Below are 47,548 nucleotides of genomic sequence, written 5' to 3' on the forward strand. Positions count from 1 at the left end.
GCCGGCGGTGACGGGGCCGGTGAACAGCAGCGTCCCGGTGCCGTGTCTGGTTCCGGTGCCGTGCTGTGCGGTGTTGGCAGGGGCGCCTGCTTCGGCGGGAGTCGTCCCGAGCCGGGTGAGCAGGTCCCGGTAGTCGATGGTGGCCATGACCTGGGGCCGAAGGCCGCCGGCCGCGGGCAGCCCTCCGGTGGCGAGGGCTGCTTTGCACGCGCCGACGAGGCCGTCGAGCAGCTTCTGCGGCCGTGAGCGGAGGTCCAGGGACGGCAGCGCGGCGTCCTCTTCGGCCGCAGCGGGCTCATTAGACGGGCCGGGCGCAACCGCCGCCGCGGACCCGTCGCCCGGTCCGGCCTGTGCCGTGTTGCCGGTGGCGGTGCCCTGGCCGGTGTCTGGGCCGGTGCGGGGGTTGGTGGCGGTGTTCATCACGGTGATCAGGTGTTCGAACTGGTCCGTGGTGGCGAAGATTTCCAGGTGCTGCAGGCCGTGCCGGGGTTTGCGGAGGAAGGCGCCCTGGAGCTGGCGGAGCAGTTCCTCGGAGGGTTCGGCGCCGTCCTGGTCCAGCGCCTCGGCCCAGCTGCGGCTGACCCGGGCCAGGAAGTCGGCGTCGTTCTCGGCCGCGGTGCGGGTCAGGGCGTGTTCCATCGCCGCCGCGGCCTCGGGGAGGCAGGTGTGCCGGACCCGGTCCAGGGCGAGCGTGATGACGGTCGCGGCCCGGGACGCGATCTCGCCGGCCGCGACGGCGGCTCCAAGCTCCGGGTGTACGGGCGGGATGGGCCGGCCGGCGAGTCCCTGCCGGGGCAGCAGCGTGTCGGCCAGGCCGAGCCGGCGCCTGGCCTCCGCGGCGCCGATCCGCAGCCGCGCCCGCAGGAACTCCAGCGTGTTCCGGTACCCGTCATCCAGCACCGATTCCGGCACAGCCGGCGCGGCCGTACCGGTTGCGCCGGCAGGCTCCGCGGTTCCGGTTACGCTGGCAGGCGACGCGGTACAGGGCCCCCCGGTAGGCTCCGCCGTTCCGGGTGCTCCGGCAGGCTCCGCGGTGCCGGGTGCGCCGGTCTGCCACCCGCCGCCGCTCTCGCGCCAGCCGGTGGTCCACGCGGTGACCGCCCCCGCTACAGCCCCCGTGGCCGCGGCGGCGGACTGCTTCCGGGTCCGGTCCACGGCGGCCGCAGCGACGAGCTGCAGATACTCCACCGCGCGGGAGACTTCCTCCACCTGTCCGGCGAAGTCCGACGCGGCCCGGAATCCCCACGACCCCGCATCCTCCACCGCCGTCGAACCCACCGCCCGCAGCGCGGCCAGGGCGGCGTCCATACCGGATTGCCCGACCGGGGCTGCACCCCGGTCCGTGCCCTGCGCCTCGTCCCCGCAGGCGGTGAAATCCCTGATGAAATCCCTGACGGCTTCCATGGCTCGAGTCTATTTGAGGGCTCCGACAATTTTAGGAGGGCACCATGCGTGATCACTCTGTCCCCGCGGTGCCACGTGCCCGCGGACCGACGGGCGATCAGGCAGGTCTCACATCGTGCTGTGCAGGACCCGTGGCCAGCCAAACTGCGTGTGAACTCCGGGCGAGAAGAGTACGGATTCGGGCTGCCCGGCCACTTCGATTCCCGCGGCGCGCACCAATTGGTCCTCAAGGCCGATCAGCTGCGCGCGGTACAGCGGCCATGCACTGTGCGTGTTGGGCACATAGATGGTCCTGCCCCTGAACCGTGAATGCAGACCGAACCGGGCCGTGAGGTGGATCGACAGCGCGTCGGTGGCGGCGACGTCGGGCTCTGGGACGACCGAGAAATCGCTGCGGGTGCCGCCTCGAAAGCGCCGCACGGAATATCCAGCCGACGCCGATCCGGCAAAGTCATCGGCGCCCACGTAACTCGCCCGCGACCACACATAAGGTATTCCGGCCGCCCGCGCGGCCAGCACCACCGCCAAGCGTGAGGCATCCAGGCTGCGGAAAACGACACCACGGGTGCCGTCCGGCTCGCGGGAGTAGAGGCGCACGTTGATCTCGTTGAAGCTTCCGAAATAGGGGATGCCGGGACCGCGACCGACTCCGGCACCCTGCATACGAAAGCCGATTAGCCCCACCCACGCTGACCCGTCGAACACATCCGGCGCGACGCCCGGTGGCATGAACCGCGCCGCCACTGCATCAGGAATGCGCCAGTGCAGGAAGACGGCATCCAGCCACCGCTGGTCCATGATGATTGGCGCCGGAAGCTCGGGTGCAGCCGGCCAAGGATCACCGCCCAATCGGATCAGCTCCCTTCGGTCGGCAGGGTGTTCGGCCGGCGGGACTTCCGTCGGCAGGGTCTTCGGTCAGCAGTGTACGAGCCGGTCGGCACCATGAGAATCGGTCGGCCGGCGGAGTCACTTGGCATCGGGAAAGGTCCGCGGAAGCAGGGTCAGTTCAATGCCCGGGTGCCTTCCGGAAGGGCTCCGCCGGCCAATACTGCCGCCGTCGCATCGGCCAACGCTGTCAGCGCCACGCGCTGGGTCCACGGGCCGTAGGAAATGCGCGCCACGCCAAGTTCCTGCAATGTGGCCGGTGCCAGGGATCCGGGCACATTGATGACCGAGACCTTGTTCCACCCAATGCCTTCCACCAACGCGGTGACAGTCGGCTCGTCCAGCAGGCCCGGCACGAACACCGTGGTCGCACCGACGTCGAGGAAGGCCCGGCCGCGCTCAATGGCGTCCGCAAGCACCGCAGAAGGGTCCCGGTCCTTGCCCTTCAAGAAGGCGTCGGTGCGGGCGTTAAGGACAAAGTCGATGCCCTCGGCCTCGGCGGCGCGGATTACAGCGCTCATCTGTTCAACGGCGTCGGCGAGCGGGCGCATCTGGTCCTCGATGTTGGCGCCGACAGCGCCGACGCCAATCGCCTTGCGTACCGTTTCGCCGGGGTTGCCGTAGCCCGCTTCGAGATCAGCGCTGACGGGCAGCGGCGTGGCGGCGGCAATCACCCCGACGGCGGCGATCATTTCGTCCACCGGGATGTTCTCGCCGTCTTCGTACCCGCGCGACGCAGCGATGGAGTGGCTGGCCGTGGCCAATGCCTTGGTCCCCGGAACGCCGGCAACCACCTTCGCGGTGATCGCGTCCCAGACGTTGACGAGTTGGAGAATTTCCGGTGCGTGGTGGAGACGGAGCAGTTCGGTGGCTTTGGGGGCAAGAGAACGCGCGGTGTCTGTCATGCCGCGAGCCTAGCCGGGCTCCGTGCCACCCGGAAGGGTTTCAGCCACCTGCGGAGGAATCAGAGGAACCCTGGCGCCGAGTCTGCCAAGGCCAGCGTCCGGTGATTTCCAGCTCGAGCGAGAAGCTAAGGAAGGTCCGGATGAGCACAATAATGGCCAGCACGCCGACGCCCTCGAAGGTCGGCGTGACGGCGACGGATCGGATGATGTCGGCCGCGACGAGCAGTTCGAGCCCGAGGAGGATGGACCGGCCCAGCAGTTGCCGGTACGAGCGGTAGACGGAGAGCGGCGCGGAGCCCGCCGGCAGGCGTTCCGGCTGGAATCCGCGCAGCGCCATGGGGATGGACACGAGGGCGCCGATTACCATGACGGCCACGCCGGCGAAGTCCATGAATCGGCCGGCCGTCTCGATAATGTGCTGAAGATCCATTGTTCCCCTCGGAGAAAGTGGGCAGTGAGATTCAAACCTTACGGGTGCCGGACGCCGATACCGGCGAGAACGGCTCGGTAGCCTTCTCGGAAACTGGGGTATTGAAACTCGAAACCGGTGCTGCGGATCAGTCCGTTGCTGGCCCGCTTATTTCCGCCGCGCGAGGGTTCGCCGCCCGCCGCTTTGCCGCCCGACGCCGAAGTGCCGGTGGTGCCGCCCGCCGCCGAAGTGCCGGTGGTGCCGCCCGGCGCCGAAGTGCCGGTGGTGCCGCCCGCCGCCGCACCCGCGGCACCGCCCGCCGCCGCACCCGCCGCACGCGCGGCACCAGTGGACTCTGCCGCCGGCGCAGGGAGTCCCAGTTCCGCGGCCAGGAATTCCAGCACGTCGCCGAGTTCGGCCGGTTCATTGTCCACGCCCAGATAGACCGCCGCCGGAACCGTGCCCATGGTGCACAGATGGACGATCGCGGCGGCGGCGTCGTCCCGGTGGATCCGGTTGGTGAAACGCGACGCGGCAGGAATGACCGCGGTTCCGCCGCGTACCTGGTCGATCAATCGCGTCCTGCCGGGGCCGTAGATTCCGCCGAGCCGCAGCACTACGGGGGTGATGCCGGTGCCGCGCAGGCGGCTGTGGAGGAGTTCCTCTGCCTCGCGGATGATGCGGCCCGAGAACCCGGCGGGTTCCGGCGTCGTGCGTTCATCAATCCAGCCGCCGCCGGCATCTCCGTAGACGGCGGTCGAGGACACAAACAGGACCCGGCGGACGTTTGCCCCGGAGGCGAGGACCGCGTCCAGGACGTTCGACAGCCCGTCCACGTAGGCGGCACGGTAAGCCTCCTCGGTCGGGGAATCCGCGGCAATCGCGACGACGACGGCGGTGGTGTCCGCCGGGATGGGCGGCAGCTCAGCGGAGCCCAGGTCAGCGGCGACTCCCTCTATGGCGGCCGGGAGTTTCTCCGGCGAACGGCGCCACCCCACCACGCGGTGGCCAACCGCCGCGAAACGCAGCCCGGCCTCGGTGCCAAGATCGCCGCAACCGGCCAACAGAACAGTCATGAAGCCAGTCTGCCAGCCTTCGGGAAGCGCCACGGGCAGGCTTGAGAAAATCTTGGATCTCCAAGTGCGGCTGAAGTATCCGACCCGACGCCGGGACCCGCCCGGCGTCGTTCAGTGCGGCCCTTTGCTACCTCGCCGGGATCGGGAAGAAGGCCCGCGGGTCCTGCATCAGGGCAGGGTAATCGAAGGCGGAGCGGTCCACGATCTCGTCGACCTGGAAGTTGCGTGCGAACTGGCCATCAACCGTGATCGGGCGGCCCAGGACCTTGCCGACGGCGAACGCGGCGCCGTCGTTGACCGGGATGGCAACCACGGAGTTGCCGGGCAGGGTGGTGAACGCCTCTTCCTGCTGCTGGCGCTTGCGGGTGGGCTTCTTGACGAGCTGCTTCGGGGGCAGCTTGCGCACCTTGCCGGGACGGCGGGAGCCCGAGTCGGCATAGACGAACTGGTAGTCGTCGTCCGCGGGGGCCTTGCTGCGGCCAACCGGCGGCAGGCTGACAGTCTTCAGCTGCGCGGGCTCGGTGTCGCCCAGGGGCAGGCGCAGAACCCACATGCGGTCCCCGGCTGGATCCTCGGGCACCAGCTCGTGCTTCGGTTCGGGCCAGATGTACTCCAGATCCGGGTCCGTGCCGGGGAAAACCTCTGTGTAGAACCGCGGATCCTTGGCGATCAACCGGGACCGGTGGCTGAGGTGGAAATCCGCGTTGCCAAGCCATGGCGGCATCGGGATCTTGGCGGCGTAATCGGGGTGGGCCGCCTGCGGGGCGAACTCCATGATCTTCTCGCGCGTGGTGTCCTCGCCGCCGCGGGCCGTCCATTCATCCACCATGGCCAGGCCGTACATGGTCAGCGCAGGAACGTACCCCATCCACATCCGGATCGCCGGGTGCGACTGCCAGCCGTACTCCGGGATCACCAGCGCACGCAGGATCTGCAGCGCTTCGACGCGCTGCTTGCCGAGCCGCACACGGTCCAAAACCGCGGCGCTCTGCTGGAAATCGGGGAAGGGGAGGAAAGTCTGCATCTCTCCAGTTTGAGGCCACGGACCAAATGCGCCAATTGCTGGCGCATGCCGGTGAGGGTGCTCACATGACGGAACGGGGCAGACAGGCATGCCGGAGAGCCGCTAAAATAACATGAACCACTCCCGCCGCCACGGAAGACACGCCCATGCCTTATTCAGCAGAGCCCTATCAAGCAGAGCCTTATTCAGCTGGACCATCTACAGCAGAGCCACCAACAGTAAGTGTGGCACCGGCGCCGTTCGTGCCTAAGTACGGACAAATGCTCAGCCCCGACGCCCACGGGATAGTGGTGCTGGAGGAATTCACGCTGGATCCGGTAGCCGCCCGCGACGAGCAGCGCGGGTTCCGTGCGGCTATGGCTGGCGTGGCCCTCACCATGCGGCGCCTGGTGGCCCTCCGCCTCTTCATCGCCGCGGTGGCCATCGCCAACCTGCCCCTGTTCCTGCTCTCGAGTGGCTGGGAGATCTACGTCATCTCACTGACCCTGGTGGTAGCCGTCCACGCCGCTGTGTCCTGGCTGAACCGCCACGAGCCCAGGATCAAGCAGCGCCGGATGCTGGAATTGCACCTTCACCGGGAGCGGAGCGCCAACTACCGCAAAGTCCGCGACGCCGTGAAGTACGTCATTGACGCCCCGGCCCGGATGAACGAAAGCCTGTACCTTGAGCTCCTCGCCGCGAAACGGGTAGCGCTACATCTGGCCATGGGCACGGTGGCCCTGCTGGACACGAGCGACGACGCCGCCTGGAAAGTGCGGATTATCCGCGAAATCCCACAGGCCGCCTGAGCCCGCACGGCTCACTGAAACACCACGACGCCGGAGCGTCCCCTTGCGGGATCGCTCCGGCGTCGTGCTGTGTGTCGTGCTGTACGCCAAGTGCTGTAACCGCCCTATGCGGGCAGCTGCAGCACTTGGCCCGGGAACACCAGATGGGGGTTGCTGATCGTCGCCGTGTTGGCGTCGGCCAGCGCGTGCCAGCCTCCGGCGATGTTGAGCTTCCCGGCGATCGTGCTCAGGGTTTCGCCGCTCCGGATGGTGTAGGTCTGGCCACTTACGGCTACCGGTGCAACGTGGCGGGGTGCCGGCACGGCTGCCTTGGGGGCGTACCTGGCGGGAGCCTTGGCTGCGACGGGAGTCGCGGCGGGCCGTTGCCATGTGGCCGCACTCTGCGGAGCCGCGGCGCCGCCGCGCAGTCCCAGCTTGGCCGCGCAGGCTGGCCACGCGCCCCAGCCCTGGCTGGCCTGCACTTTCTCGGCGACGGCGATCTGTTGCGCACGGCTGGCATTGGCCGGAGACCCCGTGCCGCCATGGGCCGCCCACGTGCTGGCGCTGAATTGCAGCCCGCCCGCGTATCCGTTTCCTGTGTTGGTGGCCCAATTCCCGCCACTTTCGCATTGGGCCAGCGAGTCCCACGTGGAGGCGGGGGCTGTGGTCGGTACGGCCGCGTTCGCGGCCGAGGCGGACAGGGCGACGCCTGCAATGGAGACGGCCGCAAAAGTGACGCCGCGGCGCGCGGCAGTGCCATAGGTTGATTTCTTCATGGTTCAGATGCTCCTGAGGTCCACCAGCGCTCGGTCCGTCCCCGGACGTTGTCGCGCCACTGCCCGCCCCTGACAATAGAGGTCATAGCGGTGTCTACCGGTCGGGCAGTATCTGGTGGTGGTAGCACCGGGCATGCAATACCCGGTTGCCGGGCATGGACACTAGGCTAAGTCAGCCCCGTGCCGTTATCAAGACGTTACTTTCCCTGCTTCTGCCGTTATCATCCGGCCCGCAGTGACGCCGACCCCGGCGACCCGCTGCCCGCAGTGACGCCGACGCCGACCCACGCGACCCGCTGCTCGCATGAATCAGCTTCCGAGCATTGCGGCCAGGTACGGAGCCGTCCGGCTCGCCGTGGAGCCCGCGACGGCGGCCGGGGTACCGATCGCCACGATCTCGCCGCCCGCGTCGCCACCGGCCGGGCCGAGATCGATCACCCAGTCCGCTGCGGCCACCACATCCATGTCGTGTTCCACCACGATGACGGTGTTGCCGGCGTCCACGAGCCGGTGCAGTTGGGCCATGAGGAGCTGGACATCGGCCGGGTGCAGGCCGGTGGTGGGCTCGTCCAGCAGGTAGAGGGAGTGGCCGCGCTGGGCACGCTGCAGTTCGGTGGCGAGTTTGATGCGCTGGGCCTCGCCGCCGGAGAGCTCGGTGGCCGGCTGGCCGAGGCGGAGATAGCCCAGGCCCACCTCGCGCAGTGTTTGCAGGCTGCGCGCCGCCGCCGGCACCCCTTCGAGGAACTCCGCGGCGGCATTGACCGTCAGGCCCAGCACCTCCGCCACGTTCTTGCCCTTGTACGTCACTTCAAGGGTTTCCGGGTTGTAGCGCGAGCCATGGCACTCGGGGCAAGGGCCGTAGCTGCCGGGCAGGAACAGCAGTTCGACGGCGACGAAGCCCTCGCCCTGGCAGGTCTCGCAGCGGCCGCCGGCAACGTTGAAGGAGAAGCGGCCGGCACCAAAGCCCCTCGCCCTGGCCTCGTCCGTGGCCGCGAACTCCTTGCGGACCGCATCGAAGAGGCCGGTATATGTGGCGAGGTTCGAACGCGGCGTGCGGCCGATCGGTTTCTGGTCCACCTTGACGAGCCGGTCCAGCTGGTCGAGGCCTGAGACCGGTCCGACACTGAGCGGCCCGGTGGACTCACCGGCGTCGGCCTCCAGGTCCTCGGGGGCCTTGGCAGCGTCCGGCTCCGGGTGCAGCCTGGCGCCGACCACCTCGGCCAGGACCTGGCTGACCAGGGTGGATTTGCCGGAGCCGGAGACGCCCGTGACCGCGGTCAGCACGCCGAGCGGGAAGTCGGCGTCGAGTTCGCGCAGGTTGTGGCGGCTGATGTCGCGCAGTTCCAGCCAGCCGGCAGGTTCCCGCCGGGTACCGCTGGCGGGGGAACCGCCGCCGTCGTCCGCGCTGTGGCGGGCGCCGCCGTCGTCCGAACCCGCCGAACCGTCCGGGAACAGGAACGGCCGGGTCACGGACGCGTCCACCTCGGCGAGGCCGGCCACGGGGCCGCTGTAGAGCACCTCGCCGCCGCCTTCACCGGCGCGGGGACCGACATCCACCAGCCAGTCGGCGCGGCGGACGATGTCCATGTTGTGCTCCACCACAAACACCGAGTTGCCGGAGGACTTGAGCTGGTCCAGGACTGCGAGGAGGGGCTCGGCGTCGGCGGGGTGCAGTCCGGCGGAGGGCTCGTCCAGCACGTAGATCACGCCGAACAGCCCGGAGCGGAGCTGGGTGGCGATCCGGAGCCGTTGCATTTCGCCGGGGGAGAGCGTGGGCGTGGACCGGCCCAGCGCCAGGTAGCCCAGGCCGAGGTCCAGCAGCACCGTCACGCGCTGCAGGAGGTCGCGGGTAATGGCGACGGCCACCTCGTTGCCCTCTCCGGAGGACTGCTTGCGGGACGCGGTGCCGGCCTCCGTGAGCTCGGTGGTGGGGCGGATGATGTCCGCCAGTTCGGTCATGGGGACGGCATTGAGCTCGGCGATGGTGTGCCCGGCGAAGGTGACGGCGAGCGCGGCCGGGGTCAGGCCGCTGCCGCTGCAGACCGGGCAAGGGCCGGTCTCCATGAAGCGCAGCACCTTCTCGCGCATGGTGGTGCTCTTGGAATCGGCGAGCGTATGCAGCACATAGCTTTTGGCGCTCCAGAACCGGCCCTTGTACGGCTTGGCCACGCGGTCGCGCTGGGGCGTCACCTCCACCACGGGCTGTTCCTCGGTGAACAGGATCCAGTCGCGGTCCTTTTTGGGCAGCTTCCGCCAGGGGGTGTCGACGTCGTGGCCCAGGTGGGTCAGGATGTCGCGCAGGTTCTTGCCCTGCCAGGCCCCGGGCCAGGCGGCGATGGCGCCGTCGCGGATGCTCAGCGCGGTGTCCGGGACCAGGGAGGACTCGGTGACGGTGTGCGCGATGCCGAGTCCGTGGCATTCGGGGCACGCGCCGGCGGCCGTGTTCGGCGAAAAAGCGTCCGAGTCCAGCGGGCCGGCGCCGTCCGGATAGCTGCCGGCGCGGGAGAAGAGCATGCGCAAAGAGTTGGACAGCGTGGTGAGGGTGCCCACCGTGGAGCGCGAACTCGGCGTCCCGCGGCGCTGCTGGAGCGCGACGGCGGGCGGCAGCCCGGTGATCATTTCCACCTTGGGGTTGTGGCCCTGCTGGATGAGCCGGCGGGCGTAGGGGGCCACGGATTCAAAGTAGCGGCGCTGCGCCTCGGCATATATGGTGCCGAACGCGAGGGAGGACTTGCCCGAGCCGGAGACGCCGGTGAAGGCGACAATTGCGTCGCGGGGCACGTCTACGTCCACGTTGCGCAGGTTGTTCTCGCGGGCGCCGCGCACCCGGACAAAACCGTCCGACGGATTGCCGGGACCGAGATCAGGAATTAGGTCCCGGCCGGCCGGGCGCGGCAAATGGGAAGCATGCTGTTTACTTTGCATTGGTTCGACTCTATCCGCTCCGGGGAGCGCCGGGCATATCCTTACCGGATGGAAACACACGACGGCGATGCCCAGTTGACCGCGGAAGAGCCGGAAGAACCGGAAGAGCCGGAGGCCGGCGAACCCCTCCCGCTCCCGGTCGCCGAGCTGCACCTGCACATCGAGGGAACGCTGGAACCGGAGCTGATCTTCGCGCTGGCGGAACGCAACGGGATCGCACTGCCCTATGCGGACCTGGACGAGTTGCGCTCGCGCTACGAGTTCACTGACCTGCAGTCCTTTTTGGACCTGTACTACGCCAACATGGCCGTGCTGCAGACGGAGCAGGACTTTGCCGACATGACCCGCGCCTACCTGGCCCGGGCGGCGCTCGCCGGGGTCCGGCACGCCGAGATCATGCTGGACCCGCAGGCCCACCTGTCCCGCGGGATACCGCTTCAGACGTGCGTCAACGGCGTGGCCTCGGTGCTGGCGGGATCCCGCGAAGAGTTCGGCATCTCCACCCTCCTGATCGCGGCCTTCCTGCGCGACCTCACCGAGGACTCGGCCCTCGAGGTGCTGGAGCAGCTGCTCGCCATGGACGCCCCGATCGCCGGCATCGGGCTCGATTCCGCCGAGGTGGGCAACCCGCCGGCCAAGTTCGAGCGGCTCTTCGCCCGGGCGAAGGACGCCGGCCTGCACCGGATCGCGCATGCCGGCGAGGAGGGCCCGCCGTCGTACATCATCGACGCGCTGGACCTCCTCGACGTGGAGCGGATCGATCACGGCATCCGCTGCATGGAGGACCCGGAGCTCGTGGAACGGCTCGTGGACGAGCTCATGCCACTGACCGTTTGCCCGCTGTCCAACGTCAGGCTCCGCGCGGTGGACACCCTGGCCGAGCACCCGTTGCCGTCGATGCTCGCGGCGGGTCTGAACGTCTGCGTGAACTCGGACGACCCGGCGTATTTCGGCGGGTACGTGGACGACAACTTCGCGCAGCTGAAATCGGTGATCGGCCTGTCTGAGTTCGACTGCGTCCGGATGGCTGCGAACTCGATCCGGTCCTCCTTCGCGAGCGAGGAACGCAAGGCCGAGCTGCTGGCCGAGCTCGCCGCGTCCGGACACTAACCACCCAAGCAACGCGGGGTCGCTACGGCCCATCCGGAGGCCCCGGACGGGCCGTAAGTGACCCCGCGTTGGCTGTCGAACGGCCGGCTTAGACGTCGATCGAGTCCATGTGCGGGTACCGCGCTCCGGCCGCCACCCCGGCGGGAGCCAGTTCGTCCAGGCGGGTCAGGTCCTCGGCGGAGAGTTCGACGTCGGCAGCGCCCATGTTTTCCCGCAGCCGGTTGACCTTCTTGGTGCCGGGGATGGGAACGATGTGCTCGCCCTGGGCCAGCAGCCAGGCCAGTGCCAGCTGCCCCGGGGTGCAGCCCTTCGCATCCGCGAGCTCCTTGACCCGGTCCACGAGCTGCAGGTTGCGGTCGAAGTTCTCGCCCTGGAAACGCGGGGAGTGCCGGCGGAAATCGTCTGCGGCAAAGTCCTCGGGGCTGCGGAACTGGCCGGTCAGGAATCCTCGGCCCAGCGGGCTGTAGGGCACAAATCCGATGCCGAGCTCGGCGAGGACCGGGAAGACCTTGGTCTCCGGTTCGCGCTCCCACAGCGAGTATTCGGTCTGCAGGGCGGTGATGGGGTGCACCGCGTGGGCCCGGCGCACGGTGTCGGCGCTGGCCTCGGACAGGCCAAGGTGCCGGACTTTGCCGACCTGGACCAGCTCAGCCATGGCCCCGACGGTTTCCTCGATCGGGACGGTCTTGTCCACCCGGTGCTGGTAGTACAGGTCGATGTGGTCCACGCCCAGCCGCTGCAGGCTGGCATCGCAAGCGGCGCGCACGTAGTCGGGGGAGCCGTTGATGCCCACCCAGGATCCGTCGGGCCGCCGTTCGTTGCCGAATTTGGTGGCCAGGACGACGTCGTCGCGCCGGCCTGCGATGGCCCGGCCCACCAGCTCTTCGTTGGTGAAGGGGCCGTACATGTCAGCGGTGTCGAGCAGGCTTCCGCCGGCGTCGAGAAACGCCTGGATGGTGGCGATGGACTCATTGTCCTCGCCGTGGCCGTAGAACTCGCTCATGCCCATGCAGCCCAATCCCAGGGCTGAGACGGTGAGTGAACCAAGTGTGCGGGTTTCCATAGATATCTCCTCAACGGGAACGGTGGGACGCCCTGTCCGGCACCTGATCCGGCGCGTGTTCAGCGGCGGGACGGCGCGCAGTGGGCAGACCGCAACTTTAGGCCCATCGGCCCGGGGACACAACGGGAGCGCGTTGCCGGTTCCGCCGGGCGCACTGCGCCGGTCGACGCGGTTCACCCTTGCCGGGGGATGCGCGGGGCGGGGGCGGGCGGCAGAGTGCAGATATGACAAAGACCCGCGAGCGGCGCAAGGGCTGGCTGCGCCGGGCGGCGCCTGGATTCGATGCCGTCGCGACGTACCAAAAGGACTGGTTCGGCAAGGACATCGTCGCCGGGGTCGTCCTGACGACGTTGCTCGTTCCGCAGGGCATGGCCTATGCCGAGCTGGCCGGGCTGCCCCCAATCACCGGGCTGTACACCAGCATCCTCTGCCTGCTCGCCTACGCGGTCTTTGGCCCGTCCCGCATCCTGGTCCTGGGGCCCGACTCTGCACTCGGGCCCATGATCGCCGCGACGGTCCTGCCCCTTGTCGCGTCCGACGGCGACCCGCAGAAGGCGATCGCGCTCGCGTCGATGCTTGCCCTCATGGTCGGCGCCATCATGGTCTTGGCGTCCGTGGCCAAGCTCGGCTTCATCGCCGACCTCATCTCCAAGCCGACGATGATCGGCTACATGAACGGTCTCGCGATCACCATCCTGGTGGGCCAGCTCCCGAAGCTCTTCGGGTTCAAGATCGAAAGCGAAAACTTCATTGGTGACCTGGTCGGATTCGTCGAAGGCGTGGCCAATGGCGAGACGGTGGTCGCCGCGGCGGCGGTCGGCATAGGCGGGATTGTGCTGATACTGGTTCTGCAGCGGTGGCTGCCCAAGGTCCCTGCGGTACTCGTCATGGTGGTCGCCGCGATCGCGGCCACTGCGGTCTTCGATCTGGCCGCCAAGGGCGTCTCGCTGGTCGGGGAACTCCCGCGGGGCTTCCCGCCGTTCACCATTCCCCAGGTGGACTTCGCGGACCTCGGGCTGATGTTCGCCGGGGCCCTCGGTATTGCGCTGGTGTCCTTGACGGACACGATCTCGACGTCGACGGCGTTCGCCGCACGCACCGGGCAGGAAATCCGCGGCAACCAGGAGATGATCGGGATCGGTGCCGCGAACCTGGCCGCGGGCCTCTTCCAGGGCTTCCCGGTCAGCACCAGCGGATCCCGGACCGCCGTCGCTGAACGTTCCGGCTCGAAGTCGCAGCTCACGGGCGTGACGGGCGCCGTGCTGATCCTCCTCATGCTGGTGTTTTTGCCGGGGCTGTTCCGGAACCTGCCACAGCCGGCACTGGCGGCCGTGGTGATGACGGCGTCGATCTCCCTCGCCGACATTCCCGGAACGGTTCGGCTCTGGCACCAGAGGCGCACCGAGTTCTACCTGTGCATGGCCGCCTTCCTTGGGGTTGCGTTCCTGGGCGTCCTGCCCGGCATCGGCATTGCGGTGGGGCTGTCCATCCTGAACATCTTCCGCCGGGCGTGGTGGCCGTACGAGACCGTGATCGGGCGGGTGCCCGGCTATGAGGGGTTTCACGACATCCGCGTCCACCCGGACGCGAAGCACCTGCCCGGCCTGGTGATCTACCGGTGGGACGCCCCGTTGTTCTTCGCCAACGTCCGGCCGTTCCGCGACAACGTCCGGCACCTGGCACGAACGGAACCCAAACCGCGGTGGATCGTCATCGCGGCCGAGCCGATCACGGACGTTGACACCACCGCCGCGGACGTCTTGCTCGATCTGGATGTCGAACTGAACGCGCAGGGTATCTCCCTGGTGTTCGCCGAGGTCAAGCACAGGACCCGGGAGAAGATCGAAAAGTACGGATTGACCCGAGAAATCGAGCCGGAGCATTTCTATCCCACCACCGAAGCAGCGGTAGCCGCCTACATGGCCCAGACCGGCGCCCAATGGAGCGCAGAGGACTGACCTCTGGTTTTCTACTCGCGGGTAGGGCCGAGTTGGTCCTTCGTGCCCCCCGCTCTGGCCTGTCATAGTGGGTCACGACACACAGAGTTAACCGGATCCGCTCGCAAAAACTAACATTTCCTTGGCAAAATGCAGGTGGATCAATTGCTTCTAAAGGAGACCCATGGGCGCGAACACCGCGGAAAACACCAACCTTCGGCTAAAGGCCGTGCTGGATGTCCTGGCAGAGGAGGTATGGACCGGCGAGAAGCCGAACGCCGGAGCCGTACTGGGCGAGGCAATCGCACGGGTGCCCCTCAACGACCACGAACGCGAACTCCTCAGTGGCGGCATTCCCCGCGGCCACAAGACGCTGACCACCGCCACGGCCAAGTTGGTCAAGGCCGGCTGGCTGGTTAAGGGCCGCTCCGGCTGGTCCATCACCGACGACGGCCAGCGCGCCACGGTGGCCTTCGCCGATCCTGCCGCCTTCGCTGCAGCGCTCGACGCCGGCACTCCCGTTCCGGCGGGCACGCCGCTGCCGACTGCTCCGGTGGCAAAGCCGGAGAAGGCAGCAAAGACAGCAGCCACGCCGGCCGCCGCGGCCGAGGAGGCGCCGTCGACAACATCCAAGGTTGCCGGCAAGGCCGCCAAGCTCATCGAGGAGGCTGTTGCCCCGGTGGCCAAGGCGGTGCGCAAGCGCAAGCCCGCGGCGAAGGCTGCACAGCCCTCAGCAGCTCCGGCAGAAGCCCCGGCGGCGGCGGCCTCGGCTGTCAGCGTCGACACCATCGAACAGCCGGACGCCGTCGCGGTTGCCGGCGACTTCAGCATTCTGCTGGGCGCGCCCGCCAACTGGGCGCCGCAGTACGACGAAGTCCAGATGGAACTGGACCAGGTGGATCAGCTCTGGAAGATTGCCGCGGACATTCCTGCCGGCTTCTACTCGTTCAAGATCGCCCTGAACCGGTCCTGGGACGAAAACTACGGTGCGTTTGGCGTCTTCGACGGACCCAACCACGAAGTCCACCACGGCGGCGGCCTCCTGGTCATCCAGTACGATCACCGCACCCGGGACATCGTCCAGCCGTAGCCCCGACGCGCAACCGTCCTGCCGACGCGCAAATGACCCTGGACACCCGATTTCGGGTGTCGCAGGGTCATTTGCGTGTCGCGGGCGGGTCCGCCAAGCCAGGGTCTGCCCCGCCTGACCCTGCCGAGCGGCGGCGGGCCGACCTAGCATTGCCTCATGGAGACCGTCGAGGTTGCGGGCCTGCGCATCCGGTACCGGCGTGCGGGCCAGGGTCCGCCGCTGGTCCTGCTGCACGGCGCCTACGAAGACAGCCGCATCTGGCGGCGGCAGCTCGAGGATTTGTCGGCTGACTTCACGGTTTTCGCCTGGGATGCACCCGGGTGCGGCGGCTCGGACGATCCGCCGCCGGACTTCACCGGACAGGACCTGGGCGACGCCCTGGCGGGTTTTCTGCGGGAAGCGGTTCCCGGCCGGCCGAACGTCCTCGGGCTGTCCATGGGCTCCGGCATTGCACTGGAGCTCTACCGGGCACACCCATCAGTGCCCGCGTCGCTGCTGCTGGTCTCGGCGTACGCCGGTTGGGCCGGATCTTTGCCGGCCGAGGAAGTCGAGCGCCGCTATGCGCAGGTGCTCGCCGAACTCGAGCAGCCGACGGAACAATTCATCCCCGTATGGCTGCCCACCTTGTTCACGGCACACGCTGATCCGGCGGCTGTGCAAGAAACCAGCGCCATCATGGCCGACTTCCACCCGGGCGGCATGCGGGCACTCCTGAACGCGAACGCCCACGCCGATTACCGCGACGTGCTGCCCACCATCGCGGTACCCACCCTGCTGCTGTACGGCACGGACGACGTCCGCTCGCCGCAGAGCGTGGCCCGCGAGATGAACCAGCGGATCCCTGGCTCGACGCTGGTGATGATTCCCGACGTCGGGCACATGGCGGCCGTCGAAGCGCCGGCTGCCTTCAACGCGGAGGTACGCCGGTTCCTGCACGGACTCTCCGCGAAGTGACGCCCGCTAGAACCGGGTCGGGTCCGGCCGCGGCGGCACCGGGCCGGGATCCGGAATCGGGAGGGGGCCGGGCGGCGTCGGGAACGGCCCCGGTTCCGGTGACGGCGTGGGCGCGGGGCCGGGTACCGGCTCGGGCCCCGGAACCGGCGGCGGCGTGACCGGACCGGGTTCCGGCGGAAATGGGTCTCCGGGTTCGGGTGGCGGCGTCGTGGGGCCCGGTTCCGGCGGAAACGGATCGGGTCCGGGGGTTGGTGGAATAGTCATGTGTGGCTTCCTTTCGTGGGCTCGCGTTCAGGATCGTCGATCAGGCGCCGCGGCCCCGGCGCAACACCCGCAGTTCCCAGGGCCGCAGGCGCATCGCGCCCGTGGAAAGGCCGTCCCGGCCCGCACCCGCGGCTGAACCCGGGGCGGAGCCGCCGTCGGGGGCGTCGGCGTCGGATGGATAGTTGCCCAGGACCAGCTCCGCGTCACCCCAGGCCTCGTCCCCGAGGTCCGCGTCGCGCTCCTCGCCGGAGAAGTTGCCCAGCACCAGCAGCTCCGAAATCCCGGCGCCGTCTGACTGACTGTCCGAGGGACTGCCGGAAGAAACGTCTGAACCGGACCCAGCCAGCGCCCGGGTGAACGCGTAGACGTGCGGGTCATCCGGCAGCAGCATGGTGAAGTTCCCGTGCGAGACCACCGGTTCCGCATGCCGCAGCGCTATCACCTGGCGGTAGAAGCTGTAGACCGAATCCGGATCATCCACCTGGGCGGCGGCGTTGATGTGGTTGGCATTCGGGTTCACCGCGATCCAGGGTGCCCCGGTGGTGAAGCCGGCATGCCGGGAGGCATCCCACTGGACCGGGGTCCGCGCGTTGTCCCGGTTCAGCGGCGCGAGGGCGGCGAGGACCTCGGCGTCGGTGTGGCCCAAGTGTGTGGTGGCTTCGCGGTGGTGGTTGAGGACCTCGATGTCGCGGTAATCGCTGATCGCGCCGAACGTCATGTTGGTCATGCCCAGTTCTTCACCCTGGTAGACGTAGGGCGTGCCGCGGTGCAGGTGCAGGACGCCGGCCAGCATTTTGGCGGAGAGCTCGCGGTATCGGGGGCCGTCGTTGCCGAAGCGGGACACGGCGCGGGCCTGGTCGTGGTTGCCCCAGTACAGGCTGTTCCAGCCCGTCTCGGCCAGCCCGTCCTGCCAGCGGCCCAGGGTCTGCTTCAGCTCGGTGAGCAGGAGCTTCTTGGGCCGCCACTTGTCGCCCTCCTCCTGGTCCAGCGCCACGTGCTCGAACTGGAACACCATGTCCACCTCGGCCCGGGCGGGGTCGGTGTAAAGGATGGCGTCGTCCACGGTCACGCCGGGCATTTCGCCGACGGTGAGCAGTTCGCCGGTGCGGTTCGCGAAGACTTCCCGGTGCATCTCCTGCAGGAACTCGTGCATGCGGGGGCCGTCGATGTAGAACGGGGAGCCGTCACCAAAGAGCTTGCCGTCGGCCACCGGGCCGTCCGGGAGCGAGGTGTCCTTGGAGATGAAGTTGATGACGTCCATCCGGAACCCGTCCACGCCCCGGTCCAGCCACCAGTTCATCATCTCGTAGACCGCCGCGCGGACCTCGGGATTCTCCCAGTTCAGGTCCGGCTGCTTCTTCGAAAAGATGTGCAGGTAGTACTCCCCGGACGCCTGGTCGAACTCCCACGCGGGCCCGGAGAACGCCGACCCCCAGTTGGTCGGCTCCGCCGCCGTGCGGCGTGGGGCGGCCCCGGCGTCGACGCCCCGCGGCGGCCGCCACCAGTACCAGTCGCGCTTCGGGTTCTCCTTCGAGGACCGGGATTCCACGAACCACGGGTGCTCGTCCGAGGTGTGGTTGACCACCAGGTCCATCACCAGCTTCATGCCGCGCGCGTGCAGCCCGTCGGTCAGTTCCCGGAGCTCGTCGAGGGTGCCGAACAGCGGGTCCACGTTACGGTAGTCGCTGATGTCGTAGCCGTTGTCGTCCTGCGGCGAGGTGTAGATCGGGGAAAGCCAGACGACGTCGACCCCCAGCCGCTGGAGGTAGTCCAGCCTGCCGATGATGCCGCGGAGGTCGCCGATGCCGTCGCCGTTGGAGTCGGCAAAGCTGCGCGGATAGATCTGATAGACGACGGCGCGCTGGAACCAGTCGCCGGCAGCCGCCTTGGGTGTTTCCGCGGGGGCTTCTTCGACCGTCATGGGGACTCCTCAGCTGGTCCGGCAGACAAGGGGGCAGCGCGTTGCTGACCCGCCAACGTCTGATTATTGACCAGTTGGCGGGGGCTGGGAAGACCTGCCCGGTCCGGCTGTGCTGTCGTGCTGTCCCGGCGCGGCCGCCCGTCCCCGGCTAGTTCTGCGAGGCGATGGCGTTGTCGCGGTCCTCGAAGACGTCCTCACCCGGTCCGGAGAAGGCCTTGGAGCGCTGGATCGCCTCGATGGATCCGGTGAACAGCTGGGAGTCGTGGGGATCTGGGTGCCGGTGGTGCTCGGCCGTAGCAGTAGCCTTGCCGGGGCGCTTGGGCCCCACGACGACGTCGGACGCGTGGCCGGAAGTGGACGCCGCCAGCGCCGACGGCAGCGATTCGAGGCGGACGTGGGGGAGCGCCGTCGGGTGGTCCTGCTGCAGGAACAGCACCAGTTCCTCGCGGATCAGGCAGCGGAGGTCGAACAGGGAGGCGCTGTCCGCGGCGCTGACCAGGATGCGCACGCGGACAAAGCCGGCGGTGGCGTCCGTGATCTGCAGGATCCCCACACGCTTGTCCCACAGCGGCGTATCGGCCAGGACCTTCTTCAGCTCGCCGCGCATTGCCTCGACGGGAGCGCGCCAGTCGAGGTCGAACTCGACGGTGCCCATGACCTCGGACTGCCGCCGGGTCCAGTTCTCGAAGGGGGTGGTGGTGAAGTATGTCGAAGGCAGGATCAGCCGGCGGTCGTCCCAGATGTGGACCACCACGTAGGTCAGGGTGATCTCCTCGATCCGGCCCCATTCCTTCTGGACCACCACCACGTCGTCCACCCGGATCGCGTCCGTGAAGGCGAGCTGGATGCCGGCGAAGACGTTGACCAGCGAGGTCTGCGCGGCGAGGCCCGCGACAATCGAGATCACGCCTGCGGAAGCCAGGAGCCCGGCGCCGAGCGCCTGGATCGCGGGGAACGTCAGCATCATGCTGCCCAGGGCCACCACGGCGATCAGTGCGACGCCGATCCGCCGGGCCAGGATCACCTGGGTGCGCAGCCGCCGGGCGCGGCGGTTGTCCGCGACATCCACCCGGTACCGGGTCAGCACCATTGCCTCGATGATGAGCAGCATGGCGATGGCCAGCCAGGCCAGTGAACCGATGAGCGCAATCAGCAGCAAATGGTCCAGGCCGTGGCGCCATTCGAGATCGCCGCCGCTGGTGGCGAGCGCGATCCGGACGGCGATCAGGCACAGGGACAAGCGCAACGGCAGCCGGGCCACGCGCGAGATCTCGCGCAGTTCGGGCTTGCTGCGGTTGAGCCGGAGCACAATCTTGCGCACCAGCCAGGACAGGACGAGCCCGGCAACCACGGCGAGGGCCATGGCCAGGAACGGCATTGCTTGGGTGAGGAACTCTTGCATTACTTAAGCTCTAGCAAGCTTCCACGGGCAACTGAAATCGCCGGGATGTCAACGTGGGTCTCCTCACGCCGCGGCAGGAGCCGGCGGGCACGGCAGGTCTTCGGCAGGTTCCGGCGCGGGCCAGCGCAGTCCACCGCAGTTCGACCGCGGGCCGGACGCAGTCCGGCCGCGGACCCGGACAGAGTTCGGCCCGCCACTCCGGGACTTTTGCCTCTTGATTTTGCTGACGGACGCTCCAGAATGGTCGAACCACTTGAATCCCAGGGGGAGGGTGACATGCGTCGACTCGCGGCGTTCGGCACGGCAGCGTCGGCCGGCTTCTTGGTTGCGGCGCTGCTCGGCTCCTGCGGTGCGCCCGCGGGCCCGGGTCCGACGTCGCCGTCGATGCCCACCGTGCCCCCGCTGACATCCGCGCCGGCCAGCAGCGGCGCCGCCGATACCCCGCCCACCGAGCCGCCGTCGGCGCCGGGCACTCCGGCGCCGACGTTCGATCACCCCGCTGAGTGGACCGTCAAGGACCGCGGCGCCGAGGCCGCGCCCGGCGGCGTGTTCCTGGAGGTCCTGAACGCTGGCGGCAAGTCGCTGGCCACCCTAAAGACCAACGTGGCCCCGGGTGCGGAATGCACGCAGCGGATCCCCTACCAGGTGCTCGATCTGGTGCAGGTTCCGGCCCTGGCCCAGCAGGGCGTCACGCCGCACTTCATCTTTGAGTTACGGCTGTATCCGGCCGAGAAGGACCCCACGAAAGCCAACGTCATGGCTTACGGCATCAGCTCAGCGCCCAAGCCGTCCGGCCCCGATGCCTGCCCGATCTTCCAGTTCTTCACCTGGCCGCCCAGCGGAGCGTCGTTCGGGGGCGTTTATAACCCCTTCGACACCACCCCGGGCAACGAGCCCTTTGTCGACACCCCGGAGGCCTACCTGGAGACCTCCGAATACCAGGACATCAGGAAGATGATCACCTCGCTGCGTCCGGCGGGGCAGTAGGGCCGGCCCGGGCTCATGGCGAGGCGGCTCACAGCGGCTGCGGTTCCGGCTCCGTTTGTTTCGGCGCTGGTGCTCGCGGCCCTGCTGCTGGCCGGCTGCGGGTCACCGGTGGCGCCGCCTGCGACATCCGGCGCTGCGGGTGAGGCAACGTCCGCAGGTCCGCCCGCCGGAGGCGCCCAGCCGGGAGGCACCCCGTCGGGAGACCCTTCGCAGGGGACACAGGGAACCACGCCGTCGGGGTCAGCCACGGACACAGCATCGGGAACAGCTCCGGGGAGCACCGCCGCGGCAACCCCGACGACGTCGGACCTCCCGCCGTCGTCGTCCGGCTGGAAGACGTTCACGACGTCGGACGGGACGCTGAGTTTCGACTACCCGGCCGCGTGGGAGATCCGGGACCCTGCGGGGGAGGCGCCGCTGGGCGGTGAGTTCGTGGACGTTGTGAACGCCGCCGGGAAACAGATGGCCGCGCTGCGCACGAACATCGTCACGGGCGCCGAATGCGGCGATCAACAGCCCTACCTGCTCATCGATTCTCAGCCGATGCAGGCGCTCGCGGAACCGGGTGCGGCGGACCAGAGCCCGCCGCGCTACGTCTTCGAGGCCCGGGGTGACTTCAGTGCAGCGGAGGCTTCGCCGCCCACCTACGCGTCGTATGGCATCACCATGATGCCGGAGGAGACCGGGCCTACGTCGTGTCCGATGTTCCAGCTCTTCCTCTGGCCGCCCAGCGGCGCGCTGTTCGGGCAGGCGTATGACCCCGGGAAAAACACGACGCCGGGGGACCCCGGGCTGCCGTACCTGGAGAAGGCGAAGCTCTATGCCAGCACGGCGGAGTACCAGGACGTCCGGAGGATGATCACGTCGCTGCGTCCGGCGGGCAACGGCGAGGCCACGGGCAGCGTGACGGAACCGGCGAAGTAGCTGGGTTAGACGACGCTGGGTTAGACAGCGGGCAGGTGCCGGTGGCGGTGACGGTGTTCGCGGACCGCAGGTGTCGGCGAGGCATTCCTGCCGCCGCGCTGCCCGGTCCACGGGTTGCTGCTGACCTCCCGGATCAGCCCGGTGCCGGCGCACTCGCGCACAGCCATGATGCCGTCCGCCGCCTGGCGCTTGTCGTCGAATGCTGTGGAAATCGCCAACACGGTCCCGTCGGCGGCGAGAAGCCGGAACCGTACATTGGATTCCGCGTCGGTGAAGATTTCGAACTGTCCAGCCATTGTCTTGTCCTTGTCTAGCGGTGGTGACCGCCGGTGGAGGGTAAGAGCACTTCTTTGTGCTGTTGCCGGGTCTTCGACAAATCGCTGCAGTGCCGGTAGCCACCATTTCGTGGACGGCGTCCCCGGGAAAGAGGCAAAGGTCCCTTGGTGTCTGGCGGATGAGACTGGGCCGGCATAACCCAACCCTGCGTGACGAAACCGGGCGCCCGGATGGGCGCTACATTGGGAACATGGCTGGCAAACATCCTGTGCAGTTTCCGGCGGATTCCGGCGAGCCCGTGCGGCTGAACGCGCGGGTGTCCGGTGTGGTCCAGGCGGTCGGCTTCCGCTACTGGACGGTCCGGAAGGCCGAGGAACTGGGGCTCAGCGGCACAGTCCGGAACAACACCGACGGCTCCGTGGGCATCGTGGCCGAGGGGCCGCAGTCCGTTGTGCTGGAGCTACGGCGCTGGCTGCGCTCGCCGGAGGCGCCCGGCCGGGTGGAGGACGTCGAAGAATCGGTCTCGGCCGCGACGGGGGAGTTCGGCGGATTCGACGTGGCCTACTAGGGCTGCAGCTTTCCGGTGCCGGTATCGTGGCCGGTCCGGGGCGAAGGACCCTCGGCAGGGGCCCGGTTTCTGAGTAGGGTGGCCCCATGCAGAAGATATCGCTCGATGCCCTTGCCCGGCAGCAGCTGGCTGCAGCGGTTGCGGCACCCAGCGGACGGGCCGCGGACACTGCGTTTGGCGGGCATGAGAAAGTCCTGCGGCAAACCGTCATGGCGTTCAGGGCGGGGACGCAGCTGAGCGAGCACCAGAACCCCGGCGAGGCGACCGTGTTTGTGCTCCGCGGCTGCGTGCGCCTGCGGGCCGGCAACGAATCGTGGCAGGGCAAGACCGGTGATCTGCTGATCGTGCCCGACGGGCTGCACAGCCTGGAGGCCGAGGAAGACTCGGCGATCCTCATGACCGTGGCGAAAATCAAGACCTGACGGCCCAGCCGCAGGCGGCGAGACCGGTCGAAGCCACTCCAGGGGCCGGATTACCGCAAGGAGCAGGACATGACTGTCATCCCTTTCGACGAGGTCCCACAGACCCGGCGGTGGTGGGCGAGGGCGGCCTACGCCGCGATTCTCTTGGCGGTGGCTGTCCCTTTGGTGTCTGCGGGATTGGCAGGCACCATCGCGTTGGTCATGATCGATGCCGGCGCCGTGTTAGTGACTGTGGCTGCGATCTACTGGTTCCTCATCAGCCGCGGTGTCCTGCGCTGGTGTGCGCTGGCGCTCGCGGTATTGGCCCCGCTGGTGCTGGTGGTCCTGCACATCCAGGCGGGTCTGCTATTGGAGATGGTGCTCTCGATTGCGCTGGCGTTCGTGGCCTTGGTCTGTGCCCGTGCCGCGCTCCGGGAAAGGGGTGAGGGCAAAGCCATGCCCGAGCACACCGCCCCTGCTTGGCAGCATGCTTTCCTGGTGATGAATCCGCGTTCCGGCGGGGGCAAGGTGGTGAAGTTCGACCTCCAGCGGAAGGCGGAAGAACTCGGCGCCGAGGTGGCGCTTCTTGAGGGACCGGGACCGGTGGACGTCGACGCGTTGGCCCGGCAGGCCGTGGAGCGCGGGGCCGATCTGCTCGGCGTCGCCGGTGGGGACGGAACCCAGGCGCTGGTGGCCGGCATTGCGGCGGAGCACAACCTTCCGTTCCTGGTGATCAGCGCCGGCACGCGCAACCATTTCGCCCTGGATCTCGGGCTGGACCGCGAGGACCCGACGGGCTGCCTGGATGCCCTCCGGGACGGGGTGGAGCTTCACGTCGACCTCGGCAAGATCAACGGCCGCACCTTCGTCAACAACGCATCCTTCGGGGTGTACGCCGAGGTGGTGCAGAGCCCTGCGTACCGGGACGACAAGGCCGGTACCGTGCTGGAGATGCTTCCGGACCTGATCAGGGGCGATAAGGGTGCGCGGCTGCGGGCGCAGGCGGACGCGGAGACAGTGGACGGCCCGCAAGCGGTGCTGGTGAGCAACGGTCCGTACGGCAGCAACGACCTCGCCGGCCTGGGCCGGCGAACCCGGCTGGACCGCGGCGTGCTCGGCGCGGTGGCGATTTCCGCCGCCAGCACGCGGGAAGCGGTCGGCCTGTTGCGCCGTGCCACGAAGCGCGGCCTGATCCAACGCGCGGCGGCGGAGGTGGTGGTCGACGCCGACGTGCCCGAGATCCCCGTCGGAGTGGACGGCGAGGCTCTGCTGATGAGCACGCCGGTACGGTGCACCGTCGAACCCCGCGCACTTCGGGTACTGGTTCCGCGGAACCGTCCAGGCGTCCCGCCAGCCCAACCGGCGCTGGATCTGGTCCGGCTCCGCGAGCTGGCGTGGGGCCGGCACGTGTCTGCACCGCCTGCGCCGTCGTCTGCCGCTCCCCCCGCGGCTCCGCCCGCCGGCGGGGGATCGTAGCCTCGGCAGATCTGGCCTGAACCGTGTACGACGGCGACTAGTTGTGCCGTGCCCACAACTGCAGCCACACGAGCAGGCGCGTTTCGGCGTCGTCGAGGTCTATGCCGAAGAGCGGCTCCACCCGGGACAGGCGGTACCGGACCGTGTTGACGTGCACGTCCAGCGACTTGGCGGCGTCGATGGCGTTTCCGCCGCAGCTGAGGTAGGCGTAGATGGTCTCCTCGAAGGACTTCTTGTGCTGTTCGTCGTACGCCGCGATACTGAGCGCGTGTGCCCCGGGCAGTTGGCCGGCGGTGGTCAGCGCCGACACGAATTGGCGCAGCAGCAGACGCGAGCCGAGGGAGTCGTCGTCGGCCACGATGTCATCCGAATCGGCGGCGATGCGCCCTTCCGCGACGTTGCGCACAAGTTCTGACAGGACCAGTTCCGCGTTGACCCTGGAATCCTCGAGCCGGTCGATCGTCGCCGCGGCGCCGAGCGCCGCCAGGACCGGGCGCGAGAGCAGCCGCCGCGCGTTCTGCACAATCTTCAGAATCGCGGTGCGCTGGAAGTGGCGTGAGGTTTCGGTGGTTTGCGGCAGGACGATGTACACGATGTTGTCCGAGAGCCCGCAGACGGCCGAGGGCAGCCGGATGGCGCAGGCAGTCCTGATGGTGTCGAAGAGCCGGAGGCGGGACTGCAGCGTTTCGGCGGCGATGGCTTCGGACGGCCAGATGCCCAGGGCCGCAACCCGGATCGACGGCGCCGAGATCCCGAGCCTGATGGCGGCCAGTTCGGCGCGTTTCGGATCGAACAGCAGCGGCTGGACCAGATCGATCTGGCGGGTCAGGTTCGAGACGTAAGTGGTCCGTTTGTGCAGGATGTGGAGCGCGGCCACGTTGGCGGCTTCGCGCAGGATCCGGTTGGCGTCCTCGTTGTGGTGGTCCGCCAGTTCAAGGAGCCAGAGCGAGCCCAGAACGGAGTCGCCGGCCCGGATCGCGATGGCGGTGCGCCGGAGCGAGGGATCCTGCGTGGCCACGTCCAGCGCATCGGTGGCGGCATGGACACGGCGGTAATCGTTGTCCGTTTCCACCGAATGCGGCACCTGCAGGCTCAGGATGGAGCTCCGGCGCGTCTCGTCAATGGGCTGGTCCGGGAGGGTGGAGTACGCCAGGATTGTCTGCTCGGGATCGGCGATCGCGATGGCACCGCCGGCCTGGGCCGCCACCGTGTTGGCGAGGTCGAACAGGTCTCCGGGCCGGATGTCCACCAGGGTCCGTCCCGATTGCCGGTGCGGGACCACTGCCGCGTCCATGATCTCCGCGAGCTGGTTCCAGGGCACCGAGTCGGAGGCACGGAAAAGCGCCATCCCGTTGTCCCGGGCGGCTGCCCGCAGGACTTCGTCCGAGGTGCCGTTGGATTTGTAGACGACCGCCACGTACCCGGCGTCGCTGAGTTCCCGCACTTTCGCGCCCAGACGCTTCCCGGAAAGGGACAAACCAATGGCCAGGGCAACGGCACCCGGGAACTTGGCGGGCCGCGCCGTCGAGTCGTAGAGAACCGAGCCGGCGACAATCTGCCGGTCATCTGACGGCATTTCCACGAGGCTGAGGATTTCCGAGCCCGCCGAGCGGGCGACGTCGGCCAGCGTAGGCAGCGCGTGCGTCTCCGCCTCCGGTGCCTTCACCGGGACACCCAAGAAGCTGTTTGGTATTCGCTACTAATGATTGGCCCCTCAATTTGTCGATAACTCCATGGTGATGCGGAGCTTCATTTCCTACGCTGAACCATAACGCAGCACAGTTCAACGGAAGGCCGTCATTGAAAATCAGCGAAGCCAGGCAACTCGTCCAGGTGAAAGCTCCCGTCTTGTCCCGCCAACGGCGTGTGCTGGCGGGCGCCTACAACGTCGAGGAATTCCGGAAATCGGCGCGCAAGGTCTTGCCGGCCGGGATTTTCGACTATCTCGACGGCGGATCCGAAGACGAAGTGACGCTGCGCCGCAACCGGGCCGTCTTCGATGCCTGGGCCCTGATGCCCAGCTGGGGCCCGGTGTCCGGACCCGAAACGACGACGACCCTACTCGGAAAAGAAAGCGCGCTGCCGCTGACCTTGACCCCCACCGGGGCGACCCGGCTGTTCCATCCCGAGGGCGAGCTGGCCGTCGCGGCCGCCGCGGACCGGGCCCGCATCCCCTATGGGCTGGCCGGGCTGAGCACCGTGCCCATGGAAACCATCGCAGAACAGCACCCGTCCCTAGACCGCTGGTTCAACTTTGGCCTCACCTCCGACGCCCAGGCGATGAAGAACAAACTGGCCCGCTGCAAGTCAGCCGGATTCAACACCCTGATTGTCGGGGTCGACACGCGGGCACTGGGTTCCAGGGAACGGGACCTCCACAACGGATTCACTGCCCCTCCCGCGCTCACGCTGTCAACCATCGCGGACATCGCCCGGCGCCCTTCCTGGTGGATCAACTTTTTGAAGTCGGACGGCATCAGCTTCCCGAACCTGGATCCGCAGAGCCCCGCCGCCTCCTCCGTGGTGACCCCGACCATGTGGCAGCACATCCTGGGCCACTCGGATGCCAGCAGCGGCTGGAAGGAACTTGAGGCCCTGCGGCAGGCCTGGCACGGCAAAATCGTGCTCAAGGGCTGCGTCAACCCGGCCGACGTCGCGAAGGCCTCCCGGATTGGCCTGGACGCCGTCCAGTTGAGTAATCATGGCGGCCGCCAGCTCGATCACATGCTGAGCCCCATGGACGTCCTGCAGGAATCGCGGCAACGGGTGGGTGATTCGATCGAGATCTACGTGGACTCGGGCATCCGCCGGGGGAGCGACGTCCTCAAGGCGCTGGCGCTGGGGGCCGATGCCTGTTCGATCGGCCGGGCCTACCTGTACGGACTGGTGGCGGCCGGCTCGCCGGGCGTTGGACGCATCATCGACATCTTCGGGGATGAACTGCGGCGTACGATGACGTTAGTGGGCGTCTCCAGTATTTCCGAGTTGAAGGCCCGGGGCGGGGAAATTCTTCGGGACATTCGTCATTCCGGAGAACTTCTTGAGACAAGAGCGTCGGAAAACACGAATTCATGAGTTTTGAATAAGCAGTCATGCAGTGCCCTCCCGCAGCGTTGCGGGAGCCTAGAGAATCCCTGAACAGCTAAGGAAGCCATGCGCACCCGATACCTTCTTCCCGTTCTCACCATAGCCACGGCGCTCTCGCTCTCGGGCTGTGTCAACAACAGCGAACCCGCCGCCACCGGCTCGGCATCCGGTACCGCTGACGCCATCGACGTGCAAAAGAATGACTCCATTGCCGCCTCGCTCCCGGAAAAAATGAAGAGCTCCGGCGTGCTCAACGTCGGCATGGCCAACAACTACCCGCCCAACGAGTTCAAGGACGATAACGGCGAGCCGGCAGGCTGGTCCGTGGACCTCACCAATGCCCTGGGCAAGGTTATGGGGTTGAAGGTCAACTTCGACATCGGCACCTTCGATAACATTCTGCCGGCAGTGAAGGCAGGGAAGGATGACATGGGAATGTCGTCGTTCTCCGACACGCTGGAACGCGAAAAGCAGGTGGATTTCGTGAACTACTACTCGGCCGGCATCCAGTGGGCGGCGCCCAAGGGCAAGAATGTGGACCCGAACAACGCGTGCGGGCTCAAGGTCGCCGTCCAGGCCACCACGTATGAAGACACGCATGAGGTCCCGGCCAAGTCGAAGGCCTGCACGGATGCAGGCAAGCCGGCGATCACCATTTTCAAGTACGACGCGCAGGACCAGGCGACCAACGCCCTCGTGGTGGGACAGGTCGATGCGATGAGTGCCGATTCGCCCGTGACTCTGTACGCGATCTCCAAGACCAAGGACAAGCTGCAGACCGCCGGCGACGCCTTTGAGGTGGCGCCGTACGGGATGCCCGTGGCCAAGGGCAGCGAATTTACCCCGGTCCTGCAGAAGGCGTTGCAGGCTCTGATCGACGACGGCACGTACAACAAGATCCTGTCCAAGTGGGGCGTCGAATCCGGTGGCGTCAAGACAGCAACTCTCAACGTGGCAGCCAAAGGGTGATAGCAAATGAGCGAGCCGGAATCCGACAGGATGATTGAGTCGGAACCTGACAGGAAGCATCGGGACCGGAGCGGAGCGGACGCGGACAACTCGCCGGCGGAGGCGATCGTGGCGATTCCGCTGCGGCACCCGTGGCGGATCGTGATTGCCGTGGTTCTTTTGCTCGGGTTGGCGGTCTTTGTCCTGGACGCGGCCCAGCGCGCGGACTATGGCTGGCCGGATGTAGGCAAGTACATTTTTGACCGCCGGATCAGCCAGGCCGCGTGGGTAACGTTGTGGCTGACCATCTACTCGATGATTGGCGCGATCGTCATCGGCCTGCTGCTGGCCATCATGCGGCTCTCACCAAATCCGGTGCTCAAGAGCATTGCCTGGCTGTACATCTGGATCTTCCGCGGAACCCCTGTCTACGTGCAGTTGGTGTTCTGGGGCATCGTGGCCCTGATCTACCCGGTGTTCACGCTGGGGATTCCGTTCACGACGCCGTGGGTCACCGTCCCGAACGAGATCTTCACGAACCTGTTCATTACCGCCGTGATCGGGCTGGCCCTGAACGAGGCCGCCTACATGTCTGAAATCGTGCGTGCCGGCCTGCTGTCCGTGGACGAGGGCCAGGCGGAGGCTTCCACGGCCCTGGCCATGTCCTGGGGCCAGACCATGCGGTATGTCGTGGTTCCGCAGGCCATGAAAATCATCATTCCGCCTACCGGCAACGAAGTGATTTCAATGCTCAAGACCACCTCCCTGGTGGCCGCGATCCCCTTGAGCATTGACCTCTACGGGGTGTCCCGGGGCATTTCAGCCGTGACGTTCACGCCCGTCCCATTGCTGATTGTGGCTTCGCTCTGGTACCTGCTCTTCACCTCCGTCCTGATGGTCGGGCAGCACTTCATCGAAAAGCGGTTTTCCCGCGGAACCGGACGGATCAAGACAGGCAAGGCGCCCAACGAGCCCGAACCGGCGCCGACGGCCGGACCCGGTGCCCCGGGTGCACCGCTCGGGACAGATTTTGGAGGTAAGGGATGACCGGCGTGCCAATGGTTCTTGCGGAGAAGGTTTCCAAGAATTTCGGATCCAACAGGGTCCTGCGTGGGATCAGCCTGGAGGTCGACCCCGGGGAGGTTCTCTGCATCGTGGGGCCCAGCGGTTCGGGCAAGTCGACGTTCCTGCGCTGTATCAACCACTTGGAGGTGGTTGACGGCGGCCGGCTTTCGGTCGACGGACAGCTGGTCGGCTACCGCCAAAAAGGCGAGAAGCTCTACGAACTCAAGCTCAAGGAAGCTGCTTTCCAGCGGCAGGAAATCGGAATGGTGTTCCAGCGGTTCAACCTGTTCCCGCACCTGACCGCGGTGGAGAACATCATTCTTGCTCCCATGCGGGTGAAGAAGATTTCCAAGACCGCTGCCACGGCACGGGCCATGGAACTGCTGGAGCGCGTGGGGCTGGGGGACAAGGGCGATGCCTATCCGGCGCACCTCTCTGGCGGCCAGCAGCAGCGGGTGGCCATTGCCCGTGCCTTGGCCATGGACCCCAAACTGATGCTCTTCGACGAACCGACCAGTGCTTTGGACCCGGAGTTGGTGGGCGAGGTGCTCGATGTCATGAAGGGACTGGCCAAGAGCGGCATGACCATGATTGTGGTGACCCACGAGATGGGGTTCGCCCGCGAGGTGGCGGACACCCTGGTCTTCATGGACGACGGCGTGGTGGTGGAGGCCGGGGCTCCCCGCCAGATCCTGAGCGACCCGCAACACGACCGGACCAAGGCGTTCCTCTCAAAGGTGCTGTGACATTCAAGGTTGACGGCGCGGCGGTGGGCCCTGGCCTCTCCGGGGAACGGCCGCCGCGCCATAGATCTCGTCTGCGGCGCGGGCAAGGAAACACCTTATCCGGCAGGACTTCCGCCCGACCTCATCGACCGAAGAGGTCTCCGAGAGGAGCAGTACGTTATGGGTGATGCCTTCAACGCCGTGGATGGCGTCCGAATTTCCTTTCAGGAGCAGGGCGCCGGCCCCACGATCGTTCTGGTGCACGGTTCAGGGCTGTCCCGTCCCGTTTGGCGGGGACTGGGCTACACGAAGGCCTTGCAGGAGCGCTTTCACGTGGTGACTCTGGATCTGCGGGGACACGGCCGCAGTGACAAGCCGCATCACGAAGACGCCTACAGCATGGACCTGCTCGTCGGGGATGTGGCGGCAGTCCTGGACGCCGCCGGCGCGCAGGCAGCCCACTACGTGGGGTATTCCGCCGGCTCGAGAATCGGATTCTCACTGCTGGCCAGCAGTCCCGAGCGCATCAAGACATTTACGGCTGCGGGCGGCACGTACCGCTCCCCGGCCGGGCAAATCGAATCGATCTTCTTCCCCGGATATGACCAGGCCCTGGAGCGTGGTGGCATGCCGGAATTTCTGCGCCAATGGAGCATCGCCACGGGCCGCGACATCGATCCGCAGACGACCACCGCGCTTCTGGCCAACGACCCCGCGGCCCTGCGCGCCTACTTCCGGCGGAGTGAGGACGACCCCGGAATCCCGGAGCCGGTCCTTCGGACCCTAGACACCCCCACCTTGCTGCTCGCCGGCACGGAAGACCCGCTTCGGTATGCGGACTCGGAACGGGCGGCCCAGCTCATGCCCAGGGCACAGTTCCAGGCCCTGCCCGGCCGCAACCACGGCCAGACCCTGGTTCCCGCCGGCCCAGTCCTCAGCATGGTCACTTCATTCATCACCTCGGCTGCCAGCGCGGCGAACAACGGCTAGGCAGGGAGGGTTGACGCCAGAGCGACGACGACGGCGGCATGCGTCGTCCGGTTCGATTTCGGCCGGCGTCGTAGGACAGACTGTTGCCGTGAGCAACTCTCCCCGTGCAGGCCTGGCCGTCGCCGGCCTCAGCCTCGGCACGTCGCTGAACCCGTTGAATTCGTCGATGATCGCCGTCGCCCTGGTGGTGCTGCGCGAGGACTTCGGGCTCGACGTCGCCACGGTCACCTGGGTGATCACGGCGTTCTACCTCACCTCCGCGGCCGGCCAGCCGCTGATGGGCCGGCTCGCGGACCGCTTCGGCCCGCGGCGGCTGTTCCTGCTTGGCATGGCCCTGGTGGCAGTGACCTGCGCGCTCGCGCCTTTTGCGCCGAACTTCGCGCTGCTCTGCGTGGCGCGCGCCTTCATGGCCCTCGGCACCGCGACGGCGTACCCGAGCGCCGTCGTCATGGTCGCCGCGCTGGCGCGGGAGGCGAACGTGAAGTCCACCCGGCCGCTGGGCCGGATCCAGATGGCGAACACGTCGGCGGCCGCCGTCGGGCCCGTGGTGGGCGGCCTGCTGGTGAGCCTGGTGGGCTGGCAGGCGCTGTTCCTGATCAACGTCCCGCTCTCGCTGCTGGCGATCCTCGTGGTCCGGCGCTTTGCCCCGGCCGACGGTGCCCGGGAACGCGGCCGGGTGTCGGAACTGGTGCGCGACTCGGACCTGCCCGGGATTGGGGCCTTCATCGGTGCCCTGGTGCTGGTGATGATGGCGATGCTGAATGTGCTGCCCGACTACCGGTGGTGGCTGCTGGGCGGCGGGCTGGTCCTCGCGGCGCTGTTCGCGTGGCGGGAGCTCCGGTTCAGCCCGCCCTTCCTTGACCTGCGGCTGCTCGGCCGCAACCGGCCGCTGCTGCTGGTCTACCTGGGTTTTGCGCTGTTCAACGGCGTCTACTACTTTGCGTTCTTCGGGCTGCCGCAGCTGCTGCAGACCGCGGGAGGCTACAATCCCGGCGTCGTGGGACTGCTGATGCTGCCGCTCGCGGCGATCTCGGTGGTCGGGACGCCGTTCGCGGTCCGCGCGATCGACCGGTTCGGCGTGCGGCGGGTGCTGATCGCCGGCGTCGTGCTGCTCCTCGGCGCTTCTGCGGCGATGTGGCTGCTGGCGGCCTCCCTCGCCGTCCCGCTGGTGCTCGCGCTGACCGCCCTGCTGGGTGTGCCGTACTGCGTGGTCGCCATTTCCTCAAGCCAGGGCATGTACGTGTCCACCCGGCCGGAAGAGCGAGGGGTGGCCGCGGGGATCTTCCAGACCTGCCGCTACCTCGGCGCCATCACGGCCACCGTGCTGATCGGCATCTTCTACGGCAGCGGCGTGACGCAGGCGAACTGGGGGCTGATGGTGTTCGTGATGCTGGGGCTCGGCGCGGTGGTGCTTGTGGTGTCGCTGCGGTGGCGGGAGCGGCGGGCCTGAGGTCCGGCGCTGCAGGAGCGTGAGCCGTTGATGTGCCATGGCCGGAGTGGAAGACTTGGGCTGCGGTCTCATCCACTTTAAGGAGTTGGAAATGGCTGACGGGACTGGATTGATCAAGCGGTTCTACACAGAGGTGATTGGGGACGGAAATCTCGCCCTCATTGATGAACTGGTCAGTGATGACTTCGTCGATCACGACCCCCTACCCGGACAATCGCCCGCCAAGGACGGCGTCGGGTACTTCGTCAACACGATGCGGGCGGCATTCCCGGATCTTAGGGCCAAGACCACCGAACCGGCGCTGGTAGATGGAAATCTCGAGGCGCAATACGTGGTCCTGACTGGAACGCATCAGGGAGAACTGATGGGCGTCGCGCCCACCGGTCGGAGCGTCGAATTCAGCGGCGTCGACATCATCCGCGTCGACGGCGGCAAAGTCGTCGAGCACTGGGGGGCCACGGACACTATGACCCTCATGCAGCAGATCGGAGCCGTATCGAAGTAACGCGCAGCAATTTTTCGCAGCTAGGGGAAATTCCCCGGCTACGGTTTCTGGGCCGCGATCGAGAAGTCAACTAATGACTTCCTCGGCTGGTTCCACACCGGCCCGCCCCCGGGGATCCACTCGATGAGCCGGAACTCGGCTCTCGCTTGCGTTGCGAGGCCTGGGGAAAGGGGTACGCGACTGAGGGTTCCCGTGCCCTGGTCTCCAAGGGTTTTACCGAGTTCGAAGGGCGGCGGGTCGTCGCTCCGAGCATGGCAGTCAACACAGCCTCGCGACGGGAGATGGAGAAATCCGGGATGCGTCTAGTACGTACGTTCGTCGCTGCGTGGCCAGTGTCCATTCCTGGCGATGAACACGGCGATGTCGAGTACGCGATCTCCCGAACTGAATGGGAGCTAGGCCGGACTGAATCGCCATAACGGAGACTCTGTAGACCTGCGTACCAGCGACGGGCGTTAGGACGCGCCTGGGCAATTCCTTTGCTTGCCCGTGGCGCGGCGGCGTCCTGACCCTTCAGTAGACCGCCGGTCTCACTGCGCGGTGCGCCTGCAGCTACGCGGCCAGTGCCGCTCCGAAGAGGCGTTCGGCCAAACGAAGCAGATGTACGGGTGCATCTGCATCCCAGCCGTTGGTCCCTTTGCCGAGGAAGACGGCGGTCCCCCCGACTGCCGCCTCAAGCGGGACACCCGCTTCCCGGATCAGCACTTCGGCTCGCAGGTTGAGAGGTAACGGAATAGCCTCCGCCTCGTCATTCAGATAAACGAGCCAATCCATGTAACTGATTGCTTTAATATTTCCCTCCACCAGGACCTGTCGAGAGACCAAATCATGGTCGATGTCGTCGATGCGAATAGGGCTACTAAGGCGATGGGGAATAACCAAGGCGGCGCAGGTCGGTCCCATGATTGATCCTTTCCTCAGGGATAAATCCGGACTAGCAATGTGAAATCACTTCATTAAATTACAGCTGAGATGGCATTGGGCCGTGATGAGCCTCTAGTAATTGTCACGCAATGTAAATCCTGAGGCGCGGTCGGGACTGACCCCTTTCCTTGGTGTTCGCGAGTCGCGTTCGCCGGCCACCACCCCGGCAGGTCAGCCGTTAGAGCGAAACGGCCGGCCTGCATGGGCGCTTTCGGAGGCGGACCTCTCCGCCCTCGCATTCCAGCATTACCGGCAACGGCGTCCAGCACTTGGTGACACCATAGCCTTCGCTGGAACGTTTTAACGGTGATTCTTGCGCTGCTTCTGGAAGAGTGACTCGCGACTGTCAGCCTTGGCTCTTTTGTCGGCCCTCTTCTCAAGAAGCGACTTCCCGGGCTTTTTTCCAGTGGTTTTCTTGATGCTTTTTCCTGCCATGGAGTATCGGCCTTTCTTAACTCTGACTACACATCACCATACCCACTTTAAATTTAAATTCCAGTCGGTCTGTTTGCACGCGGTCGTGGATTTCCCTGGAGATGGACTTTTGTTGTCATTGCCGCTCTCTGGCTCTCCGCGGCCGCGCTACCACCGGTGCTGTTGATTGAAGATTCCTTCCTCCGGTACGACGTGGGGCAGTGCTGCCTTCTGACAACAGGTCATGCCCTCCGGCCCTCAGGAGTTCGGGGGCATCGTCGTGCGGTGGGTCAACCAGGTATACACCTGCGTGATCGGGGCAGAGTCGAGCGAGGCGGGGAGCAGGAAGGCCTTGGGCAGGTTCTGCCCGGCCGGGTCGAAGTAAGCATCCGGATTGGTCCCGGGTTCCCTGGGAATCGGTGGCGAAGTGCTGTGCCATGTTCCCGGCCGTGGCTTGAGTTACCGATTCGATCAGCAAACGCAGAGGCGGAAAGAACGTTCACGGCCGACCCGCAGGGTCACTGGCAGTCAGATTCCACCTGGTCGAAGGCGGCGAGCCCGTCGCGCAGGTTGCCCGCGATCTCAGAATGTCCAGGGCAACATTTCATAGACGATCGCGAGCACTCACGAACTAATCGCGTCGCATCCTCCTTAGAGCGACACCAGTCGATCACAGAACGCCGCCAAAGAGGGATCAAATCCAGATCGGGGGCTTCTTCAGATGCGACTATCTAGTACCGCCTGCACCTTCTCGAACGACTCGGTCCATCCGTTGCGGTAAAAGTCCAGCCGTTCCTCCGTCAGGACCGGTCCCTGCGAGAGCATCAGGCGCGTGCCGGTGCCGGTACTCCCGAGAGAGCCAGTACTCCCGAGTGAGAGGTCGACGACGGTCTCCCGGTCGTCCGGCGTCGGTTCCTCCCAGCGGGGGGGGGTGTACACCATGCGCCAAGGGGGATCGATCTTCAGGAACTCGCCTGAGAGGTGGAACGGTTCGCCGTCGGGTGGCGTCATGCGGAAGTGATAGCGGCCGCCTTCGGCGAGGTTCAGTTCGGCTGCCGGGATAGTGAAGCCCTGCGGGCCCCACCATTTCACCAGTTCGGTTGAGTCCGTCAGCATCCTGAAGACTTCTTCCGGGGGAGCAGCGAGGGTGCATTACAGGTTTAGGACCAGCTCGCCTGTTGGCTCGTCGCCCGTTGCCTTAGTCATCGTTCAACTCTGGCATCCTGCGGACGCTCAGGGAAGTGGATGGGGCTGGGAGCCGCCTGCCACGTCGCGAGCGTCGGCAGCTTGCCTTCCGTCATGGCCCGGCTGGACAGCGCTTCGCAGCTCCTCTTCGAAATAGCGACCCTTTAGTCCGATGCCAACACCCCTATTTCCGCAGGCCCATTCGGTCCGTAATGGCCCCATAGACTTCGGGGGCCTCTCGCGCCGGTGATGGGTGGCGCGGCGTTGAAGAGTCCCGGCCGGCTGCCCCGGCTCGGCGCAGGGCGGTCACGGGCTCCGGATAAGGATTCCGGGGACTGAAACCGGGGGAGCATCGCCATCGCTGCGGTCATCTACGCACTGGAGGGGAATCATCATGTTCAAGGATTCAAACATCATCGCTGTCCTCCCCGCGAAGGAATCTCAATGATGTTGTCAACGGTTTTGACGTTGCCCTCTGGTGCCCCGGCCGGTTCCTGGCCGGGGCGCCAGAGGGGATCCAGGTCGACCAGCCAGGATAGGGTTTCCGGTTCTCCCAGTTCGGTGATCCCGGTGATCTCGGCTTTGGGATTCGGTGCCTTCGGCGACCAGTTCAGCATCGATTTTCCGGTCGAAGGCGACCATGCACGCGTGCGACGGCACGCACCAGGCGGAGGCCACTGCGCCGCACATAGCGTGCGACTACTGCCCTCCATCGAAGAAAACCCCTCGATGAGATCTATGTTGAAGCGGGCCACCTTCACTACCACAGCCAGGCCAGTGGGTTTAGACTGGCCACCCATGGGACTCTTGAACCGCTCGTGCTGGTCGGTCCGGGTAGGGGCCTCCGTGTACAAACGGAAGGACGACTGTGGAGTCTGAGGACAACAAAGCGCTCGTGCGGCGCTTCTACGCAGAGATCGACGCCGGGAACATCGATGCGATGGACGATCTGGTCGCTGAGGACTATCTTGACCACAACCCGCCATTTCCCGGACTTCCGGCCGGACGGGAAGGCCTGAAACAGGCCTTCCGCATATTCTGGAAGGCGACGCCAGGGCGGCACGAGATCGAAGACCAGATCGCCGAAGCGGACAAGGTGGTGACGAGGTTAACGGCCTACGGTCGACACGAGGGTGAGCTCCCCGGACCGCTGCCTCCCACAGGTGCCGACCTGCGGGAGACCGGAGTGGCCATCCACCGAGTCGAAAATGGAAAGATCGCCGAGCATTGGTCAGACCGGGACGACCTCGGGCTGATGCGGCAGCTCGGCGTGATCCAGTTACCCGGGGACTGACCCGGCATCCACGTACTGTTCATGGCTGCCGGCACCGCCCGCGTCCTGTCATCGGCCAGCGCGATGATCGTAGCTCATACGGAAGGCGGCCTGGTTCCTGGACAGCGAGGGCAACATCATCAACATCTCGCAGCGCGCGTAGGCCGGAGCCTGGCACCGATCAACGGCGCAAAGCATCGCCGGGGGCAACGAAGCCGAAGGGACCGGCCCCCGTTTTCAAAGCGGGGGCCGGCTTTCGCGTGGTTAGCAGAACGCGGGCGCCTGCAAATCGGTGAATCAGACCTTGGCCGGGTACGCCTTGGGCAGCTTCAGGCCGCGCTCGTCCAGAACGGTGCGCAGGCGGGTGGGGTAATCGGTAATGATGCCGTCCACGCCGAGGTCCATCAGCCGCGTCATGTCCGCCGTGGTGTTGACGGTCCAAGGGATGACGGGCAGGCCGAGCTCGTGGGCTTCCTTGATCATGGTCGGGGTGACGGAGCTGAAGGTGGGGGAGATGACGTCGTAGCCCTGGGCTGCCGCGGCTTTGGGGAGCGAGCCGCCGTAGGTGTCGATGTCGATGCCGCCGAGGTTGGGGCTGGCGCCGGGCTTGCCGACCTCGAGCCAGGCGTCGCCGCTGGACAGGGCGACGAGCGGCAGTTGCGGGGCGATCTTCTTGGTCAGGTTCAGCGAGGACCAGTCGAACGACTGCACGGTGCTGCGCCCGGCCATCCCGGCGGTGTAGATCTCCGTGACCACGGCCTTGGTCAGGGCCACCATGCCCTCGCCGCCGGACTTCCCGTCCTCCACCTTGGTTTCGATGTTGAAGCGGACCTTCTTGGCGCCGGCGTCGCGCGCGAGCTGGAAGACGTCCTTGAGCTCGGCGATCCGGTTGCCCTTCACCACGTCCTGCTCCGGGAACCCCTTGAGCTGCGTGAACCCACAGTCCAGGGTCTTGATCTGCGCAAGCGACAGTTCGGCCACCCGGTCACCGACATAGGGGTACTGGGCGTCGCCGGGAGTCGCCGGCGCGGTGTCGCGGCACTTGTCCGCCTGGATGGTGTCGTCATGCCAGACGATCACGTTGCCGTCGGTGGTCAGGTGGGTGTCCAGCTCCAGCGTGGACACGCCGAGCTTCAGCGAGTTGGCGAACGCGGCCAGCGATTCCTCGGTCCACTCGCCGCGGCCGCCGCGGTGCGCCTGCAGGTCGAAGGAGCCGTTGCTCTCCTTGGTCTTGATTGCCGTTGTTGCCTCTGCGGCCTTTGTTGTGGCGGCGTTCGACGACGGTGAGCCGGCTTCGGGGTTTGAAGCGGCGACGGCGGGGCTGGCCAGCGAGGCGATGAGCGCGGCAGCGGCCACGGCTGTCAGGGGTGTGCGCATGGTGATGGTTCCTCCCGGGTGACGTTACCGGCGTCGTGCCGGCGACCCGACCACCGTAGGGAGGTGAGATGGACTGTTGTGTGCGGGGAGCTGGACCGGGAGTGAACACGAGGAAACCGGGCAGGGTGACGGGTCTGGAGACGCGAAAAACCGTTCGTGTTCCGGACGGATCATGACCCTGCAGGAACTCCGCAGCGGGTCAGGATTCCTTAGGTGCCGCCCAGGACCGCCTGCAATTTCTCGAACGACTCGGTCCATCCGTTGCGGTGCAGTCCGAGGCGTTCGTCCGTCAGGAACGGTCCCTGCGAAAGCACCAGGCGCGTGCCTGTGCCGGTACTCCCGAGTGAGAGGTCGACGACGGTCTCCCGGTCGTCCGGCGTCGGTTCCTCCCAGCGGAAGGTGTACACCAGTCGCCAAGGGGGATCGATCTCCAGGAACTCGCCTGAGAGGTGGAACGGTTCGCCGTCCGGTGGGGTCATCCTGAATCGGTAGCGGCCGCCTTCGGCGAGGTTGAGTTCGGCTGAAGGGATGATGAAGCCGTGCGGACCCCACCACTTCATCAGTTCGGCCGATTCCGTCAGCATTCTGAAGATCTCTTCCGGGGGAGCGGCGAGCGTGCACTCCAGGTTCAGGACCAGGCCGCCAGTTTGCTCGTTCCCAGTTGCCTCATTAACGGACTCCGCATTCATCCTTCAACTCTGGCATTGTGCGGCCACCGGCGGAAGTGCGCTTTGTAGCTCCCTGTTCGAAGAGCGTCCCTTCAGCCCAATGCCAGTCACCCCTGTTTCCGCAAGACCGAATCGGTCCATAATGGCCACATAACTTCGGGGACCCCTCACGCTGGTGATGGGTGGCGCGGCGTTGAAGAGTCCCAGGTGGCTGCCCCCGGCTCGGCGCAGGGGCGGTCACGGGCTCCGGACAGGTATTCCGGGGACTGAAACCGGGGGGAGCATCGCCAGCGCTGCGGTCATCAACGCACTGAAGGGAATCATCATGCTCAAGGATTCAAACATCATCGCTGTCCTCCCCGCGAGGGACATTAACAGGGCGAAGGAGTACTACCGGGACAAGCTGGGAATCGAACCCTCCGAATCCATGGAAGAGGGCAGCGTCATGTACAACTGCGGCCAGGGAACCCGCTTCCTCGTTTACCAGACAGAGAATGCCGGGACCGCGAAGAACACCCAGATAGGCTGGGAAACGGACAATCTCGAACGCGAGATGGAAGAACTGCGGGGCCGCGGCGTCGTCTTTGAAGACTACGATTTTCCCGGCCTGAAGACGGAGAACGGCGTCGCCACCGCATCCTGGGGGAAGGCAGCCTGGTTCCTGGACAGCGAGGGGAACATCTTCAACATCTCCCAGCGCGCGTAGGCCGGAGACTGGCCCCGGTCAACGACGCAAAGCATCGTTGCCGCCGGCCACTAAGCCGGAGAGAACCGGCTCCCGCCACCAAAGCGGGAGCCGGTTTCAGCGTGCCTACCGCCGCTGGACAGGTTGAAGAGCGCTGTCAGAACGGCAGGGTACGCAGTAGCGGCTACCCGCACGCTAGTTCGTGTGCGGTTCCCCCGGCCGCCGGTGCCGGTGGTGCAGCTCGTAGCTGTCGAACACATCGGAAGAGGTGGCTCCGGAATGGCCGAATTTGCCTCGGAGGACCTCCGCCAGTCCGTCCAGCGCCGCGTGGAGCATCCGGCCGGCGAACTGCAGTTCAGGGTTCTCGCTGCGCTGGGCCTGGGATGCCAGCTCCTGGGCGTAGGCCACCGTGGCGGGGAGGGAGCCGCGCTGCTCAATTTCACGGAAGTAGTAGGTTTCGTGGAACGCAAGCAGGTCTATGCTCACCGTAGCCACGTTTCCGGCAATTGCCTCCAAAAGGCCGGCAGCGTGACTGGGATCCATAGCCGATACACCTGCCGGACCTGCAGCCTCCCTGAACAGGTTCAGCTGGTGGGCAAGGGCCCGGCGTCGGTTCAGGGCAGGGAAAGTCTGCAGGATCCAAGTCACCGTTGCAGTCAGCAAGCCGAAACCGGTGACGGCCTCGAGTGCAACCACCAGCCGGAGCAGTGGTTGCGTTGCCACGATATCGCCAAACCCCACGGTGGAAAGAGTGACCAGGGAGATGTAGAGGGCTTCGGCAAAGTCGGCCCGCAGGGGAACCCCGGCTCCGTAAACAAAACCGTCCGTCAGATGAGGCAGGTATAGCAGAGCCCAGCCGATGGCCGCCAAGCCTGCCCAGGCACCAATGACAGCGGCCATCGCCAAGGGTGCCGCGATGAAGGAGCCCCGGCCCCGCAGTTTTCTCGATACAAGCCAGAATCCCCGCATGATCGCCCGGCCCAGGGGACCGGAGCCGTGCGGATATAGCAGCGTACGAAAGACGTCAACGAGCATCAGCAGAACCAGCCCGGCTCCCACAACCGTCCAGAGCGTGTCCTCGAAGTCCATGCCTCATCTTAGAGGCGGCACTCTTTGGGGAGCAGCCAGACGGTCCGGGCAACGGGCCCGCAGGATTGCTCCTGACGGCGGGTTTACCGAGTTGCTCGAAGACCTCCTCGAAGCAGATGGCGAGCACTTTGGGTGCCTAGCGTGCGACCATCAAAGTGCCGCAGCCCGTGGGTGTGCCGGCTGTATCGGTTCTCGCGCGCAGAGTGGGCCGGAACGACGTAGGGGGAGCGTTGTGATGAGGGGATCTCGGCCGAATGAAAGTTCGCTGCCGCGCTGGGCCAGAACCGCCGTCGTCGCCTATTTGTCGGTGGTGGTTACCGTTGTTGTCGCCGCGCTGCTTACCACAGGCTTCGAACTGGCCCTGGATGCCAGGTTCAAGGAAGGCCTGCTGCTCGTCATGGTGGTTCTGACACTGCCCGTTTCGGTTGGCTATTTCATCATCGGCACTTTCGGCTCCGGGGGTGAATTGAGCCTGATTACTGTCCTCTACTATTCGGGATACGTCCTCCTTGCGGTGGTCAACGCGGGTGTCTTCCGAAGGATTGTCCTCAGCACCCGGAAGAGCGCACCGCTGCCGGCCGCCGGCATGCCCGGCGCCTCGCCTCATTACCCGGACCTGAAACTGCGCGGGGTAACCCCGGACGCCAGAAAGCTCTGGTGGACCGTGCCGCTGGCAGTTTTGCTGAGTCTTCCGCAGTGGATGGTGGCGAGTTTGGCCTGGTGCGGGATCAGCGGCTGCAGCGGCGGAGGTTTCGGCGTGGCCACCGGCACCGAATGGGTCGCGGTGATCCTGAGCGTCGTCAACGGGGTCATCATGGCAGTGGCCGTGTTCGCAGTGCGCTGGCTGTATCCCACCAGGAAGCGTGCCCTTATTGCATTGGCGGCCGGGACGCTGTTCGGCCTGGTGGGCGCTGCTGTCACCCACGGGTAGTGACCGGGGTCAGCTCGGCGTGGCGGTGAGGACGATTCGTCTTACAGCACTTGGAGTTAGTGCAATTTTTCCCTTAGCTTCTGCGCTCCGGTGCGAAGTAGCGACGTAATAATTCTTGGACTTCAGTGTCCCGCTGGCGTCCCATCAGAGAATCCTCACCAGTAGTTCCCAGCCAATACTCATGTTTCCCGTCTATGTGGTTTTAGTTCCTCGTGGGGGATTGATCTGTCTGGTATGACACAGGGCTACATCTCAGTGACACCGCATGGCGGAGAAGCCACCAGGGAATCAGCCAAATAAGTAAGACAGGAACTGCCATGACAGAGAATCAAACTATTCCGGACGCCAAGCGTGACGGCAAGGCTCAGGCCGCGGCGGACAGGGCATATCGCAAGGCATCGCGGCCTTGGTTCCAAAAGAAGCGCTTTCTTTTGCCTCTGATCCTTCTCGTGATTATCATCATTACCTCGGTTTCCAACGGGGGAAAGAAAGACCCTTCGGCTGCCGTCTCTCCTTCCACGGACGCTTCGGCCGCAGCGCCCGCAGAAGCCGGCGCCGCAGCGCCCGCAGCAGCGGCTTTCCCGGGCGCCAAGGACAGCGATGTCGTTGGAAAAGCCGGTGCCTCCCTTAAGATCGGCGACGCTACTGTTACGTCAGCCCCAATCGCGAAGGGTGACGCAACATTTGGCAAGACCATTTGCACGGCAGAGACCCTGAGCAACGGGTCGAAGGAAACGATTTCCTTCAATGCGTTCGACTGGAAGCTCCAGGCTCCTTCCGGCACTATTCTGACTACTGGCTTTGTCGGCAGTAAAAACATGCTCAGCTCCGGTGAGATCGCTCCCGGTGGTAAGACCAGCGGTGACGTCTGCTTTGATAACAAGAACGCCGAAGCAGGAAAGTTCGTCGTCCTGTACGAGCCGGTCTTTTCATTCTTCTCCGATCGGGCCGCCTGGACCAATTCCCTCTAAGCGCCATGACTGCAGGGCCCCCGAGTTCACTCGGGGGCCCTTTTTGGGAAAATCCAACTCCCAAACATGAATTCAAGAAATTGCTTGGGACAGAGCCTCAGCCCAGCAGCACCCAGGCCGCGTTGTTCGGCTGCAGCCAGCCGTCCTGTTCGGGCGGGGCAGCGGTAAGCAGTACCGTGCCGGCGGGCAGCTTCACAGGTTCGGTGCCCATTGCGACGGCGACGAGGAAGTGCGCGTTCCGTTCGCAGACGAGCAGCTTCCCGGCCTCGACCCGCCAGGCCCCGCCGTCGTCCGCGGTGAACACCTCGTTCTTCCACAACTGCCGGCGCAGCTCGATGGTAGTCCTGGCAAGGTTCAGGGCGGATTCGGGGTTCTGCTGCTGGAGTTCGACCGCTTGCGTGCCCCAACCCTCGGGCTGCGGAAGCCACGGTTCCGCGGCCGGCTCCGCCAGCGAGAACCCATGGCTCAACGCGTCGTCCGCGGTCCACGGCAGCGGGACGCGGGCTCCGTCGCGGCAGACGCCGCCGCGGGCCCACATCGGATCCACCCGGGACTCCATCGGCACGTCGACCTCGGGCAGCCCGAGTTCCTGGCCCTGGTAGATGTACGGGCGCCGGGCAACCCCAGCAGCGCCACGACGGCGGCCCGGGCCCGGACGCTGCCGAGCTCGCCGCCGCCGAATCGGGTGACGGAGCGGACGATGTCGTGGTTTTCGAGCGCCCACGTGGGGGCGGCGCCATGCAGCTGACGGGCGGCTTCGAGTTCGTTCCCGACGGCGGCCCACGCCTCCGCGTCCCAGCCGAGCTTCACGAACGCGAAGGCGAAGGCTTGCTGCATCTCGTCGGCGCGGGTGTAGCGGGCGGCGCGGGCGGGTTCCAGGTTGACCTCGCCCACCAGCAGCCGGTGCGGCTCATACTTCTCGGCGAGGGTGCGCCAGCGGCGGTAGACGTCGTGAACGTCCTCCTGGTCCGAGACCTGCGGGTTGGACCGCAGCCCGTCCACCACCCCGCCCGTGGAGGGTGAGTCCGGCAGCCCGTCGGCCTTGAACAGSGCATGCGCGACGTCGATCCGGAGCCCGTCCACGCCCTTGTCGAACCAGAAGCGCAGCACGCCGTCGAAGTAATCGCCGACGGCGGGGTTCCGCCAGTTCCAGTCCGGCTGCCCGGCCGAGAAGAGGTGCAGGTACCAGTCCGTGTCCGTCTSCGAMYCSGGRTTGGCGCGGCTCCAGGCCCGGCCGCCGAAGACGCTCTGCCAGTTGTTCGGCGGGWCGTCGGCGTCGGGGCCTTCAACGAAGTGGAACATTTCCCGTTCCGGCGAGCCCGGGCCGGCCGCGAGGGCCGCCTGGAACAGCGGATGCTCCGAGGAGCAGTGGTTGGGGACAACGTCGAGCAGGACGCGCAGGCCCAGCGAGTGCGCCTTGGAAAGCAGCGAGTCGAACTGTTCCATGGTGCCGAACAGCGGGTCCACGCCGCAGTAGTCGGTGACGTCGTAGCCCTGGTCCACCTGCGGGGAGGGCTGGAACGGGGTCATCCAGATGCCCTCGACACCGAGGGAGGCGATGTAGGGCAGCCGGGCGATGAGCCCGGCGAGATCGCCCACGCCGTCGCCGTCGCCGTCGGCGAAGGAGCGCGGGTAGACCTCGTAGATGACGGCGGACTGCCACCAGTCGGGGGCGGGGGACCGCGGCGTTTCAGTCGGCACGGGGGAGTGCTGTAGCGGCAAGGATTCGAAACTCAAGGATGCAACGCTCACCTACTAGTACCCGCCATGAGGCCTTGAAGATCCAGCACTGGAAAGTCAGCGCCATAATGATCAACGGTACGGTGACGATCATGCGGGCGGGCATCTGCTCGCCGGCGGCGCCTGAATGTCCGTGGAACCGGGGGACTTTCCCGGGCGTCATTTTCCGAGCGTGGCGTCCGGTGCCCGCTGTGTGGTGATCGGGTCTGCGTGGCGATGCACGAGTGTCCAAGTGTCGCCCTCGCTGCGATAGATGCTTGTTACCCGCAGATCAAACGGCGATTCTTCGTCTCCTCCTCCGACCTTGGCCTGCCAGTGTTCGATGTCCAGGAAGCAGGCGAGATCGGACGTGATGTGCTTGGTGAGGGTATCAACAGCGGTGACGCGTCCATCTTTGAATCGTGCCGCAGCTGAATCGAGGGCCTCTGAGACCCGCTCCCAGCCCACAGCCGGAGGGCCCCAAGGATTAGCAAGGGACACGTCCCCCAGATGGGAGAAAATGGCTTTGGCGGGTTCCGGATCGCCTTTAGCAAACTGATTTACAGCGTGACGAAACTGGTCTCTGACTTTGTCAAGGTCCATGGTTCTCACCTTCCAATTCGTAGGGCGACCGGGTCTGACGTACCTTGGCGGCTCCGCGCCCGGCCCGCTACCGGCTCCAGAATCTTACAAACGGGTGGGTGGTTGCCGGCTGGGGAGCCTTGCGCCAAACAACCCGCGTATGCGTTCAGTCGGTGTCGAGGGTAGCTTTCAGCAGTCGGTCGAAGCTGGTCGTTCCGTAATCGGGCGGCATTACGGCAATCATCAATTCGGTCGTTGTAACGAGCGGCGGGTGGATTGACGATGGACTCGGCGGTGCCGTTCGGCTTTGTGCTGCATGCTTTCGGCCTGCGACGGCGGATTCGCCTTCCCTGACGACGACCAGCTCAAGGCCCTGCACGCCGTGGACAGGCAACGGAATGCGCTGCTCATGCTCGATGAACCTCCGGAAACTGCGCAGTGACAGTCGGTCGTCCGGATTGCCGGTCAGCTCAAGGATGGTTTCATTGACACTCTGGTTGATGCCGATCAGGAATTTCTTCTCGCTAGACGATTTCGCCACGACGATGAGAGTTGTCAACGCGACTGCAAAGCCGACGATGAAGAGTGCCGCGGCTCCGGGGTCCCGAAGGCCGGCAAAGAAGATCATCAGCACGAGGCAAACGACGAACCCGACGAATCCGAGCCCCAGACACAAATAAGAGGCATCCATACCCGGCCGACCGCTCCATTGCTGAGAGGTGAAAGTCACGAGCAGCCTTTGCTCGGGTTTGGGGAGAGAGTTGCTCATTTTCCCTTCACTTCCAGGAGTGCCTCGGCGAAGGCGATTGCCTCACGGGCCCTCTTGAGATCGTCGAGGATGCCAGCGTCGGATAGGCCCCCAACCGGGCCTTCCGGTGTGCCCGCCAATTTCGCAACAGCCCTGCTTAAATTATCCCGCTCCAGCGCAAGCATTCTGGAGGACTCCAGTTTGGCCTTGCTCTTCTCAAGCTCCACAAGCGATTTTGTGAGTTCGTCGGACCGTTTTCGGAGCAGCTCCACCCGCTGCCCGATCCGTTCGGTGCGGTTGCGGAACATCGGTTCCATCCTGAGTGCGACCTCCAGGAGTTCCCTGACGGACTCGGCTTCCGGCCCCTGGGAGTGCTCCGCCAGTAGCTTGCTGGTCTTGGCCCGCCGCTGCTCCCACGACTCCATGCCGGCGAGGTTCTGATCCCTGAGCAGGGTGAGGATCGCGAGTGACTTGCTCAGTGACTGACGCCTGTTACTTAGATTCTTGGTGGCGGTTTCAAGCCGGGCGATGAACTGGGCGTAATTGTCGGTGACCTGTGCCGGTTCTCCCATGGATCCCTCAGAACTTGTATCAGACGGGGCGGCCCCGCTGCTTAAATTCTGGCGCACCCCACTGAGATTGTCTGCCCTCGGGAGTTAGTCGTTCCCGCTTAAAAGCCCGACGGCGGCGGGCACCCATGCCTCGGCCCGGGACAGTGCGGTTTTCAAGTCCCGTCCGCCGGCCTCCTCCATCAGGTCAGCGTCGCCGACAGACTCCTCGCCCGGGCCAGACCCACGTAGAGCTGTTCAGCAGCGCGGCCCAGGTCCTTGAAGCCGTTCACGCGCAGGACCACCACGGAGCGTTCCAGACCTTTGAATCCCAGGACGTGGCCGTAGAATTCGCCGTCGTTGGCGTGGAACTCGCGCCAGTATTCGGCAGTGGGCAGGGAGTCCCGGTACGTCGCGGCGTTGACGGTGGCGGGGATCATCGTACCCGTGGGGATCGCGTCCGCGGACAGCGGCAGGATCCACTTGTTGGCGGCGAACTCGGAGGTCCAGACGACGTCCAGGTTCAGCACGCTGAAGGTGTCCGACTTGATCTGGGCGTTCTGGTGGGCCGCGTTCCATTCCTCGATGCTCTTGTTCGCGGCGCCGGAGGCGTCGCGGTTGGAGACGTAGTTGATGGGGCCCTTGCCCTCGAAGGACGCGGTCTTCGCGGTGCTCTTGGCGTCCGTGGCGGTTCCGCCGCAGCCGGTGAGGGCGACGGCGGCGGCGGTCAGGGATGCGGTGGTGGCGAGAAGAGTCTGCCAGGTGCGGCGGCGCTGCCTCATGTGTTGCTCCTTGTTTATTGGGGTGGTGCGGGTGGTTTGGTGCATGCGGAATCGCGGCGATAGTTGCCTGATGGCACGGGGGAGTGCCGGCGGTCGCCGGGGGTGGTGGTGTTTGGGGTCTTGGCTAGCTCAGTGGGGCTTGGGTGCCGACTTGTTCGCCGGGCGGCGCCGGGGTCCGCGGTGTTGGACTGGGAGGCGCGGTGGAGCCGCGCTCGATCAGCCGGTGCGGCATGATCTTCGGCCCCAGGTCGCGGGAGCGGAGCAGCTTTTTCACGGCCATCCGTCCCATGTCCTCGAGCGGCTGGGCCATGGTGCTCAGCGGCGGGTTCACGTGCAGG

General features: G+C 66.2%; 44 protein-coding genes and 3 pseudogenes. 22 read left to right on the forward strand and 25 right to left on the reverse strand.

Annotated features, from left to right (window positions below; translation table 11 throughout):
- The 6 genes from AC1D0A_RS21025 to AC1D0A_RS21050 form a co-directional block, all read right to left on the reverse strand.
- A partial coding sequence (locus AC1D0A_RS21025; RefSeq protein ID WP_476946743.1) for a DUF222 domain-containing protein occupies nt 1–1,404 on the reverse strand: 1,404 nt, incomplete at its 3' end.
- Between the two features lie 108 nt (nt 1,405–1,512).
- Entirely contained in the window at nt 1,513–2,202 is a 690-nt protein-coding gene (locus AC1D0A_RS21030; protein ID WP_243181536.1) for a YqjF family protein, read from the reverse strand.
- Nucleotides 2,203–2,405: 203 nt separating this feature from the next.
- Nucleotides 2,406–3,194 carry an isocitrate lyase/PEP mutase family protein gene (locus tag AC1D0A_RS21035; protein ID WP_243181535.1) on the reverse strand — a complete coding sequence of 263 codons (789 nt, stop codon included), beginning with the start codon at nt 3,192–3,194 and terminating at the stop codon, nt 2,406–2,408.
- A gap of 40 nt (nt 3,195–3,234) precedes the next feature.
- Entirely contained in the window at nt 3,235–3,624 is a 390-nt protein-coding gene (locus AC1D0A_RS21040; protein ID WP_243181534.1) for a DUF1622 domain-containing protein, read from the reverse strand.
- A 38-nt stretch (nt 3,625–3,662) separates the two neighbouring features.
- Nucleotides 3,663–4,679: an SDR family oxidoreductase gene (locus tag AC1D0A_RS21045; protein WP_476946744.1), complete on the reverse strand. Its 1,017-nt coding sequence runs from the start codon at nt 4,677–4,679 to the stop codon at nt 3,663–3,665.
- A gap of 127 nt (nt 4,680–4,806) precedes the next feature.
- Nucleotides 4,807–5,703 (reverse strand): MSMEG_6728 family protein, encoded by an 897-nt coding sequence (locus AC1D0A_RS21050; protein ID WP_028277479.1) that lies wholly within the window; start codon nt 5,701–5,703, stop codon nt 4,807–4,809.
- A 260-nt stretch (nt 5,704–5,963) separates the two neighbouring features.
- Between AC1D0A_RS21050 and AC1D0A_RS21055 the strand changes: the two genes are divergently transcribed.
- On the forward strand, nt 5,964–6,491 hold the full coding sequence (locus AC1D0A_RS21055) for a hypothetical protein (protein WP_084476203.1): 528 nt from the start codon (nt 5,964–5,966) through the stop codon (nt 6,489–6,491).
- Between the two features lie 104 nt (nt 6,492–6,595).
- Here AC1D0A_RS21055 and AC1D0A_RS21060 read toward each other — a convergent pair whose 3' ends face one another.
- On the reverse strand, nt 6,596–7,246 hold the full coding sequence (locus AC1D0A_RS21060) for a LysM peptidoglycan-binding domain-containing protein (protein WP_243182203.1): 651 nt from the start codon (nt 7,244–7,246) through the stop codon (nt 6,596–6,598).
- Nucleotides 7,247–7,555: 309 nt separating this feature from the next.
- A complete protein-coding gene (locus AC1D0A_RS21065) occupies nt 7,556–10,171 on the reverse strand; it encodes an excinuclease ABC subunit UvrA (RefSeq protein ID WP_476946745.1) in 2,616 nt (871 codons plus the stop codon).
- 48 nt (nt 10,172–10,219) lie between these two features.
- Here AC1D0A_RS21065 and AC1D0A_RS21070 point away from each other — a divergent pair, with 48 nt between their 5' ends.
- Nucleotides 10,220–11,281, forward strand: coding sequence for an adenosine deaminase (locus AC1D0A_RS21070; RefSeq protein WP_243182201.1), 1,062 nt, complete (start codon nt 10,220–10,222; stop codon nt 11,279–11,281).
- An 88-nt stretch (nt 11,282–11,369) separates the two neighbouring features.
- Here AC1D0A_RS21070 and AC1D0A_RS21075 read toward each other — a convergent pair whose 3' ends face one another.
- Nucleotides 11,370–12,344, reverse strand: coding sequence for an aldo/keto reductase (locus tag AC1D0A_RS21075; RefSeq protein WP_476946746.1), 975 nt, complete (start codon nt 12,342–12,344; stop codon nt 11,370–11,372).
- Nucleotides 12,345–12,568: 224 nt separating this feature from the next.
- Between AC1D0A_RS21075 and AC1D0A_RS21080 the strand changes: the two genes are divergently transcribed.
- The 3 genes from AC1D0A_RS21080 to AC1D0A_RS21090 all read left to right on the forward strand — a co-directional run bounded on the left by AC1D0A_RS21080 (nt 12,569) and on the right by AC1D0A_RS21090 (nt 16,325).
- Nucleotides 12,569–14,302, forward strand: a complete 1,734-nt coding sequence (locus AC1D0A_RS21080) for a SulP family inorganic anion transporter (protein ID WP_243182199.1) — start codon at nt 12,569–12,571, stop codon at nt 14,300–14,302.
- 163 nt (nt 14,303–14,465) lie between these two features.
- Entirely contained in the window at nt 14,466–15,371 is a 906-nt protein-coding gene (locus tag AC1D0A_RS21085) for a pullulanase X25 domain-containing protein (RefSeq protein WP_476946747.1), read from the forward strand.
- 156 nt (nt 15,372–15,527) lie between these two features.
- Nucleotides 15,528–16,325 carry an alpha/beta fold hydrolase gene (locus tag AC1D0A_RS21090; RefSeq protein WP_476946748.1) on the forward strand — a complete coding sequence of 266 codons (798 nt, stop codon included), beginning with the start codon at nt 15,528–15,530 and terminating at the stop codon, nt 16,323–16,325.
- A gap of 304 nt (nt 16,326–16,629) precedes the next feature.
- Here the strand turns inward: AC1D0A_RS21090 and AC1D0A_RS21095 are convergent, their stop codons facing one another.
- Together AC1D0A_RS21095 and AC1D0A_RS21100 are read right to left on the reverse strand one after the other, a co-directional pair.
- On the reverse strand, nt 16,630–18,510 hold the full coding sequence (locus AC1D0A_RS21095) for an alpha-glucosidase (protein WP_476946749.1): 1,881 nt from the start codon (nt 18,508–18,510) through the stop codon (nt 16,630–16,632).
- Between the two features lie 148 nt (nt 18,511–18,658).
- Nucleotides 18,659–19,912, reverse strand: a complete 1,254-nt coding sequence (locus AC1D0A_RS21100) for a mechanosensitive ion channel family protein (protein WP_243182195.1) — start codon at nt 19,910–19,912, stop codon at nt 18,659–18,661.
- A 240-nt stretch (nt 19,913–20,152) separates the two neighbouring features.
- Here AC1D0A_RS21100 and AC1D0A_RS21105 point away from each other — a divergent pair, with 240 nt between their 5' ends.
- Complete coding sequence (locus AC1D0A_RS21105) at nt 20,153–20,899, forward strand: hypothetical protein (RefSeq protein ID WP_476946750.1); 747 nt, start codon at nt 20,153–20,155, stop codon at nt 20,897–20,899.
- Between the two features lie 15 nt (nt 20,900–20,914).
- Nucleotides 20,915–21,823, forward strand: a complete 909-nt coding sequence (locus AC1D0A_RS21110) for a hypothetical protein (RefSeq protein WP_476946751.1) — start codon at nt 20,915–20,917, stop codon at nt 21,821–21,823.
- Nucleotides 21,824–21,843: 20 nt separating this feature from the next.
- On the opposite strand, the gene AC1D0A_RS21115 is transcribed toward AC1D0A_RS21110, so the two are convergent.
- A complete protein-coding gene (locus tag AC1D0A_RS21115; RefSeq protein ID WP_243182192.1) occupies nt 21,844–22,119 on the reverse strand; it encodes a YegP family protein in 276 nt (91 codons plus the stop codon).
- Nucleotides 22,120–22,349: 230 nt separating this feature from the next.
- On the opposite strand from AC1D0A_RS21115, the gene AC1D0A_RS21120 reads away from it, so the two are divergent.
- The 3 genes from AC1D0A_RS21120 (at nt 22,350) to AC1D0A_RS21130 (ending at nt 24,544) form a co-directional block, all read left to right on the forward strand.
- The gene (locus tag AC1D0A_RS21120) at nt 22,350–22,667 is read left to right on the forward strand and encodes an acylphosphatase (RefSeq protein ID WP_043436330.1); all 318 of its coding nucleotides are present in this window, start codon (nt 22,350–22,352) and stop codon (nt 22,665–22,667) included.
- An 86-nt stretch (nt 22,668–22,753) separates the two neighbouring features.
- On the forward strand, nt 22,754–23,089 hold the full coding sequence (locus AC1D0A_RS21125) for a cupin domain-containing protein (RefSeq protein WP_459384027.1): 336 nt from the start codon (nt 22,754–22,756) through the stop codon (nt 23,087–23,089).
- 69 nt (nt 23,090–23,158) lie between these two features.
- Nucleotides 23,159–24,544, forward strand: coding sequence for a diacylglycerol/lipid kinase family protein (locus tag AC1D0A_RS21130; protein ID WP_476946752.1), 1,386 nt, complete (start codon nt 23,159–23,161; stop codon nt 24,542–24,544).
- Between the two features lie 37 nt (nt 24,545–24,581).
- On the opposite strand, the gene AC1D0A_RS21135 is transcribed toward AC1D0A_RS21130, so the two are convergent.
- Entirely contained in the window at nt 24,582–26,210 is a 1,629-nt protein-coding gene (locus AC1D0A_RS21135; protein WP_476946753.1) for a PucR family transcriptional regulator, read from the reverse strand.
- 134 nt (nt 26,211–26,344) lie between these two features.
- Between AC1D0A_RS21135 and AC1D0A_RS21140 the strand changes: the two genes are divergently transcribed.
- From AC1D0A_RS21140 to AC1D0A_RS21175, 8 genes are all read left to right on the forward strand, one after another.
- Nucleotides 26,345–27,619: an alpha-hydroxy acid oxidase gene (locus AC1D0A_RS21140; RefSeq protein ID WP_476946754.1), complete on the forward strand. Its 1,275-nt coding sequence runs from the start codon at nt 26,345–26,347 to the stop codon at nt 27,617–27,619.
- 78 nt (nt 27,620–27,697) lie between these two features.
- Complete coding sequence (locus AC1D0A_RS21145) at nt 27,698–28,600, forward strand: ABC transporter substrate-binding protein (RefSeq protein ID WP_476946755.1); 903 nt, start codon at nt 27,698–27,700, stop codon at nt 28,598–28,600.
- A gap of 6 nt (nt 28,601–28,606) precedes the next feature.
- Nucleotides 28,607–29,626, forward strand: a complete 1,020-nt coding sequence (locus AC1D0A_RS21150; RefSeq protein WP_476946756.1) for an amino acid ABC transporter permease — start codon at nt 28,607–28,609, stop codon at nt 29,624–29,626.
- Entirely contained in the window at nt 29,623–30,390 is a 768-nt protein-coding gene (locus tag AC1D0A_RS21155; RefSeq protein WP_476946757.1) for an amino acid ABC transporter ATP-binding protein, read from the forward strand. The genes AC1D0A_RS21150 and AC1D0A_RS21155 overlap by 4 nt, the downstream gene beginning before the upstream one ends.
- A gap of 159 nt (nt 30,391–30,549) precedes the next feature.
- Complete coding sequence (locus AC1D0A_RS21160; RefSeq protein ID WP_476946758.1) at nt 30,550–31,359, forward strand: alpha/beta fold hydrolase; 810 nt, start codon at nt 30,550–30,552, stop codon at nt 31,357–31,359.
- A gap of 88 nt (nt 31,360–31,447) precedes the next feature.
- Nucleotides 31,448–32,809, forward strand: a complete 1,362-nt coding sequence (locus AC1D0A_RS21165; protein ID WP_476946759.1) for an MFS transporter — start codon at nt 31,448–31,450, stop codon at nt 32,807–32,809.
- Between the two features lie 91 nt (nt 32,810–32,900).
- A complete protein-coding gene (locus AC1D0A_RS21170; RefSeq protein ID WP_476946760.1) occupies nt 32,901–33,314 on the forward strand; it encodes an ester cyclase in 414 nt (137 codons plus the stop codon).
- 146 nt (nt 33,315–33,460) lie between these two features.
- On the forward strand, nt 33,461–33,733 hold the full coding sequence (locus tag AC1D0A_RS21175; protein ID WP_476946761.1) for a GNAT family N-acetyltransferase: 273 nt from the start codon (nt 33,461–33,463) through the stop codon (nt 33,731–33,733).
- A 133-nt stretch (nt 33,734–33,866) separates the two neighbouring features.
- On the opposite strand, the gene AC1D0A_RS21180 is transcribed toward AC1D0A_RS21175, so the two are convergent.
- The 3 genes and pseudogenes from AC1D0A_RS21180 to AC1D0A_RS21190 form a co-directional block, all read right to left on the reverse strand.
- On the reverse strand, nt 33,867–34,217 hold the full coding sequence (locus AC1D0A_RS21180) for a DUF3846 domain-containing protein (RefSeq protein WP_476946762.1): 351 nt from the start codon (nt 34,215–34,217) through the stop codon (nt 33,867–33,869).
- 1,152 nt (nt 34,218–35,369) lie between these two features.
- Nucleotides 35,370–35,783: pseudogene (locus tag AC1D0A_RS21185) on the reverse strand (SRPBCC family protein); the annotation flags it as partial.
- A gap of 467 nt (nt 35,784–36,250) precedes the next feature.
- Nucleotides 36,251–36,592 (reverse strand): hypothetical protein, encoded by a 342-nt coding sequence (locus AC1D0A_RS21190; RefSeq protein ID WP_476946763.1) that lies wholly within the window; start codon nt 36,590–36,592, stop codon nt 36,251–36,253.
- Between the two features lie 113 nt (nt 36,593–36,705).
- Here AC1D0A_RS21190 and AC1D0A_RS21195 point away from each other — a divergent pair, with 113 nt between their 5' ends.
- Nucleotides 36,706–37,131 carry an ester cyclase gene (locus tag AC1D0A_RS21195; protein ID WP_476946764.1) on the forward strand — a complete coding sequence of 142 codons (426 nt, stop codon included), beginning with the start codon at nt 36,706–36,708 and terminating at the stop codon, nt 37,129–37,131.
- Between the two features lie 276 nt (nt 37,132–37,407).
- On the opposite strand, the gene AC1D0A_RS21200 is transcribed toward AC1D0A_RS21195, so the two are convergent.
- Both AC1D0A_RS21200 and AC1D0A_RS21205 read right to left on the reverse strand, forming a co-directional pair.
- A complete protein-coding gene (locus AC1D0A_RS21200) occupies nt 37,408–38,487 on the reverse strand; it encodes a glycerophosphodiester phosphodiesterase family protein (protein ID WP_476946765.1) in 1,080 nt (359 codons plus the stop codon).
- A 209-nt stretch (nt 38,488–38,696) separates the two neighbouring features.
- Nucleotides 38,697–39,176 (reverse strand): SRPBCC family protein, encoded by a 480-nt coding sequence (locus tag AC1D0A_RS21205; RefSeq protein ID WP_476946766.1) that lies wholly within the window; start codon nt 39,174–39,176, stop codon nt 38,697–38,699.
- Between the two features lie 304 nt (nt 39,177–39,480).
- Here AC1D0A_RS21205 and AC1D0A_RS21210 point away from each other — a divergent pair, with 304 nt between their 5' ends.
- Nucleotides 39,481–39,861: a VOC family protein gene (locus AC1D0A_RS21210; protein ID WP_476944207.1), complete on the forward strand. Its 381-nt coding sequence runs from the start codon at nt 39,481–39,483 to the stop codon at nt 39,859–39,861.
- 174 nt (nt 39,862–40,035) lie between these two features.
- Here AC1D0A_RS21210 and AC1D0A_RS21215 read toward each other — a convergent pair whose 3' ends face one another.
- A complete protein-coding gene (locus AC1D0A_RS21215; protein WP_476946767.1) occupies nt 40,036–40,929 on the reverse strand; it encodes a potassium channel family protein in 894 nt (297 codons plus the stop codon).
- 235 nt (nt 40,930–41,164) lie between these two features.
- On the opposite strand from AC1D0A_RS21215, the gene AC1D0A_RS21220 reads away from it, so the two are divergent.
- Nucleotides 41,165–41,860, forward strand: a complete 696-nt coding sequence (locus AC1D0A_RS21220) for a hypothetical protein (protein ID WP_476946768.1) — start codon at nt 41,165–41,167, stop codon at nt 41,858–41,860.
- 317 nt (nt 41,861–42,177) lie between these two features.
- The gene (locus AC1D0A_RS21225) at nt 42,178–42,831 is read left to right on the forward strand and encodes a DUF4352 domain-containing protein (protein ID WP_476946769.1); all 654 of its coding nucleotides are present in this window, start codon (nt 42,178–42,180) and stop codon (nt 42,829–42,831) included.
- 97 nt (nt 42,832–42,928) lie between these two features.
- Here AC1D0A_RS21225 and AC1D0A_RS21230 read toward each other — a convergent pair.
- The 6 genes and pseudogenes from AC1D0A_RS21230 to AC1D0A_RS21255 all read right to left on the reverse strand — a co-directional run.
- Nucleotides 42,929–44,583: pseudogene (locus AC1D0A_RS21230) on the reverse strand (alpha-amylase family glycosyl hydrolase).
- 147 nt (nt 44,584–44,730) lie between these two features.
- Entirely contained in the window at nt 44,731–45,153 is a 423-nt protein-coding gene (locus tag AC1D0A_RS21235; RefSeq protein WP_243182045.1) for a YybH family protein, read from the reverse strand.
- 145 nt (nt 45,154–45,298) lie between these two features.
- A complete protein-coding gene (locus AC1D0A_RS21240) occupies nt 45,299–45,901 on the reverse strand; it encodes a hypothetical protein (RefSeq protein WP_476946770.1) in 603 nt (200 codons plus the stop codon).
- On the reverse strand, nt 45,898–46,452 hold the full coding sequence (locus AC1D0A_RS21245) for a hypothetical protein (RefSeq protein ID WP_243182043.1): 555 nt from the start codon (nt 46,450–46,452) through the stop codon (nt 45,898–45,900). Before AC1D0A_RS21245 ends, AC1D0A_RS21240 begins: the two co-directional genes overlap by 4 nt.
- 179 nt (nt 46,453–46,631) lie before the next feature.
- The gene (locus AC1D0A_RS21250; protein ID WP_476946771.1) at nt 46,632–47,210 is read right to left on the reverse strand and encodes a hypothetical protein; all 579 of its coding nucleotides are present in this window, start codon (nt 47,208–47,210) and stop codon (nt 46,632–46,634) included.
- A 124-nt stretch (nt 47,211–47,334) separates the two neighbouring features.
- Nucleotides 47,335–47,548 (reverse strand): annotated as a pseudogene (locus AC1D0A_RS21255) (hypothetical protein); the annotation flags it as partial.

It is taken from the genome of Arthrobacter sp. P1_D4, assembly GCF_056406115.1.

Excerpts from the sequence above, each read along its gene's own strand:
- AC1D0A_RS21030 (WP_243181536.1), bottom strand. The coding sequence starts at position 2,202 with ATGGACCAGCGGTGGCTGGATGCCGTCTTCCTGCACTGGCGCATTCCT.
- AC1D0A_RS21035 (WP_243181535.1), bottom strand. The coding sequence starts at position 3,194 with ATGACAGACACCGCGCGTTCTCTTGCCCCCAAAGCCACCGAACTGCTC.
- AC1D0A_RS21040 (WP_243181534.1), bottom strand. The coding sequence starts at position 3,624 with ATGGATCTTCAGCACATTATCGAGACGGCCGGCCGATTCATGGACTTC.
- AC1D0A_RS21045 (WP_476946744.1), bottom strand. The coding sequence starts at position 4,679 with ATGACTGTTCTGTTGGCCGGTTGCGGCGATCTTGGCACCGAGGCCGGG.
- AC1D0A_RS21050 (WP_028277479.1), bottom strand. The coding sequence starts at position 5,703 with ATGCAGACTTTCCTCCCCTTCCCCGATTTCCAGCAGAGCGCCGCGGTT.
- AC1D0A_RS21055 (WP_084476203.1), top strand. The coding sequence starts at position 5,964 with ATGCTCAGCCCCGACGCCCACGGGATAGTGGTGCTGGAGGAATTCACG.
- AC1D0A_RS21060 (WP_243182203.1), bottom strand. The coding sequence starts at position 7,246 with ATGAAGAAATCAACCTATGGCACTGCCGCGCGCCGCGGCGTCACTTTT.
- AC1D0A_RS21065 (WP_476946745.1), bottom strand. The coding sequence starts at position 10,171 with ATGCAAAGTAAACAGCATGCTTCCCATTTGCCGCGCCCGGCCGGCCGG.
- AC1D0A_RS21070 (WP_243182201.1), top strand. The coding sequence starts at position 10,220 with ATGGAAACACACGACGGCGATGCCCAGTTGACCGCGGAAGAGCCGGAA.
- AC1D0A_RS21075 (WP_476946746.1), bottom strand. The coding sequence starts at position 12,344 with ATGGAAACCCGCACACTTGGTTCACTCACCGTCTCAGCCCTGGGATTG.
- AC1D0A_RS21080 (WP_243182199.1), top strand. The coding sequence starts at position 12,569 with ATGACAAAGACCCGCGAGCGGCGCAAGGGCTGGCTGCGCCGGGCGGCG.
- AC1D0A_RS21085 (WP_476946747.1), top strand. The coding sequence starts at position 14,466 with ATGGGCGCGAACACCGCGGAAAACACCAACCTTCGGCTAAAGGCCGTG.
- AC1D0A_RS21090 (WP_476946748.1), top strand. The coding sequence starts at position 15,528 with ATGGAGACCGTCGAGGTTGCGGGCCTGCGCATCCGGTACCGGCGTGCG.
- AC1D0A_RS21095 (WP_476946749.1), bottom strand. The coding sequence starts at position 18,510 with ATGACGGTCGAAGAAGCCCCCGCGGAAACACCCAAGGCGGCTGCCGGC.
- AC1D0A_RS21100 (WP_243182195.1), bottom strand. The coding sequence starts at position 19,912 with ATGCAAGAGTTCCTCACCCAAGCAATGCCGTTCCTGGCCATGGCCCTC.
- AC1D0A_RS21105 (WP_476946750.1), top strand. The coding sequence starts at position 20,153 with ATGGTCGAACCACTTGAATCCCAGGGGGAGGGTGACATGCGTCGACTC.
- AC1D0A_RS21110 (WP_476946751.1), top strand. The coding sequence starts at position 20,915 with ATGGCGAGGCGGCTCACAGCGGCTGCGGTTCCGGCTCCGTTTGTTTCG.
- AC1D0A_RS21115 (WP_243182192.1), bottom strand. The coding sequence starts at position 22,119 with ATGGCTGGACAGTTCGAAATCTTCACCGACGCGGAATCCAATGTACGG.
- AC1D0A_RS21120 (WP_043436330.1), top strand. The coding sequence starts at position 22,350 with ATGGCTGGCAAACATCCTGTGCAGTTTCCGGCGGATTCCGGCGAGCCC.
- AC1D0A_RS21125 (WP_459384027.1), top strand. The coding sequence starts at position 22,754 with ATGCAGAAGATATCGCTCGATGCCCTTGCCCGGCAGCAGCTGGCTGCA.
- AC1D0A_RS21130 (WP_476946752.1), top strand. The coding sequence starts at position 23,159 with ATGACTGTCATCCCTTTCGACGAGGTCCCACAGACCCGGCGGTGGTGG.
- AC1D0A_RS21145 (WP_476946755.1), top strand. The coding sequence starts at position 27,698 with ATGCGCACCCGATACCTTCTTCCCGTTCTCACCATAGCCACGGCGCTC.
- AC1D0A_RS21150 (WP_476946756.1), top strand. The coding sequence starts at position 28,607 with ATGAGCGAGCCGGAATCCGACAGGATGATTGAGTCGGAACCTGACAGG.
- AC1D0A_RS21155 (WP_476946757.1), top strand. The coding sequence starts at position 29,623 with ATGACCGGCGTGCCAATGGTTCTTGCGGAGAAGGTTTCCAAGAATTTC.
- AC1D0A_RS21160 (WP_476946758.1), top strand. The coding sequence starts at position 30,550 with ATGGGTGATGCCTTCAACGCCGTGGATGGCGTCCGAATTTCCTTTCAG.
- AC1D0A_RS21170 (WP_476946760.1), top strand. The coding sequence starts at position 32,901 with ATGGCTGACGGGACTGGATTGATCAAGCGGTTCTACACAGAGGTGATT.
- AC1D0A_RS21180 (WP_476946762.1), bottom strand. The coding sequence starts at position 34,217 with ATGGGACCGACCTGCGCCGCCTTGGTTATTCCCCATCGCCTTAGTAGC.
- AC1D0A_RS21200 (WP_476946765.1), bottom strand. The coding sequence starts at position 38,487 with ATGCGCACACCCCTGACAGCCGTGGCCGCTGCCGCGCTCATCGCCTCG.
- AC1D0A_RS21205 (WP_476946766.1), bottom strand. The coding sequence starts at position 39,176 with ATGAATGCGGAGTCCGTTAATGAGGCAACTGGGAACGAGCAAACTGGC.
- AC1D0A_RS21210 (WP_476944207.1), top strand. The coding sequence starts at position 39,481 with ATGCTCAAGGATTCAAACATCATCGCTGTCCTCCCCGCGAGGGACATT.
- AC1D0A_RS21215 (WP_476946767.1), bottom strand. The coding sequence starts at position 40,929 with ATGGACTTCGAGGACACGCTCTGGACGGTTGTGGGAGCCGGGCTGGTT.
- AC1D0A_RS21220 (WP_476946768.1), top strand. The coding sequence starts at position 41,165 with ATGAGGGGATCTCGGCCGAATGAAAGTTCGCTGCCGCGCTGGGCCAGA.
- AC1D0A_RS21225 (WP_476946769.1), top strand. The coding sequence starts at position 42,178 with ATGACAGAGAATCAAACTATTCCGGACGCCAAGCGTGACGGCAAGGCT.
- AC1D0A_RS21235 (WP_243182045.1), bottom strand. The coding sequence starts at position 45,153 with ATGGACCTTGACAAAGTCAGAGACCAGTTTCGTCACGCTGTAAATCAG.
- AC1D0A_RS21240 (WP_476946770.1), bottom strand. The coding sequence starts at position 45,901 with ATGAGCAACTCTCTCCCCAAACCCGAGCAAAGGCTGCTCGTGACTTTC.
- AC1D0A_RS21245 (WP_243182043.1), bottom strand. The coding sequence starts at position 46,452 with ATGGGAGAACCGGCACAGGTCACCGACAATTACGCCCAGTTCATCGCC.
- AC1D0A_RS21250 (WP_476946771.1), bottom strand. The coding sequence starts at position 47,210 with ATGAGGCAGCGCCGCCGCACCTGGCAGACTCTTCTCGCCACCACCGCA.